The 57,671-nt window shown below is 53.3% G+C and carries 54 protein-coding genes and 2 tRNA genes (2 of these 56 only partly in view); 28 read left to right on the forward strand and 28 right to left on the reverse strand.

Annotation, left to right across the window (positions count from 1 at the left end):
• The 5 genes in view from rsxC to nth are tightly spaced (at most 9 nt apart) and all read left to right on the forward strand, a layout consistent with a single transcriptional unit that may run on beyond the window.
• Positions 1-414 carry the 3' end of an electron transport complex subunit RsxC gene (gene rsxC / locus ABGA49_RS02020; protein WP_347665065.1) on the forward strand. The gene continues 1,692 nt to the left of window position 1, outside the view, so 414 of the gene's 2,106 nt are visible here — the last part of the coding sequence; the start codon falls outside the window, past its left edge; its stop codon occupies positions 412-414.
• Positions 415-1,467: an electron transport complex subunit RsxD gene (gene rsxD, locus ABGA49_RS02025; protein WP_061495382.1), complete on the forward strand. Its 1,053-nt coding sequence runs from the start codon at positions 415-417 to the stop codon at positions 1,465-1,467.
• A 9-nt stretch (positions 1,468-1,476) separates the two neighbouring features.
• A complete protein-coding gene (rsxG, locus tag ABGA49_RS02030; protein ID WP_088237441.1) occupies positions 1,477-2,097 on the forward strand; it encodes an electron transport complex subunit RsxG in 621 nt (206 codons plus the stop codon).
• Positions 2,098-2,100: 3 nt separating this feature from the next.
• Positions 2,101-2,796 (forward strand): electron transport complex subunit E, encoded by a 696-nt coding sequence (locus tag ABGA49_RS02035; RefSeq protein WP_061495375.1) that lies wholly within the window; start codon positions 2,101-2,103, stop codon positions 2,794-2,796.
• Complete coding sequence (nth, locus tag ABGA49_RS02040) at positions 2,796-3,428, forward strand: endonuclease III (RefSeq protein ID WP_061495372.1); 633 nt, start codon at positions 2,796-2,798, stop codon at positions 3,426-3,428. Before ABGA49_RS02035 ends, nth begins: the two co-directional genes overlap by 1 nt.
• A 6-nt stretch (positions 3,429-3,434) precedes the next feature.
• Here nth and ABGA49_RS02045 read toward each other — a convergent pair whose 3' ends face one another.
• Positions 3,435-3,860, reverse strand: coding sequence for a DUF2269 family protein (locus tag ABGA49_RS02045; RefSeq protein WP_061495369.1), 426 nt, complete (start codon positions 3,858-3,860; stop codon positions 3,435-3,437).
• A gap of 740 nt (positions 3,861-4,600) precedes the next feature.
• On the opposite strand from ABGA49_RS02045, the gene dtpA reads away from it, so the two are divergent.
• Entirely contained in the window at positions 4,601-6,103 is a 1,503-nt protein-coding gene (dtpA, locus tag ABGA49_RS02050; protein WP_061495366.1) for a dipeptide/tripeptide permease DtpA, read from the forward strand.
• 107 nt (positions 6,104-6,210) lie between these two features.
• Positions 6,211-6,816, forward strand: coding sequence for a glutathione transferase GstA (gene gstA / locus ABGA49_RS02055; protein ID WP_088237439.1), 606 nt, complete (start codon positions 6,211-6,213; stop codon positions 6,814-6,816).
• A gap of 70 nt (positions 6,817-6,886) precedes the next feature.
• Here gstA and pdxY read toward each other — a convergent pair whose 3' ends face one another.
• From pdxY to anmK, 5 genes are all read right to left on the reverse strand, one after another.
• On the reverse strand, positions 6,887-7,747 hold the full coding sequence (pdxY, locus tag ABGA49_RS02060; protein WP_347665066.1) for a pyridoxal kinase PdxY: 861 nt from the start codon (positions 7,745-7,747) through the stop codon (positions 6,887-6,889).
• 77 nt (positions 7,748-7,824) lie between these two features.
• Positions 7,825-9,099, reverse strand: a complete 1,275-nt coding sequence (tyrS, locus tag ABGA49_RS02065; protein WP_347665067.1) for a tyrosine--tRNA ligase — start codon at positions 9,097-9,099, stop codon at positions 7,825-7,827.
• A 142-nt stretch (positions 9,100-9,241) separates the two neighbouring features.
• Positions 9,242-9,898 (reverse strand): pyridoxamine 5'-phosphate oxidase, encoded by a 657-nt coding sequence (gene pdxH, locus ABGA49_RS02070; RefSeq protein ID WP_347665131.1) that lies wholly within the window; start codon positions 9,896-9,898, stop codon positions 9,242-9,244.
• A gap of 56 nt (positions 9,899-9,954) precedes the next feature.
• On the reverse strand, positions 9,955-10,278 hold the full coding sequence (mliC, locus tag ABGA49_RS02075; protein ID WP_061495353.1) for a C-type lysozyme inhibitor: 324 nt from the start codon (positions 10,276-10,278) through the stop codon (positions 9,955-9,957).
• A gap of 92 nt (positions 10,279-10,370) precedes the next feature.
• Positions 10,371-11,495 (reverse strand): anhydro-N-acetylmuramic acid kinase, encoded by a 1,125-nt coding sequence (gene anmK, locus ABGA49_RS02080; protein ID WP_134318263.1) that lies wholly within the window; start codon positions 11,493-11,495, stop codon positions 10,371-10,373.
• Between the two features lie 283 nt (positions 11,496-11,778).
• Here anmK and slyB point away from each other — a divergent pair, with 283 nt between their 5' ends.
• Positions 11,779-12,246 (forward strand): outer membrane lipoprotein SlyB, encoded by a 468-nt coding sequence (slyB, locus tag ABGA49_RS02085; RefSeq protein WP_061495347.1) that lies wholly within the window; start codon positions 11,779-11,781, stop codon positions 12,244-12,246.
• A gap of 81 nt (positions 12,247-12,327) precedes the next feature.
• On the opposite strand, the gene slyA is transcribed toward slyB, so the two are convergent.
• Positions 12,328-12,768, reverse strand: a complete 441-nt coding sequence (slyA, locus tag ABGA49_RS02090; protein ID WP_061495344.1) for a transcriptional regulator SlyA — start codon at positions 12,766-12,768, stop codon at positions 12,328-12,330.
• 188 nt (positions 12,769-12,956) lie between these two features.
• On the opposite strand from slyA, the gene ABGA49_RS02095 reads away from it, so the two are divergent.
• From ABGA49_RS02095 to ABGA49_RS02105, 3 genes are read left to right on the forward strand one after another with little or no spacing between them, the layout of a single operon-like run.
• Positions 12,957-13,193, forward strand: a complete 237-nt coding sequence (locus tag ABGA49_RS02095) for a DUF1656 domain-containing protein (RefSeq protein WP_061495341.1) — start codon at positions 12,957-12,959, stop codon at positions 13,191-13,193.
• A gap of 2 nt (positions 13,194-13,195) precedes the next feature.
• Positions 13,196-14,056 (forward strand): HlyD family secretion protein, encoded by an 861-nt coding sequence (locus ABGA49_RS02100; protein ID WP_347665068.1) that lies wholly within the window; start codon positions 13,196-13,198, stop codon positions 14,054-14,056.
• The gene (locus tag ABGA49_RS02105; protein ID WP_347665069.1) at positions 14,056-16,068 is read left to right on the forward strand and encodes an FUSC family protein; all 2,013 of its coding nucleotides are present in this window, start codon (positions 14,056-14,058) and stop codon (positions 16,066-16,068) included. Before ABGA49_RS02100 ends, ABGA49_RS02105 begins: the two co-directional genes overlap by 1 nt.
• Here the strand turns inward: ABGA49_RS02105 and sodC are convergent.
• The 3 genes from sodC to ABGA49_RS02120 form a co-directional block, all read right to left on the reverse strand.
• The gene (gene sodC, locus ABGA49_RS02110) at positions 16,061-16,582 is read right to left on the reverse strand and encodes a superoxide dismutase [Cu-Zn] SodC (protein ID WP_061495332.1); all 522 of its coding nucleotides are present in this window, start codon (positions 16,580-16,582) and stop codon (positions 16,061-16,063) included. The two genes, ABGA49_RS02105 and sodC, sit on opposite strands and share 8 nt — an antisense overlap.
• 80 nt (positions 16,583-16,662) lie before the next feature.
• Entirely contained in the window at positions 16,663-17,559 is an 897-nt protein-coding gene (locus tag ABGA49_RS02115; protein WP_088236875.1) for an aldo/keto reductase family oxidoreductase, read from the reverse strand.
• A gap of 48 nt (positions 17,560-17,607) precedes the next feature.
• Complete coding sequence (locus tag ABGA49_RS02120; RefSeq protein WP_061495326.1) at positions 17,608-17,847, reverse strand: DUF1289 domain-containing protein; 240 nt, start codon at positions 17,845-17,847, stop codon at positions 17,608-17,610.
• Between the two features lie 122 nt (positions 17,848-17,969).
• Here ABGA49_RS02120 and ABGA49_RS02125 point away from each other — a divergent pair, with 122 nt between their 5' ends.
• The 5 genes from ABGA49_RS02125 (at position 17,970) to ABGA49_RS02145 (ending at position 22,296) form a co-directional block, all read left to right on the forward strand.
• Positions 17,970-18,563, forward strand: coding sequence for a TetR/AcrR family transcriptional regulator (locus ABGA49_RS02125; protein ID WP_061495324.1), 594 nt, complete (start codon positions 17,970-17,972; stop codon positions 18,561-18,563).
• Positions 18,564-18,621: 58 nt separating this feature from the next.
• Positions 18,622-19,716: an alkene reductase gene (locus tag ABGA49_RS02130; protein ID WP_088236877.1), complete on the forward strand. Its 1,095-nt coding sequence runs from the start codon at positions 18,622-18,624 to the stop codon at positions 19,714-19,716.
• A 94-nt stretch (positions 19,717-19,810) separates the two neighbouring features.
• A complete protein-coding gene (gloA, locus tag ABGA49_RS02135; RefSeq protein ID WP_061495318.1) occupies positions 19,811-20,218 on the forward strand; it encodes a lactoylglutathione lyase in 408 nt (135 codons plus the stop codon).
• A 91-nt stretch (positions 20,219-20,309) separates the two neighbouring features.
• The gene (rnt, locus tag ABGA49_RS02140; protein ID WP_061495315.1) at positions 20,310-20,963 is read left to right on the forward strand and encodes a ribonuclease T; all 654 of its coding nucleotides are present in this window, start codon (positions 20,310-20,312) and stop codon (positions 20,961-20,963) included.
• A gap of 397 nt (positions 20,964-21,360) precedes the next feature.
• Positions 21,361-22,296 carry an omptin family outer membrane protease gene (locus ABGA49_RS02145; RefSeq protein ID WP_347665070.1) on the forward strand — a complete coding sequence of 312 codons (936 nt, stop codon included), beginning with the start codon at positions 21,361-21,363 and terminating at the stop codon, positions 22,294-22,296.
• A gap of 59 nt (positions 22,297-22,355) precedes the next feature.
• Here the strand turns inward: ABGA49_RS02145 and ABGA49_RS02150 are convergent, their stop codons facing one another.
• Entirely contained in the window at positions 22,356-22,700 is a 345-nt protein-coding gene (locus tag ABGA49_RS02150) for a Grx4 family monothiol glutaredoxin (RefSeq protein ID WP_061495309.1), read from the reverse strand.
• A gap of 335 nt (positions 22,701-23,035) precedes the next feature.
• Here ABGA49_RS02150 and ABGA49_RS02155 point away from each other — a divergent pair, with 335 nt between their 5' ends.
• Positions 23,036-23,884, forward strand: a complete 849-nt coding sequence (locus ABGA49_RS02155; protein WP_088236879.1) for a C40 family peptidase — start codon at positions 23,036-23,038, stop codon at positions 23,882-23,884.
• 122 nt (positions 23,885-24,006) lie between these two features.
• Complete coding sequence (gene sodB / locus ABGA49_RS02160; RefSeq protein ID WP_061495303.1) at positions 24,007-24,588, forward strand: superoxide dismutase [Fe]; 582 nt, start codon at positions 24,007-24,009, stop codon at positions 24,586-24,588.
• A gap of 33 nt (positions 24,589-24,621) precedes the next feature.
• Here the strand turns inward: sodB and ABGA49_RS02165 are convergent, their stop codons facing one another.
• Positions 24,622-25,791 carry an MFS transporter gene (locus tag ABGA49_RS02165; RefSeq protein ID WP_347665071.1) on the reverse strand — a complete coding sequence of 390 codons (1,170 nt, stop codon included), beginning with the start codon at positions 25,789-25,791 and terminating at the stop codon, positions 24,622-24,624.
• A 170-nt stretch (positions 25,792-25,961) separates the two neighbouring features.
• Entirely contained in the window at positions 25,962-26,051 is a 90-nt protein-coding gene (locus ABGA49_RS02170) for a YnhF family membrane protein (protein ID WP_088236881.1), read from the reverse strand.
• 297 nt (positions 26,052-26,348) lie between these two features.
• Here ABGA49_RS02170 and purR point away from each other — a divergent pair, with 297 nt between their 5' ends.
• Positions 26,349-27,374: an HTH-type transcriptional repressor PurR gene (gene purR, locus ABGA49_RS02175; protein ID WP_134318267.1), complete on the forward strand. Its 1,026-nt coding sequence runs from the start codon at positions 26,349-26,351 to the stop codon at positions 27,372-27,374.
• A gap of 19 nt (positions 27,375-27,393) precedes the next feature.
• Here purR and punR read toward each other — a convergent pair whose 3' ends face one another.
• Positions 27,394-28,305 (reverse strand): DNA-binding transcriptional activator PunR, encoded by a 912-nt coding sequence (gene punR / locus ABGA49_RS02180; RefSeq protein ID WP_088236882.1) that lies wholly within the window; start codon positions 28,303-28,305, stop codon positions 27,394-27,396.
• Positions 28,306-28,418: 113 nt separating this feature from the next.
• On the opposite strand from punR, the gene punC reads away from it, so the two are divergent.
• On the forward strand, positions 28,419-29,618 hold the full coding sequence (gene punC, locus ABGA49_RS02185; protein ID WP_088236883.1) for a purine nucleoside transporter PunC: 1,200 nt from the start codon (positions 28,419-28,421) through the stop codon (positions 29,616-29,618).
• Positions 29,619-29,915: 297 nt separating this feature from the next.
• Entirely contained in the window at positions 29,916-31,064 is a 1,149-nt protein-coding gene (cfa, locus tag ABGA49_RS02190; RefSeq protein WP_061495284.1) for a cyclopropane fatty acyl phospholipid synthase, read from the forward strand.
• Positions 31,065-31,135: 71 nt separating this feature from the next.
• Here cfa and ABGA49_RS02195 read toward each other — a convergent pair whose 3' ends face one another.
• Entirely contained in the window at positions 31,136-31,780 is a 645-nt protein-coding gene (locus ABGA49_RS02195) for a riboflavin synthase subunit alpha (RefSeq protein ID WP_347665072.1), read from the reverse strand.
• Positions 31,781-32,099: 319 nt separating this feature from the next.
• Between ABGA49_RS02195 and mdtK the strand changes: the two genes are divergently transcribed.
• The 3 genes from mdtK (at position 32,100) to ABGA49_RS02210 (ending at position 33,790) form a co-directional block, all read left to right on the forward strand.
• Positions 32,100-33,473, forward strand: coding sequence for an MdtK family multidrug efflux MATE transporter (mdtK, locus tag ABGA49_RS02200; RefSeq protein ID WP_347665073.1), 1,374 nt, complete (start codon positions 32,100-32,102; stop codon positions 33,471-33,473).
• 151 nt (positions 33,474-33,624) lie between these two features.
• Positions 33,625-33,701 (forward strand) — tRNA-Val (locus tag ABGA49_RS02205).
• Between the two features lie 12 nt (positions 33,702-33,713).
• Positions 33,714-33,790 (forward strand) — tRNA-Val (locus tag ABGA49_RS02210).
• A gap of 172 nt (positions 33,791-33,962) precedes the next feature.
• Here ABGA49_RS02210 and ABGA49_RS02215 read toward each other — a convergent pair.
• On the reverse strand, positions 33,963-40,493 hold the full coding sequence (locus tag ABGA49_RS02215; RefSeq protein ID WP_347665074.1) for an AIDA repeat-containing protein: 6,531 nt from the start codon (positions 40,491-40,493) through the stop codon (positions 33,963-33,965).
• A 31-nt stretch (positions 40,494-40,524) separates the two neighbouring features.
• Positions 40,525-41,781 carry an autotransporter strand-loop-strand O-heptosyltransferase gene (locus ABGA49_RS02220; RefSeq protein WP_134318270.1) on the reverse strand — a complete coding sequence of 419 codons (1,257 nt, stop codon included), beginning with the start codon at positions 41,779-41,781 and terminating at the stop codon, positions 40,525-40,527.
• A 998-nt stretch (positions 41,782-42,779) separates the two neighbouring features.
• Between ABGA49_RS02220 and pykF the strand changes: the two genes are divergently transcribed.
• Both pykF and ABGA49_RS02230 read left to right on the forward strand, forming a co-directional pair.
• Positions 42,780-44,192 (forward strand): pyruvate kinase PykF, encoded by a 1,413-nt coding sequence (pykF, locus tag ABGA49_RS02225; protein WP_061495266.1) that lies wholly within the window; start codon positions 42,780-42,782, stop codon positions 44,190-44,192.
• A gap of 308 nt (positions 44,193-44,500) precedes the next feature.
• A complete protein-coding gene (locus tag ABGA49_RS02230) occupies positions 44,501-44,737 on the forward strand; it encodes a major outer membrane lipoprotein (protein WP_007374746.1) in 237 nt (78 codons plus the stop codon).
• Positions 44,738-44,803: 66 nt separating this feature from the next.
• Here ABGA49_RS02230 and ABGA49_RS02235 read toward each other — a convergent pair whose 3' ends face one another.
• From ABGA49_RS02235 to sufA, 7 genes are all read right to left on the reverse strand, one after another.
• Positions 44,804-45,820 carry a L,D-transpeptidase family protein gene (locus tag ABGA49_RS02235; RefSeq protein ID WP_347665075.1) on the reverse strand — a complete coding sequence of 339 codons (1,017 nt, stop codon included), beginning with the start codon at positions 45,818-45,820 and terminating at the stop codon, positions 44,804-44,806.
• Between the two features lie 99 nt (positions 45,821-45,919).
• A complete protein-coding gene (gene sufE, locus ABGA49_RS02240; RefSeq protein WP_061495260.1) occupies positions 45,920-46,336 on the reverse strand; it encodes a cysteine desulfuration protein SufE in 417 nt (138 codons plus the stop codon).
• Between the two features lie 14 nt (positions 46,337-46,350).
• Positions 46,351-47,571 (reverse strand): cysteine desulfurase SufS, encoded by a 1,221-nt coding sequence (sufS, locus tag ABGA49_RS02245; protein WP_347665076.1) that lies wholly within the window; start codon positions 47,569-47,571, stop codon positions 46,351-46,353.
• Positions 47,568-48,839 carry a Fe-S cluster assembly protein SufD gene (gene sufD / locus ABGA49_RS02250; protein ID WP_347665077.1) on the reverse strand — a complete coding sequence of 424 codons (1,272 nt, stop codon included), beginning with the start codon at positions 48,837-48,839 and terminating at the stop codon, positions 47,568-47,570. The genes sufS and sufD overlap by 4 nt, the downstream gene beginning before the upstream one ends.
• The gene (sufC, locus tag ABGA49_RS02255; RefSeq protein WP_088236893.1) at positions 48,814-49,560 is read right to left on the reverse strand and encodes a Fe-S cluster assembly ATPase SufC; all 747 of its coding nucleotides are present in this window, start codon (positions 49,558-49,560) and stop codon (positions 48,814-48,816) included. The genes sufD and sufC overlap by 26 nt, the downstream gene beginning before the upstream one ends.
• 17 nt (positions 49,561-49,577) lie before the next feature.
• On the reverse strand, positions 49,578-51,065 hold the full coding sequence (sufB, locus tag ABGA49_RS02260; protein WP_061495246.1) for a Fe-S cluster assembly protein SufB: 1,488 nt from the start codon (positions 51,063-51,065) through the stop codon (positions 49,578-49,580).
• A gap of 8 nt (positions 51,066-51,073) precedes the next feature.
• On the reverse strand, positions 51,074-51,430 hold the full coding sequence (sufA, locus tag ABGA49_RS02265) for a Fe-S cluster assembly scaffold SufA (protein WP_061495243.1): 357 nt from the start codon (positions 51,428-51,430) through the stop codon (positions 51,074-51,076).
• 572 nt (positions 51,431-52,002) lie between these two features.
• Here sufA and ABGA49_RS02270 point away from each other — a divergent pair.
• Positions 52,003-52,791, forward strand: a complete 789-nt coding sequence (locus ABGA49_RS02270; protein WP_347665078.1) for an alpha/beta fold hydrolase — start codon at positions 52,003-52,005, stop codon at positions 52,789-52,791.
• Here ABGA49_RS02270 and ABGA49_RS02275 read toward each other — a convergent pair.
• Complete coding sequence (locus ABGA49_RS02275; RefSeq protein WP_347665079.1) at positions 52,724-54,460, reverse strand: PilZ domain-containing protein; 1,737 nt, start codon at positions 54,458-54,460, stop codon at positions 52,724-52,726. The two genes, ABGA49_RS02270 and ABGA49_RS02275, sit on opposite strands and share 68 nt — an antisense overlap.
• 631 nt (positions 54,461-55,091) lie before the next feature.
• On the opposite strand from ABGA49_RS02275, the gene ABGA49_RS02280 reads away from it, so the two are divergent.
• On the forward strand, positions 55,092-55,832 hold the full coding sequence (locus ABGA49_RS02280; protein WP_134318276.1) for an EAL domain-containing protein: 741 nt from the start codon (positions 55,092-55,094) through the stop codon (positions 55,830-55,832).
• Positions 55,833-56,036: 204 nt separating this feature from the next.
• On the opposite strand, the gene ABGA49_RS02285 is transcribed toward ABGA49_RS02280, so the two are convergent.
• From ABGA49_RS02285 to menI, 3 genes are all read right to left on the reverse strand, one after another.
• Entirely contained in the window at positions 56,037-56,393 is a 357-nt protein-coding gene (locus tag ABGA49_RS02285) for a hypothetical protein (protein ID WP_271044599.1), read from the reverse strand.
• Between the two features lie 72 nt (positions 56,394-56,465).
• On the reverse strand, positions 56,466-57,383 hold the full coding sequence (lpxP, locus tag ABGA49_RS02290; protein WP_061495233.1) for a kdo(2)-lipid IV(A) palmitoleoyltransferase: 918 nt from the start codon (positions 57,381-57,383) through the stop codon (positions 56,466-56,468).
• A gap of 205 nt (positions 57,384-57,588) precedes the next feature.
• Positions 57,589-57,671: the 3' portion of a 1,4-dihydroxy-2-naphthoyl-CoA hydrolase gene (gene menI, locus ABGA49_RS02295; protein ID WP_061495231.1), read on the reverse strand. It continues 328 nt past the right edge of the window; only the last 83 of its 411 coding nucleotides appear in the window; its start codon lies off the right edge, out of view; the stop codon is at positions 57,589-57,591.

Genomic DNA, 57,671 nt, shown 5'->3' on the forward strand with positions numbered 1-57,671 from the left:
GTGGAAGCAGCCATTGCCCGCGCCAAGGCACGCAAACTGGCGCAAAGTGGAACCAATGAGCCACAACCGGCCATCGCAGAAAAACCTGTGATGTCTGATGTGCCAGTCGATCCACGCAAAGCCGCAGTGGAAGCAGCCATCGCCCGCGCCAAGGCACGCAAACTGGCGCAAAGTGGAACCAATGAGCCACAACCGGCCATCGCAGAAGAACCTGGGGTGTCTGATGTGCCAGTCGATCCGCGCAAAGCCGCAGTGGAAGCAGCCATCGCCCGTGCCAAAGCACGTAAATTAGCCCAGTCGCAGGCCGCCGTGCCGCAGGCAGCCAATGATGACCCACGCAAAGCCGCGGTTGCCGCCGCCATTGCCCGGGTTCAGGCGAAGAAGCGTGCGCAACAAGCTGTCAACGAGGATTAAATGGTTTTCAGAATCGCAAGTTCCCCCTATACCCATAACCAGCGTCAGACCTCACGCATTATGCTGCTGGTCACGCTGGCGACACTGCCCGGCATTGCGGCGCAATTATGGTTTTTCGGCTGGGGAACAGGGGTACAAATCGTCCTCGCCATCGTCAGCGCGCTGGCGGCAGAAGCGCTGGTACTGCGGTTACGCAAACAGCGCGTCGGTCAGATTCTGGCAGACAACTCCGCCCTGCTGACCGGGCTTCTGCTTGCTATCAGTATTCCGTCTCTTGCCCCCTGGTGGATGGTGGTGCTGGGTACCGTTTTCGCGGTGATCATCGCCAAGCAACTCTATGGTGGATTGGGACATAACCCGTTTAACCCGGCGATGATTGGTTATGTGGTGCTGCTGATCTCTTTCCCGGTGCAAATGACCAGTTGGTTGCCGCCGTACGACATCGCTCGTACCGCGCCCGGTTTTTTCGATGCCATGCAGATGATTTTCACCGGGCATACCGCCACGGGTGCAACCATGGAAAACCTGCGTATCGGTATTGATGGCATAAGCCAGGCGACACCACTTGATACCTTCAAAACGTCTTTGCATGCCGGTCACAGCGTTGAGCAGATCCTGCAATATCCGATTTACAGCGGCGTGCTTGCAGGCGCAGGCTGGCAGTGGGTGAACCTCGGTTATCTGGCAGGCGGCGTGTTCCTGCTGTGGCAAAAAACCATTCGCTGGCATATTCCGGTCAGTTTTCTCGTCACGCTGGCCCTCTGCGCCACGCTGGGGTGGATCTTTTCGCCTGCGTCGTTGGCCGCGCCACAACTTCATTTGCTCTCCGGTGCAACGATGCTGGGAGCGTTCTTTATTCTTACCGATCCGGTGACCGCCTCCACCACCAACAAAGGCCGCCTGATTTTTGGTGCACTGGCTGGTCTGCTGGTATGGTTGATTCGCAGTTTTGGCGGCTATCCGGACGGTGTGGCGTTTGCGGTGTTGCTGGCCAACATTACCGTGCCGTTGATTGACTACTACACGCGTCCACGCGTGTACGGGCATCGCTAAGGAGCCGGTATGCTAAAAACAATGCGCAAACATGGCCTGACGTTGGCGTTGTTCGCCGCCGGTTCTACGGGGCTGACGGCTGCCATCGATCAGATGACCAAAACCACCATTGCCGGGCAGGCAGCGATACAGCAGAAAGCACTGTTTGATCAGGTTATCGCTGACGATAGCTATAATAATGCGCTGCAACAGAGCTGTTATCTGGTGAGCGACCCCGCGCTGGGTAAAGGCCAGCATCATCTTTGGATCGCTAAAAAAGATGAACAACCGGTAGGGGCGATTATTGAAGCCACAGCGCCGGACGGCTATTCCGGCGCTATTCAGTTGCTGGTTGGTGCGGATTTTAATGGCACTATTCTGGGCGTTCGCGTCACCGAGCACCACGAAACACCGGGACTTGGCGATAAAATTGAACGGCGTATTTCCGACTGGATCACCCACTTTTCCGGGAAGACAATAGACGGCGCTGCCGACAGCCATTTTGCGGTGAAAAAGGACGGTGGTGATTTCGACCAGTTTACCGGTGCCACCATCACCCCGCGCGCGGTTGTTAACGCGGTAAAACGTACCGGCCTGTACGCAAAGACGCTCCCTGAGCAGCTACCCCATTTGCCGGTTTGTGGAGAGTAAACCATGAGCGAAGTCAAAGACGTTATCGTCCAGGGATTGTGGAAGAACAACTCCGCACTGGTTCAGTTGTTGGGGATGTGCCCCCTGCTGGCGGTCACCTCTACTGCAACCAACGCCCTTGGTTTGGGGCTGGCAACCACGCTGGTGCTGACCCTCACCAACCTGTTTATCTCTTCCCTGCGCCGCTGGACGCCGGATGAGATCCGTATTCCCATTTATGTGATGATTATCGCCTCAGTAGTGAGTGCGGTGCAGATGCTGATCAACGCCTATGCGTTTGGTCTCTATCAGTCGCTGGGGATCTTTATTCCGCTGATTGTCACCAACTGTATTGTTGTTGGGCGTGCGGAAGCTTTCGCTGCCAAAAAAGGCCCGGCGCTGTCAGCACTGGACGGTTTTTCTATTGGCATGGGCGCGACCAGCGCCATGTTTGTGCTGGGCTCCCTGCGTGAGATCCTTGGCAACGGCACGCTGTTCGACGGTGCCGATGGGTTGCTGGGCAGTTGGGCAAAGGTACTGCGCATTGAAGTGTTCCACACCGATTCGCCCTTTTTACTGGCGATGCTGCCCCCAGGCGCGTTTATTGGTCTGGGTATGATGCTGGCAGTGAAGTATTTGATTGATCAAAAAATGAAAAAACGGCGCGAGGCAATGGCCGTCGCCAGTAAAGAGCCGCAGGCGTCGCCCGGGAAGGCATAATGAACAAAGCAAAACGGCTGGAAATACTTTCCCGTTTACGGGAAAACAACCCGCACCCCACCACGGAATTGCATTTTAACTCTCCGTTCGAACTGCTGATCGCGGTGCTGCTCTCCGCGCAGGCAACCGACGTCAGCGTGAATAAAGCCACCGCCTTACTCTACCCGGTTGCAAATACCCCGAAAGCCATGCTGGAGTTAGGTGTGGAAGGCGTGAAGCAGTACATCAAGACTATTGGTCTGTTTAACAGCAAAGCAGAAAATGTCATCAAGACCTGCCGCATTTTGCTGGAACAACACGGTGGCGAAGTTCCGGAAGATCGGGCAGCACTGGAGGCATTACCAGGCGTCGGGCGCAAAACGGCAAACGTAGTACTGAATACTGCCTTCGGCTGGCCGACGATCGCCGTAGATACCCATATTTTTCGCGTCGCCAACCGCACCGGGTTTGCACCTGGCAAAAATGTGGAGCAGGTAGAAGAGAAGCTGCTGAAGGTTGTACCGGCAGAGTTTAAGGTCGATTGCCATCACTGGCTAATCCTGCACGGGCGATACACCTGCATCGCCCGTAAACCGCGTTGCGGCTCCTGCATTATCGAAGATCTGTGCGAATACGGCGACAAAACGGACTGAGCATTCTCAGAACGGGCGCATCACGGCCAGCAGAATAATCAACGCCACCGCACTGATCGTCAGTGCGGTGGCTTTTGTTATCATCCCGGTGCCCTTTACTGCTTCGCCTGCCGCCATACGGCGCAACGTGGCAGAGAGAAAACCGTGCAGGCCGGAAAGCAGAACCACCAGCACCAGCTTTAATACCAGCCACATATGCGGCAACTGACCGTGTGCCACAATCATTACTATCCCGGCTACCCACAGTAACAACATCGCGGGCGTCGTCACGCGACGACTCCAGCTACGCACGTCCCTGAGCAGGCCTGAAACCGTGGTGACATCCTTCTGTGCGGCGCTCCAGCTTGCCACCACTGCCATCACCAATATTCCGCCAATCCAGACAATCGCCGCAATAATATGCAATGCATTGAGCCATGGGTGAAAATTCATCTTTTAACTCCGAATAAAAGGCCAGACAGAAGTCTGACAGCGCAACCGCACGCTGTCATGAACAAAGCGCGGCATAATCATTAAAAGTACGACATTTTGGTTCGCTGCAGGTCACCTGCCGGCAAAAATGCGCCTGAACGTGCTGATTTTACATCGCTCATCGACGTGACGACTTTCACATCTTTGAAAGTTCTTTTTTGTCGAGGATTATCCGGAAACACGTCGTGTGAATGCAGATAATTCTCCCCTTATTCGTATTTAATGAGGGTAATCCTTTTTTTAGATGAAAAAAATCCTACCGCCCTGTGATAATCGTAACATTGCTAATACCTTGTTAAAAAAGCGTATCTTCGCCAACACACTTCGACCACAGAACAAAGTTTAAACAGCCACTCACCATAGATAAAACCAGATACATTTTATAAAGCAGTCCAATACACTACATTATTAGCAAAACAGCAGAATATATACCTTAAACCCAGATAGCGACGCTTGAATGCAGAGGAAAAAACCATGTTTACTGAGATGGTGAAATTTAACTCTGAATAACAATTAAAATAGCCGAGCAATGTAACGATATGGATCTATGTAACAGAATATGTCAAAGGACTTGCCTGAAAGCGCAGGATAGTGAACATTACCCGCCGTTTCCCCTCCCAATATAACTATAAGCGTGATGAACTCTGGTCATTGCGCGCCGAACACCCCCGTTAATATGGGATGTAAAAAAAGAGGTATATGTGTCGACTGCAAACAAACCAACCGAAAGCGTCAGTTTGAACGCTTTTAAACAACCGAAGGCGTTCTATCTCATCTTCTCCATCGAATTATGGGAACGTTTTGGTTATTACGGCCTGCAAGGGATCATGGCCGTTTACCTGGTGAAACAACTGGGTATGTCAGAAGCGGACTCTATCACCCTGTTCTCCTCTTTCAGTGCGCTGGTGTACGGTCTCGTCGCCATCGGCGGCTGGCTGGGCGACAAAGTACTGGGTACCAAACGCGTAATTATGCTGGGCGCCATCGTACTGGCAGTGGGTTATGCGCTGGTTGCCTGGTCCGGTCACGATGCAGGTATCGTTTACATGGGTATGGCGGCTATCGCCGTGGGTAATGGCCTGTTCAAAGCCAACCCCTCTTCCCTGCTCTCAACCTGCTATGCAAAAGATGACCCACGTCTGGACGGTGCATTCACCATGTATTACATGTCCATCAACGTCGGTTCCTTCTTCTCGATGCTGGCGACACCGTGGCTGGCAGCGAAGTTTGGCTGGAGCACCGCCTTTGGTCTGAGCGTTGTTGGCCTGCTGATCACCATCGTTAACTTCTCCGTCTGCAAACGTTGGGTGAAAAACTACGGCTCTAAACCGGACTTCGAACCGCTGCGTGTTGGCTACCTGCTGGCAACTATCGTGGGTATCGTGGTGCTGGTGACGATCGCAACCTGGTTGCTGCACAACCAGGGCATCGCACGCATGGTGCTGGGCGTCGTAGCACTTGGCATCATCTGCATTTTTGCCAAAGAGACTTTTGTACTTAAAGGCGCAGCACGTCGCAAAATGATTGTTGCCTTTATTCTGATGCTGCAGGCGATTGTTTTCTTCGTTCTCTACAGCCAGATGCCGACCTCGCTGAACTTCTTCGCTATTCGCAACGTGGAACACACCCTGTTCGGCATCGCGTTTGAACCGGAGCAATACCAGGCGCTGAACCCATTCTGGATCATTATTGGCAGTCCGATCCTGGCCGCCCTCTATAACAAAATGGGCGACACCCTGCCAATGCCGTACAAATTCGCTATCGGCATGGTGCTGTGCTCTGGCGCGTTCCTGATCCTGCCGCTGGGCGCTAAATTCGCCTCCGACGCGGGTATCGTGTCTGTAAGCTGGCTGATTGCAAGCTATGGCCTGCAGAGCATCGGTGAGCTGATGATCTCCGGCCTCGGCCTGGCGATGGTGGCACAACTGGTGCCGCAGCGTCTGATGGGCTTTATCATGGGTAGCTGGTTCCTGACCACCGCAGGTGCGAACATTATTGCCGGCTATGTCGCGAATCAGATGGCCATCCCGGAAAATGTTACCGATCCGCTGATGTCACTGAACATCTACGGTAGCGTCTTCCTGCAAATCGGTATCGTTACTGCTGTGATTGCCGTGCTGATGATCCTGACAGCGCCGAAGCTTAACCGCATGACTCTGAGCGACGACAGCGCCAGCAAAGCGACTGAAACCGCCACCGCTTAACATTCGCGGGGAACACGAAATTTAAAGCCGCTAACGCAGGTTAGCGGCTTTTTTTTTATTCCACTGCGTAATAACCTATGACCGGAATCAGCCATAAGGAAAGAATAATGAAACTGTTTTACAAGCCAGGCGCCTGCTCCCTTGCCTCCCACATCACCCTGCGCGAAGCCGGGAAAGTGGTCTCCCTGGTCAGCGTCGATTTGATGAAAAAACGCCTTGAGAATGGCGATGACTTTTTCGCTATCAACCCGAAAGGTCAGGTCCCTGCGCTGCTGCTGGACGACAGCACGCTGATCACAGAAGGCGTGGCGATCATGCAATACGTGGCAGACAACGCACCAGAGAGCCAGTTGCTGGCACCCGTGGGCACCTTACCGCGTTACAAAACACTGGAGTGGCTCAACTTTATCGCAACGGAGCTGCACAAAGGCTTCACCCCGCTTTTCCGTCCGGGTACACCGGAAGAGTACAAACCCACCGTCCGCGCACTGCTGGAGAAAAAACTGCAGTATGTTAACGACACGTTGAGTCAGCAGGAATGGATCAGCGGGGCACACTTTACCGTTGCAGATGCTTATCTGTTCACGGTGTTGCGCTGGGCGCGCGCGGTGAAACTGAATATGGCTGAACTGACGCACATCGACGCCTATATGGCGCGCGTTGCCGCACGCCCGGCAGTGGCTGCCGCGATGGCGGCGGAAGGGATTGCGTAAGGGTTTAACAATGGTCTGATGGCGAACGCGTCATCAGACCCGGAGATAAAGGCGGGGTTTCCCGCCTTTTTTATAGCTGTGTGGCACTGAACAGATGCCCGGGGTGTGCAATCCGATCCTGAGCCGCCACCACCTGAAGTTCGTACTCCTGCATCGCTTTGGTGGTGATCATAATTTCGTAGACTGCCGCCGTTACATGCTCCAGCGCCTCGCGAATCGTCGCACCCTGCAACAATTTCACCAGCATCAGCCCACTGGTAACATCACCAACGCCCACCGGCTGCCGTGCGCCAAAATCCACCAGCGGTCGGCTGATATGCCAGGCTTCGTCTGATGTGACCAGCAGCATTTCAAAACGATCTGCGCTTAACCCGGCGCGCGCCAGGTGTTTCACCAGCACAATCTGCGGCCCCTGAGCAATTAATTCACGAGCAGCCCGTACCGCCTCTTCCACGTTATTGACGGCGTGTTCGCAGAGGATCTCCAGCTCAACCAGATTCGGCGCGATAATATCGCTGGCCGGTAGCGCATGGCGCACATGGAATTCCGCTACGCCAGGAGCGACGATACATCCTTTTTCCGGGTGGCCCATCACCGGATCGCAAAAATATTTCGCCCGGGGATTTGCTGCTTTCACCTGACGGACGATCCCCAGAATATGTTCACCCTGCTCGGCCGAACCCAGATAACCGCTCAGTACTGCGTCACAGCGCTGTAGCTGGTCAATGGCGGCAAGCCCCTGCACTATCTCCGTCAGGTGCGCTGGCGGCATCACACTGCCGGTCCATTTACCGTATTGCGTATGGTTAGAGAACTGCACCGTATTCAGCGGCCAGACATTCGCACCTAACCGGCGCATAGGAAATTCAGCAGCACTGTTCCCCGCATGACCAAAGACCACATGCGATTGAATGGCGAGAATATTCTTCATGGTTGTTGCCTTGCAAGAATGAGCAATAAAAGAAGGGAGTGATTTCTCACTCCCTTCGTCCTCAGAGGGGTAGTAAATTACTTCCAGCAAACCAGACAGTAATTCTTCTTACCGCGACGCAACAGCGTGTAACGACCAAACAGACGATCGCTGTCGGAGAAGACATATTCCGGATCGGACTGTTTTTCACCGTTAATGGTCACGGCATTGGATGCGATGGTTTTACGTGCCTGGCCACGAGACGGTTGCAATTCAGAATCCACCAGCGCTTGCATCAGATCCGCGCCTTTCTCCATCTCAACCATTGGCACGCCATCCTGCGCCAGTTGCTCAAAATCCGCTTCACTCAGCGCGCTCAACGTACCATTAAACAGACTTTCCGTGATACGTTTAGCGGCGATAAGCCCTTCTTCGCCGTGCACCAGCCGGGTTACCTGCTCCGCCAGAACGTATTGCGCGCGCGGCGCTTTGCCGCTGTTCTTATCTTCTTCTTCCAGCGCATTAATTTCTTCAATATCCATAAAGGTGAAGAACTTCAGGAAGCGGTAGACATCCGCATCGGCGGTGTTGATCCAGAACTGGTAGAACTTGTACGGACTGGTTTTCTTCGGATCCAGCCATACCGCGCCGCCTTCGGTTTTACCGAATTTGGTGCCATCGGCTTTAGTGATCAGCGGAACCGTCAAGCCAAAGACCTGGTTCTGATGCAGGCGGCGGGTCAGATCGATACCGGAGGTGATGTTACCCCACTGATCGGAACCGCCAATCTGCAATACCACACCGTGCAGCTTGTTCAGGCATGCAAAGTCGTAACCCTGCAAGAGGTTGTAGGAAAACTCGGTAAACGAAATGCCCACATCATCGCGGTTCAGACGCTGCTTCACGGCTTCTTTGTTAATCATTTGGTTAACAGAGAAGTGTTTGCCGATGTCACGCAGGAAGGTCAGCACGTTCATATTGCCGAACCAGTCATAGTTGTTCGCGGCGATAGCGGCGTTGTCACCGCAATTGAAGTCAAGGAACGGCGCGACCTGTTTGCGGATCTTATCCACCCACTCTTGCACGGTGTCTTCAGTGTTCAGTTTACGCTCGGTGGCTTTAAAACTTGGGTCACCAATCAACCCAGTGGCGCCGCCGACCAGTGCAACCGGTTTGTGACCAGCCTGTTGGAAGCGTTTCAGGCATAACAATGGAACAAGATGCCCCAAATGCAAGCTGTCAGCGGTAGGATCGAAGCCGCAATAGAGCGCGATCGGGCCCAGCGCCAGTCGCTCTGCTAACGCTTCCTCGTCCGTCACCTGAGCCACAAGGCCCCGCTCTTGCAATTGTTTAATCAAGTTACTGCTTGCCATCAAATTCTCCATGTATAAAACGGATTGCACCTTTGCCGGTACACGACTTTTCGCCAGATGCGAAAGGATACTTCATGGGGGGCAGATAGAATAAAGCGCCGGAACACGGAGTGCCAGCGCTTAACGCAACATTTTTCAGGGATTACGGAGCGAGACGATCAATTTTCCACGCGTCATTTTCGCGTTGGTACAAAAAACGATCGTGCAGACGGTTTGCACCGCCCTGCCAGAACTCCATTTGTTCAATGCTCACGCGATACCCGCCCCAAAAACTGGGTAATGGGATCTCGCCCTGCTGGAATTTTTGCTTCAGTTCAAGGAACTTACTTTCCAGGATACCGCGTGCTGAAATCCGACTGGACTGTTTGGAGACCCAGGCACCGATCTGACTGTCGCGCGGGCGGCTGTGAAAATATTTCACCACCTCCAGCGTCGACAAACGTTCCGCTTTCCCGGTGACCATGACCTGGCGTTCCAGCATGTGCCAGGGAAAGAGCAGACTGACGGCCGGGTTCTGTTCGATATGGTGCGCTTTACGGCTACCGAGGTTGGTGTAGAACACCAGCCCTTTTTCATTATAATGCTTGAGCAACACAATACGCTGGTAAGGTTGCCCGCTTTCATCCACCGTGGCGACAACCATCGCGGTCGGATCGACAAGCTGTGCTTCGCAGGCCTGGCCCAGCCAGCGTTCAAAGAGTTTCAGCGGTTCAGCGGGAAGGTCGCCGCGGCGCAGGCCACCTTTGGTGTATTCACGGCGCAAATGCGCGATTTGCTGCAATTGATCGTTATCAGACATGGCGTTAGCGAGTGTAATCATCAGGTAGGGCTATTATGCGCCCCCCTGTGAAAATCTCAACGCCGCGGATTTTGTAACTGGCAGTTATTCAGCACAATACGGTCACGTTTATAGACCGTGGCGGTATCCCCTTTCGACCAGAACACGTAAACGCCATCGGTATAGCGGGCACCTGAGGCGGATAATCCTTGTTGTAGGGTCAGAACCTTATCCTCCCAGACAAAGCTGACTTGCTGGCGCGGGTGATTAAGTTTGACGGTAAGCGGCTTTTCATCACACTGGTATTCCAGCGTATCGGTTTGCATGCGTTCAACGAACTGGTGGTAATAACTACACCCGGCAAGCAGCGCGGGCAGGCAGGCGATCAACAATTTTTTCATGAGGTGTTCCCGTGACTGTCCTGGTCATGGAGGGCGAAACACCCTCCTTACGCTCCGTCAGTCTAACGGTGCACCTGCAATGTGGAATTCAGCTAACTCTGATTCTGGCGCGGGTTGGCCGGGAAAATCGCCCCCAAAATCGTGGGCGCTGAGGCTCCGGTTACCGACGGCAAATTACCGGGCAACCCCGCCAGTGTACGCCAGGCCAGCCAGGCAAACGCCAGCGCTTCCATATCATCGCCGCTGATCCCGGCCTCATCAGTCGTACCGACTTCAATGCCTGGCAACAACCCCGCCAGACGCGCCATGACCAACGGGTTGCGGCTGCCACCGCCGCAGACAAGCAGCCGTTCACATCCACCGCTCAGTAAAACTTGCTCAGAAATCGTCACCGCCGTCAGCTCTGCCAGCGTGGCTTGAACATCACTCCCGTTGAGCACCGGGAAAGGCGCCAGATGGCGCTCCAGCCAGCCATAATTGAAATACTCGCGCCCGGTGCTTTTGGGCGCGGGAGCGGCAAAGTACGTGTCGCTTAGCATGTTTTGCAGCAGCGGCAGGATAACTTTGCCTTCGCACGCCCACTGAGCATCTTTATCGTAGGGTTTGCCTTTCTGCCGCCAAATCCAGGCATCCATCAGCATATTGCCCGGTCCGGTGTCATACCCCCGCACGGGTTGCCCGGGGATAAGCAACGACAGATTTGCGATACCGCCAATGTTGAGCACCATACGGCGCTCAACCGGGTGCGCCAGCAGCGCATGGTGAAAAGCGGGCACCAGCGGCGCGCCCTGGCCACCCAGCGCGATATCACGACGGCGGAAATCCCCCACCACGGTCACACCGGTCCGCGCAGCTATCTGATTGTTATCGCCGATTTGCATCGTATGCGGCGCAATGCCGGTGGGTTCATGCCAGACGGTCTGCCCGTGGCAACCAATGGCGACGATATCTTCCGGGCGCAATTGTTCTCTGTCCATCAACGCCAGCACGGCATCCGCAAACAACGTGCCCAACTGCGTGTCCAGCCTTCCCAACTGCGATAGCGTAAGCTGCTGCCCCTGGCAGATATTGAGGATCGCCTCTTTCAGCGGCAGCGGAATGGGAAACGTCAGGCTTGCCTGCTGGGCGACCATCGTGTCATCGATGGCAGCCAACACCACGTCAATACCATCCAGACTTGTTCCCGACATCACTCCAATATAGCGACCCGATTTCATACGCCTTCCTTTAATGCATGACAGAGGGGTAACACTCCACCATAAAGCCGGGGGTAAAGCCATCGCGTACAAACACTTTTTAACAATCGAGTCTATTTCTGTTAAGTGAAATTAACATCGCCAACGCTTATAATCGCTTCGTTTAGATCGGGTTAAGCTCCCTGAGATTATGATTTTTGCCGGGATTTGGCAGAAGATATGACCTGGCATGAGTAAAATGCCATATAATTTAGCCGTGATGGATGCTCATAAGAGCGTTTCATGGTGAACAGGAGATTCATAAATGATGTTACGTGCACTGGCAGTTTCGCTGATTGGTCTTACCCTGGCTGGCTGCGTCAATAACGACTCGCTTTCTGGTGATGTCTACTCTGCATCCGAAGCCAAACAAGTGCAAAATGTCACTTACGGCACCATTGTGAACGTACGTCCGGTACAGATTCAGGGCGGTGATGATAACAATGTCATCGGCGCAATTGGCGGTGCAGTGCTGGGCGGCTTCCTCGGAAACACCGTTGGCGGCGGTACCGGACGTTCTCTGGCGACAGCAGCAGGTGCAGTTGCCGGCGGCGTAGCGGGCCAGTCGGTTCAGGGGGCGATGAATAAAACCCAGGGTGTAGAACTGGAAATCCGTAAAGATGACGGCAACACCATTATGGTCGTGCAGAAACAGGGCAACTCCCGTTTCGCAGCAGGTCAGCGCGTTGTGCTGGCAAGCAATGGTCGTCAGGTGACCGTCTCCCCGCGCTAAGTCAGGTTGCAGTGTGACCCATTGCAGTTTGTTTAACCGTGTCAATATGAAAAAGCCTTGCGAAAGCAAGGCTTTTTAGTGTCAGTCTCGCGACTGGAGTTCGTTGATATTGTGTTCGAGTCGGGCGATCATCTTTATTAACTGATCCAGTTCCTCGGTCGAAATTCCCTGGAGAATTTCCCCCCGCGTTTTCCGGATGACCGTTTCCATCTCTTCTATGATGGGCGCGGCTTTTTCAGTCAATTTGATCCGCTTAGCACGGCGGTCGTTGGCACATGTCTGGCGGGAAATAAGCCCCTTATCTTCCAGTTGGTCCAGCGTACGCACCAGCGAGGGCTGCTCGATGCCAATCGCTTTAGCCAGTTGAATTTGCGACTGCTCGGGCGGCAACTGATGAATATTATGTAGCGTTACCCAGTGAGTCTGCGTTAATTCCAGAGGTTTCAGGCGATGGTCAATCAAAGCGCGCCACACGCGCACTAAGCGTGCCAGATCAGAACCTAATGGCGATTCCAATTTCATCTCCTTATAATTAGCTTGCTAAGTTATTATACTCATTTTAGAATAGTTTGCAGTATTTATATTGGTAAAACAAATGTATTGCTGCACTCGTCAGGGCTTACGCTAAGGATCCTCCGCTTTAGCACGGCGTCATTTTTACCGCCTACCGCCCGCCCGGCGATTCGCCCGACCGCACAGGACATAAACGCGTGAAGTTAACTTCCAGTACCCCAGAATTACCCCTGCAGGACCTGATTTTTGGCGCTTCGATTTACTTTCCCCCTTTGTGTAAGGCAGTCATGCTGGGCTTTCTGCTTTGGCTTGTTGCCCACCGTCTGTTGCGCGACTGGATCTACGCTGGCGATATCTGGCATCCCATCCTGATGGATCTTTCACTGTTTGTTATAGCGCTTAGCCTCTCCCTTGGCCTGTTGATTGTGGGGTAATTATGAGTCTGAAATCGCTAAAATACTTTTCTACCTTACCGGTGCTGGCCGTAGCGATTGTCGCCGCCTGGTGGATGTGGAATGAGTATATGCAGTCGCCATGGACCCGTGACGGCAAAGTACGCGCTGAACAGGTCAGCATCACGCCCCAGGTTTCCGGCAGTATCAGGGAACTCAACGTTCGCGATAATCAGTCCGTAAAAGCGGGCGATACGCTCTTTCGCATCGACGAAACACCCTACCGCATTGCGGTACTGAATGCCGAAGCCCAACTGGCAAAAGCGCAAACGGAGCAGGCGAAAGCCAATAACGAAGCCAACCGCCGCCGCCACCTTTCGCAAAACTACATCTCTGCTGAAGATCTCGATACTGCCAATATTAGTGTAAAAGCGGCGCAAGCGAGCGTTGCTGCTGCCGACGCGCAACTCGCGCAGGCAAAATGGCAGCTTGCGCAGACCACAGTCAAAGCACCGGTCGATGGCTGGGTCACCAATCTGACCACGCGCAACGGCAACTACGCTACCGCCGGGCAACCGGTATTTGCGCTGGTGGATAGCCACTCGTTTTATGTGATGGGGTATTTTGAAGAGACCAAACTACGCCATATTCATACCGGTGCCCCGGCAAAAATCGTGCTTTACAGCGATAATGCCACGTTACAGGGTCACGTCGAGAGTATCGGCCGCGCCATTTACGATCAGAGCATAGAAACCGACAGCGGGCTGGTACCGGATATTAAGCCCAACGTGCCCTGGGTACGTCTGGCACAACGCGTACCTGTACGCATTCGTTTCGATACACTGTCCGATGACCTGACGCTGGTTTCCGGTACCACCTGCACCGTGGCGATAGGCGTCCCCTGATGAAATCCTCCTTCGCGCTCTGGCACAACCTGCCGTGGGTAAAAGCCACGACAGGTCAGTGGCGCTACGCGCTGCGCAACGGTATCGCGATGTGTCTGGCGCTAACGGTGGCCTACTTTCTTGACCTTGATGAACCCTACTGGGCCATGACCTCCGCCGCCGTGGTGAGTTTTCCGACCGTCGGTGGTGTGATCAGCAAAAGTCTTGGTCGCATTGCCGGTAGCCTGCTCGGCGCGTGCGCAGCGCTGATGATTGCGGGTCAGACGCTGAACGATCCATGGTTGTTTTTGTTCACCATGTCCGGCTGGATTGCGCTTTGCACCTGGGCCTGCGCACAGTTCGCCAATAATGTCGCTTATGCTTTTCAACTGGCGGGTTATACGGCGGCAATCATCGCGTTTGCGATGGTCAATATTACCGACATTACCGAACTGTGGGACATCGCGCAGGCGCGTGTTTGCGAAGTGATACTGGGAATCCTGTGCGGCGGCATGATGATGATGCTCCTTCCCGGCACCGCTGATGGGCCTGCGCTGCTCTCGGCGCTGAAAAAAATGCATGCCCGCCTGCTGGAACATGCCAGTCTGCTCTGGCAACCGGAAACCACCGATGCGATTCGTAGCGCCCATGAAAGCGTGATAGGCCAGATCCTCACGACCAACTTGCTACGTATTCAGGCGTTCTGGAGTCATTACCGCTTTCGTCGGCAAAACACATTGATGACCTGGCTATTGCACCAGCAGCTGCGCATGACCAGTGTGATCTCCAGCCTGCGCAGGATGCTGTTAAACTGGCCCGATGCACCGCCTCACCTGCGCCCGGTGCTGGAGCAACTGCTAGCTGCGCTGTCCCACCCGCAAACCGACGCTCTGACCGTGGCGCGCATTATTGCCCCTCTTGCCCCTACCGATGCGGCAGATTACCGCCACCAGGCATTCTGGCTACGGTTACGCTATTTTTGCCGTCTATACCTGCTCAGTAGCCGCTGGTTAGCCCGTGTGGAGAATGCATCACCGATCAGCGTTTATACCCCGCCACGCAGCCCGGGGCTGATGCGCTACACAGATAATGTCGAGGCGCTGCTGAGCGGAGCCCGGACGTTTTTCGCCCTCGGTCTGGTTGGCGCGTGGAGCATTACCACCCAGTGGGAATACGGTTCTGCGGCGTTGACGCTGGCGGCTATCAGTTGTGTGCTTTACTCCGTCTCACCTGCACCGTTTAACTCGCTGACACTACTGTTGCGCACCTTATTGCTGCTCTCGTTGTTCAGTTTCGTCGTGAAATTTGGCCTGATGGTGCAAGTCAGCGAGCTGTGGTCCTTTTTACTGTTTCTGTTCCCTCTTCTTACCACAATGCAGTTATTGAAATTACAGATGCCTAAACTGGCCGGATTGTGGGGGCAGTTGATCGTATTTATGGGATCGTTTATTGCCGTCACCAATCCGCCGGTGTACGACTTTGCTGATTTTTTAAATGACAACCTGGCGAAGATCCTCGGCGTTGCGCTGGCGTGGCTGGCATTTGCCGTGTTGCGTCCCGGCTCAGATGCCCGCAAGAGCCGCCGCCAGATCCACGCGTTACGGCGAAACTTTGTTGATCAGCTTAGTGCCATGCCGCATCTGGACGAGCATGAATTCGAGTCAGTGGTCTATCACCATATCAGCCGGCTCAGCAATAGTCAGGATGCGCTGGCGCGTCGCTGGTTATTACGCTGGGGTGTGGTGTTACTGAACTGCTCGCATGTGGTATGGCAATTGCGCGACTGGGAAAGCCGTTCCGATCCGCTGACCCGGGTGCGGGATCGCTGCATTGCTTTACTGAATGATGTGATGAGTGAGCGTGGCGTTCAGCAACGAACGCTGTCCGCCACGCTGGCAGAGCTGCAACGGATTTGCGCTGCGCTTGGTACGCACCACCAGCCCGCAGCACGAGAACTGGCTTCCGTTATCTGGCGCTTGTATTGCGCATTGTCGCAGCTGGAGCAGGCGCCAGCCCCCGGAACGCTTACTTAATCACTCCGCAGGCAAAACGTGCGCCACCGCCCCCCAAAGGTTTCGGTTGATCGGACATATTATCGCCGCCAACATGCACCATCAGGGCTTTGTCCTTCACGTCAGCCAGCTTTTTCAGCCTTGGAGCCACCACTGCCTGCGTGGCTTTACCCTCATTATTCACCACCAGCACCGGGAGATCCCCTAAGTGCCCTGCGCCTTCCGGCCCTTCATGCTTGCCGGTATGGTGAGGGTCAAGGTGACCACCTGCCGCTTCTGCTGCAGAAGGTTTCCCCTCTTTTGTCGCAGGTTCACAGCTCCCTTTGGCATGGACATGAAAACCATGCTCTCCGGGCGGTAGTGCTTTCAGATCCGGGGCGAATTCCAGACCTTTGTCCGTTTCACTGATCTTCACCGTACCGATAGACTGCCCGATGCCCTGAGCAGTGACGAGATGCATATCCACTTCTTCACTGGCGGCCTGCGCGCCTGCGCAGACCAACAATGCCAACATGGCCAGACTAAAACGCTTCATATGACCTCCTTTGATTCACTTTTACCCTGTAAGTCTAAACCAGGGTAAAAGATTTCACCGGAAAGTCGCCGTTTCAGCCATCACGGCACATCAAAGCCCAGCGCAGCTTTGCGGATACGGAACCACTGCTGGCGGGTCATCTGCAGCGCCTCAGCCCCCAGCGCAGAGCGTACACGCTCAATTTTACCGGAGCCAATAATCGGTAACGGTTGTGACGGCAGACGCATCACCCAGGCATACACCACCTGCTCGATGGTTTCGGCATTCAGTTCCTGCGCCACCGTCGCCAGAACATCCCGTAACGTCTGGCATTCAGGATCGTTGAACAAGCGCCCGCCGCCCAGGCAGGACCAGGCCATAGGGCGGATGCGCAGTTGTTGCAATTGATCAAGGGTGCCGTCCAGCAACAACGGCTGATGCACCGGAGAGATTTCAACCTGGTTGGTGGCCAGGGTAAACGGCAGGCGTGATTGCAACAGGGAAAACTGCGCCGGGGTAAAATTGGATACACCAAAATGGCGGACTTTTCCGCTTTGATGCAGCGTCAAAAACGCCTCCGCAACCTCATCGGCATCCATCAACGGATCCGGGCGATGTATCAGGAGCAAGTCGAGATAATCCGTGGCGAGATTCATCAGCGACTGTTCGGCGCTACGAATAATATGGTCGCGATCGGTAATGTAATGACCAATCACATGTTCCGGTTTCGCGGTGGTGGCAATACCACACTTGCTGACAATCTCCATACGCGAGCGTAAGTGCGGCGCAAGTTTCAATGCTTCGCCAAATGTTGCTTCACATTGATAGCCGCCATAGATATCAGCGTGATCGACAGTGGTTACCCCTAAATCAAGGTGGGATTCAATAAAGCTTGCCAGCTGTTGGGGAGAGAACTGCCACTCCATTAAACGCCAGTAGCCCATGACAAAACGGGAGAACTCCGGACCTTGCGGCGCAAGGGCAATACGTTGAACCATAACGGTTTCCTCGAAGGTAATTTCCGTTGATTATACGCATTTAGTCGGTCAAAACAGTGAAGGTTGCTGAGGTTCTTCTGCCGGAAGGGATTTGTTCGCACGCATTTTGCGCTGAAAGCGTTGATGGCACAGGCGCAGGACCTCCTGCTTTTGCGTATCGGTCATTCGTTGCCAGTGGAAACGCTCATCACGGCTGCGCATACAGCCGCGGCAATAGCCTTTTTCATCCGACTGGCAGATGCCACGGCACGGGCTCTGGATAGGGAAAAACTCCAGTTGTTCTGGCACTGTCCTCTCCTGCGATAGACGCGTTATCTCTACTATTGAAGACTGCATACCGGCAACGCGCAACCCGAAAAGCGCATTGTTTGCTACTTGCAACAGACCAATCGGTCTAGTACATTGTCGCCATGAACAGACATACCGAACACGATACACGCGAACATTTACTGGCTACCGGCGAGCGGCTCTGTATGCATCGCGGGTTTACCGGCATGGGCCTGAGCGAGTTACTGAAAACAGCGGAAGTGCCGAAAGGCTCTTTCTATCACTATTTTCGCTCCAAAGAGGCGTTCGGTGTGGCATTGCTTGAGCGTCATTATGCGGGTTATCACCAGCGGCTGATCACCCATTTCGCCAGCGGTGCTGGAAACTATCGCGACAGGCTGCTGGCCTATTACCAGGAAACGCTCAACCAGTTTTGTCAGCAGGGCATTATTAGCGGCTGCCTGACGGTGAAGCTTTCTGCGGAGGTGTGTGATCTGTCAGAGGATATGCGCACAGCAATGGATAAAGGCGCAAGCCGTATCATCGTTCTGCTCAGCGATGCGCTGGAAAAAGGCCGTGCCGAGCGAAGCCTGACCTTTTCTGGTGAGGCATTAACACAGGCGCAGGTCTTGTACTCGCTCTGGCTGGGTGCGAACCTGCAGGCGAAGATTTCCCGTAGCGCCCTGCCGCTGGAAAGCGCGCTGGCGCACGCGAAAACCATTATTGCGACGCCTTAGTTACTCGGGCGTTTTTATTTCACCTTTTACTAGTCGACCGGTCTATTCAGGAGTTGTTATGTCCAGTAAGTTATTCACGCCGCTGAAAATGGGCGCAATTACCGCACCGAACCGTGTTCTGATGGCGCCGCTGACACGCTTGCGCAGCATCGAACCCGGCGATATCCCCACGCCGTTGATGGCGGAGTATTATCGCCAGCGCGCCAGTTCCGGGCTGATCATTAGCGAAGCAACACAAATATCAGCCCAGGCAAAAGGCTATGCCGGCGCACCCGGTCTGCATAGCGCGGAGCAAATCGCTGCGTGGAAAAAAATCACGGATGCCGTGCACGGAGACAACGGTCGTATCGCCGTACAACTGTGGCATACCGGCCGTATCTCTCACACCAGTTTGCAGCCTGGCGGGCAAGCGCCGGTTGCGCCATCGGCGATCAGTGCCGGGACTCGCACTTCGCTGCGCGATGCTAACGGTAATGCAACGCGTGAAGATACGTCTATGCCGCGCGCACTGGAAACCAGTGAAATCCCGGGGATCGTTGACGACTTCCGTCAGGCTGTGGCCAACGCCCGTGAAGCCGGTTTTGACCTTGTAGAACTGCATTCTGCTCATGGTTATTTACTGCATCAGTTCCTGTCGCCTTCTGCAAACCACCGTACAGATCAGTACGGCGGCAGCGTGGAAAATCGCGCCCGCCTGGTGTTGGAAGTTGTGGATGCCGTGAGCAAAGAGTGGAGCGCTGACAGAATTGGTATCCGTGTCTCGCCTATCGGTTCTTTCCAGAATACCGACAATGGCCCGAACGAAGAAGCCGATGCGCTGTATCTCATTGAAGAACTGGGTAAACGCGGTATCGCCTACCTGCATATGTCCGAACCAGACTGGGCTGGCGGTCAGCCTTATACGGATGCATTCCGTGAGAAAGTGCGCGCACGCTTCCACGGTCCAATCATCGGCGCTGGCGCTTACACCGTAGAGAAAGCCGAAGACCTGATCGGAAAAGGTCTGATTGATGCAGTCGCCTTTGGTCGCGCCTACATCGCCAACCCTGATCTGGTGAAACGCCTGCAACTGAAAGCCGAACTGAACCCACAGCGCCCGGAAACCTTCTATGGCGGCGGCGCTGAAGGCTACACCGATTACCCCGTGCTGTGATCCTCTGATTGTTCATTGATAGCGGCGGCTTTCCGCCGCTATACTAAAACAGTGTTTCTGACCGGAACGGTAAACCATTTAAAAAGAGGACATTATGCGCTTACTTCACACTATGCTGCGCGTCGGCGACCTGCAACGCTCCATCGATTTCTACACCAACGTGCTGGGCATGACGTTACTGCGTACCAGTGAAAACCCGGAATACAAATATTCGCTGGCGTTTGTGGGTTACGGCCCGGAAACTGAAGAAGCCGTGATTGAGCTGACCTATAACTGGGGTGTGGACAGCTATGAACTGGGGACAGCCTATGGTCACATTGCCCTGAGCGTGCCAAACGCCGCAGAAGCCTGTGAAGCGATCCGCAAAAACGGCGGCAACGTGACACGTGAAGCAGGTCCGGTCAAAGGCGGCACCACGGTTATCGCCTTTGTTGAAGATCCGGATGGATACAAGATCGAGCTGATCGAAGAGAAAGATGCCGGCCACGGTTTAGGCAATTAATGCTGCCGGGCGCGCTTTGCGCCCGTTGTTTTACATCCCTTCCTAAAATTTGCCATAATGCGCTGCCCTTTTTCCGTCTCAAGAGATCCTGATGTCCGATAACGCTCAACTTACTGGTCTGTGCGACCGTTTTCGCGGCTTTTACCCTGTTGTCATCGATGTTGAAACCGCAGGGTTTAACGCCAAAACCGACGCGCTACTGGAAGTCGCCGCCATTACCTTAAAAATGGACGAACAAGGCTGGTTGATGCCTGACAGTACGCTGCATTTCCATGTTGAGCCATTTGAAGGGGCGAACCTGCAACCGGAAGCACTGGCGTTTAACGGTATCGATCCAACTAACCCGCTGCGCGGCGCGGTGAGTGAACACGATGCGCTGCACGCGATTTTTAAATTGGTGCGTAAGGGCATTAAAGACCAGGGATGTAACCGCGCGATTATGGTGGCCCATAACGCCACTTTTGATCACAGCTTCATGATGGCCGCCGCCGAGCGGGCATCACTGAAACGCAACCCCTTCCATCCGTTTGTCACCTTTGATACCGCTTCACTGAGTGGGCTGGCGCTGGGGCAGACGGTCCTCTCTAAAGCCTGTGCCGCTGCGGGCATTGCCTTTGACGCCACACAGGCGCACTCCGCCCTGTATGACACCGCCCAAACCGCCCTCCTGTTTTGTGAAATAGTCAACCGCTGGAAACGTCTTGGCGGTTGGCCATTACCGTTGGCTGAAGATCCTCAACCATAAATACCAGAAATATTCTATGCCGGTTGCATTCAGTGACCGGTTATTAACGCGGTCAATCGAAATTAGATAAACGTATATCGTTTTCTTAAACACCCCCTTCATATTCTTTTTCTACCAACTTAACCATTATTAACAGATAAAAACACCACAAAACCCTCCCCCGACATCCTGAAAAAACTCGACATTCACCTTTGGCAGATTAATTATCTCATTTCACTTAGCGGCATAAAAATATTATTAAGGCAGCCGATGATATTTTGGCGCACCTGAACGCTGTAAAAAACACATATATTAATTATGAATGAATTAACCCAACGCGTAATAATGGGTTATTTGTAATTTATTTCATGGTGAGCACAGAAAGACCCGCTTAATATATTTTGATGAAGGTGAAATAATGCACAAGCTCAATATTATTCTTGCTCTGTTTTTTATCCCTATGGCTTTTCCGGCGTCTGCCGAAATGCAAAATCGCGTGTTTAACTGGGATCGGGTTTCTGCCGGGATTAATGTGGGTACCCTGAGCGGCCTGACCCATGAAAGGGTTTACTCGCCCAATCAAGGTGGGCGAAAACTTAGCCAACTCGACTGGCGTTACCGCAATGCTGCTGTCGTTCAGGGGGCTCTGGAATGGGACGCCATGCGGTGGTTCTCATTAGGCGCATCAGGCTGGTCAACGTTTTCCAGTGGAAACAGCCATATGAATGATTACGACTGGCAAAACGCTGTGCAGGATTCGTGGACCGATCACAGCTCGCACCCTGACACGCGACTTAACTTTTCCAATCAATTTGATGTGAATGTAAAAGGCTGGATGTTTAACACCCCCGGATGGCGTCTGGGAATAATGGTGGGGTATCAGGAGAACCGCATCAGCTTTCACAGTAGAGGTGGAAGCTACAGCTATAATAATGGTGCCCACACCGGTTCCTTTGATCCCAATGAAATCAATATCGGCTATAAGCAACACTACCAGATCCCCTATGTCGGTCTGACCGGACGCTATCGTTATAGCGATATTGAATTTTCCGGAACACTTAAATATAGCGCCTGGGCGCGAACCACAGGAAATGATGAGCATTATCTCAGAGACCTGACGTTTACTGATAAAGCAAGAGAACAGAACTTTTTTTCACTTGCTGCAAGCGTAGGTTATTACGTCACGGAGAATATGAAACTCTATATTGAGGGAACCTGGAATCGGGTGACAAATAAGAAGACTGACGTTAACGTTAATAACTATCGTCAAAATATAAATGCAGACTATAAAAATGGTGGCGGTATTGAAAGTTATAATATGCTAACGACCGCAGGGCTGGTATACACCTTTTGACAGTAAAAAGGGTTCATGTTGAAACATGAACCCTTTTAGCAACGTTAACCGCGAGCGGCTTACTCCGCGCCCTGCTCGCCCTTATGCTTAGCGGCCGCTTCTTTGATCAGCGTCTGCAACTCACCACGTTGATACATCTCAATCAGGATGTCACAGCCGCCAACCAGTTCACCTTCCACCCACAGTTGCGGGAAGGTTGGCCAGTTCGCATACTTCGGCAGTTCGGCGCGGATATCCGGGTTCTGCAGAATATCCACATAAGCGAAACGTTCACCACAGGCAGACAGCGCCTGTACAGCCTGAGCGGAGAAGCCGCAGCTTGGCAGCTTCGGAGAGCCTTTCATGTACAGCAGAATCGGGTTTTCAGCGATCTGGCGCTGGATTTTTTCAAGTGTAGTGCTCATTGTCTTGCTTCCTTCAACTTCTACGGCAGATGGTGGATAGTGTAACGGTTCAGAGAGCCAACCGAAAATAACATTTTGTTCACTGGTTACGATTTTACGTCCATACCTGTAAAGTTGCCTCCAAAATGTGACTTAACACAATTCAGATTCCGCCGGTTGCTTAACTCTTAACCGCCATAGAAACGTTTTGCTGCTTTTTTTTGCGCTTGCTAACGAAACGCAGCTATAGATGCAAAAACACTCTTAACTTTTGTGCTTTTTATGGATTAGAATCGACGGGTTTTGAAATCATACGCACGCATTGTTAAATGCCTGCTCTAACAGGGGATTGCTCAGTGGCGCGAATACCAAAATCTTCGATCACGCTCTGTGCTTTGTTGTTCACCACGCTTTCTTTCACGCCATTGGCTAACGCCTCTGAACAGGCGCGAGCGTCGGCCGTGCAAAAATCGCATCTGGCGAAAGCATCCGAACGTAAGAAAAAAACCACATCGCAAAAGACATCAAAGAAAAACAGTCGCAACGCAGAAACCAAAACAACGAACAAAACAACGAACAAAAAAACGACGGAGACCAAAAAATCTCCGGCAACGAAGAAAGTCACCACCAGCAGTAAAGCCAGCCAACTCTCTACGCGTCGTAATAAATCCAGCCAGACCAAAACCGCTGCTGTAACCTGGACCGAAAAATGTACGCCGCGTAAAGGCCACAAACCGCACTGCGTTAAAGTCAAAAGCACTAAAACGGCTGCCCTTGCCGATGTGCACAAAGTCCGTATCCAAAAAGCGCAGAAAACCGCCATGTCCAAACTGATGAATCAGATTGGCAAGCCATATCACTGGGGCGGCACCTCTCCCAATACAGGTTTCGACTGCAGTGGACTGGTCTATTACGCCTATAAAGATTTGGTGAAATTCCGCATTCCACGTACGGCAAATGAGATGTATCACCTGCGTGATGCCTCGCCGGTGAATGTCGCAGAACTGGAAAGCGGTGATTTGGTCTTTTTCCGCACCCAGGGTCGCGGCACAGCGGACCACGTTGGTGTTTACGTAGGTAACGGCAAGTTTATCCAGTCACCGCGCAGCGGCCAGGATATTCAGGTTACCTCGCTCAGTGAAGACTACTGGCAGCGTCACTACGTCGGTGCCCGCCGCGTGGTTACACCGAAAACCATTCGTTAATCCTGTTACCTGCCGCTTCTGTGGCAGGTAACTCTCTCTTTTGCCACCCCTTTCTATTTGCTACTCTATCCATACACTCAGTAGGGCTATTGGGTGTATTAAAATAATGAAGGAGAGTAGCAATGTCGTTCGAATTACCTGCATTACCGTATGCAAAAGACGCCCTGGCGCCGCATATCTCGGCTGAAACACTGGACTACCACTATGGTAAGCACCATCAGGCCTATGTCACCAACCTTAATAACCTGATCAAAGGCACTGCCTTCGAAGGCAAATCCCTGGAAGCGATCGTGAAGAGCAGCGAAGGCGGCGTGTTTAACAATGCCGCGCAGGTCTGGAACCACACTTTCTACTGGCACTGTCTCGCCCCGAACGCAGGTGGCGAACCGACAGGCGCGCTGGCTTCTGCTATTGCGAAGTCATTCGGTAGCTTCGCTGAATTCAAAGCGCAGTTTACCGACGCGGCGGTCAAAAACTTTGGTGCGGGCTGGACATGGCTGGTGAAGAAGGCTGATGGCGAACTGGCAATTGTGTCAACATCGAACGCCGGTACACCGCTAACGACGGATGCCACGCCGTTGCTGACCGTTGATGTCTGGGAACATGCCTATTACATCGATTACCGTAACGCCCGTCCGAACTATCTGGAGCACTTCTGGGCGCTGGTAAACTGGGACTTTGTGGCGAAAAATCTCGCTGCGTAAATCTCACCAGGAGGGGGAAACCCCTCCTGATTATTATTCTGCTGCTGTGCAGGCACGTTCCGGCTGAGTACGGCCCGAAGAGAGCACCACCAACAGGCCAAGACCGGCGATAATCGCCCCCATCACCGGCACAAAGCTATAACCCAGACCACCGGATATGACTGCCCCACCGGCTGCGGCACCCAATGCGTTCCCCAGGTTAAATGCACCAATGTTCACGGAAGAGGACAGACCCGGTGCTTCATGTGCCACGCGCATGACTCGCATCTGCAACGGCGGCACCACGGCGAAAGTCGCTGCGCCCCAGACCACCATACTGATAGCCGCGCCGATCGCGCTTTGTGCAAGAAACGGGATAGCCAGCATGATGGCAATCAACAGCACCAAAAAGCCTTTAAGTGTTCCGGTCACAGAACGGTCCGCCAGTTTACCGCCAAGATAGTTGCCGATGGAGAACCCAACGCCAATCAGCACCAGCATTGCCGTAATAAAGACAGGCGTCGCATCTGTGATTGTCCGCAGAACCGGTGAAATGTAGGTGTACAGCGTGAACATCGCCCCTGCCCCTAATACTGTGGTCAGCAGTGCAGACAAGACCTGCGGGCGCATCAGCACCGCCAGCTCTTTACGCACCTCAGGGCGTTCTCCGGTGCCGCCTTTCGGCAGTGAGAAGAACAGACTCAGCATGGCGACAATGCCCAGTGCCGCGGTTGCCATAAACGACATGCGCCAGCCAATGGTTTCACCCAGCCAGGTCGCAGCTGGCACCCCACCGATATTGGCGATGGTTAGCCCCATAAACATGGTGGCGACGGCGCTGGCTTGTTTTTCTTTGGCAACAACGCTTGCAGCAACCACCGATCCCAGGCCAAAGAATGCCCCGTGATTGAGACTGGTGACGATACGCGCCAGCATCAGGGTGGCGTAATCCGGTGCAATCGCCGACAACACATTACCCAGCGTAAAAATCGCCATCAAAAAAATCAGCGCGTTGCGTCTGCCGCGATGAGAAAGCAGTAAGGTCATTAACGGCGCACCGACCATTACGCCGACAGCATAGGCGCTAATCAGCATCCCCGCCGCCGGGATAGAAACGTCAACGCCGCGGGCAATCACCGGCAGTAATCCCATCGGGGAGAACTCGGTCGTACCGATGCCAAAGGCGCCAATCGCCAGGGCAAGCAAAGGGAAATTCATTTTCATAAACTGACTCCGGAAAAGCCGTGTCGATTCGGGACACTGTCGCAGAAGTCAAAAGTATGACATCAATCACAAAAAACAGCAGTTAGCGGAATGACAAAAGAGTATTGCAAAATTGACAACAATGGCGGGGATGAAAACGGAGGGGGAACCCGGTTCCCCCTCGCGCAGAATCAATGCAGTGCAGCAGTCAGGGCGCCGAAAACGATCAGACCCAGCACGATGACGGTAGTGAACAGTGAATACTTCAGGTCGGTGCTCATCAATTTTCTCCGTTTTAATTTCCACACAAAAAGTGAGATAGCGCATTTTTGCACAAATAAACGTAAAAATCTTGCAGGAATTAGCGTGTCAGATGTTTTATCACTTCCCCTTTTGCTCAAGATCAGACAAAATTCGACGCTAAATTTATTAGCGTACCGGCCATTGACTCCCCTCCTGACGTCCAGTGTCTTTTTCCCGGCGTACCGCACCCCCATTCATGGGTACAGGGTGATTGAAGGCAAACGTTTACCTTATGTATTATCAGGAGCTTGAGATATGGTCTGGAGTGACATCTGATGGCAACGATCAAAGACGTAGCGAAGCGAGCAAACGTTTCCACCACAACCGTATCACACGTAATTAACAAAACACGTTTTGTCGCCGAAGAGACGCGCAATGCTGTGTGGGCGGCGATCAAAGAGCTACATTATTCACCGAGCGCCGTGGCGCGCAGCCTGAAGGTGAATCACACCAAATCGATCGGCCTGCTGGCCACCAGCAGCGAAGCAGCCTACTTTGCCGAAATCATTGAGGCTGTTGAGAAGAAGTGCTTCCAGAAAGGCTACACCCTGATTCTTGGTAATGCCTGGAATAACCTGGAAAAACAGCGCGCTTACTTGTCGATGATGGCGCAAAAGCGTGTTGATGGTCTGCTGGTAATGTGTTCCGAGTATCCGGAATCCCTACTGAGCATGCTGGAAGAGTATCGCCATATCCCGATGGTCGTTATGGACTGGGGCGAAGCCAAAGCCGACTTTACTGACACGGTGATCGATAACGCCTTTGAAGGCGGTTATATGGCCGGGCGTTATCTGATCGAACGCGGCCACCGCGATATCGGTGTGATCCCGGGTCCGCTTGAGCGCAACACCGGCGCGGGCCGTCTCGCCGGCTTTATGAAAGCAATGGAAGAAGCCACCATTTCCGTACCGGAAAACTGGATTGTCCAGGGCGACTTTGAACCTGAGTCTGGTTATCGCGCCATGCAGCAGATCCTTGCACAGACGCATCGCCCGACAGCCGTCTTCTGCGGCGGCGATATTATGGCCATGGGTGCGCTGTGTGCGGCCGACGAGATGGGATTACGCGTCCCACAGGATATTTCGGTGATCGGGTATGACAATGTGCGTAACTCCCGCTTCTTCACGCCGTCACTGACCACAATACACCAGCCGAAAGATTCGCTGGGTGAAACTGCGTTTACCATGCTGCTTGACCGTATTGTGAATAAACGCGAAGAGTCGCAATCCATTGAAGTGCATCCGCGTCTGATCGAGCGTCGCTCAGTCGCCGATGGTCCGTTCCGCGACTACCGCCGTTAATCCCCTTTTGCGGGAGCCCTTATTCCGGCTCCCGCAACCATTCCCGATTCAGCGTTTCACTGTCCCCCAGGTACTCAAGAAGCCAGTTCAGTGCAGGTGATGCCTCGTTCTGCTGCCACGTCAGGCAACAAGCGGCATCCGGGAAGGGATTTTCCAGCTCCAGCGCCACCCACTCCCCGCGATCGAGCCAGGGCCTGGCAAAATGCGCCGGGACCATTCCCACGCACAACCCGGCAGACAGACAGGCTTCGGATGATTTCCAGTCCGGTACCATCACGCGTTTCTGGTTATCCAGCAGCCAGGTAATGCGCTTCGGTAACGAGCGTGATGTATCTTCCTGTATCAGTGAGGGCCAGTTACGCAACGTCTCATCACTTAATGGGCCCGGCAGCGCCGCCAGCGGATGCCGACAGGAAACCACACACTTCCAGCTCAGCATTCCCATATCGCGAAAAGCATAGCGCCCACCGACCGGGATAGCCTGCGTTGCACCAATAGCCAGTTCAACACGCCCGTCGGCCAGTGCATCCCAGACGCCGTTAAACACTTCCTGATAAACCTGGAGTTCCACATCGCTAAAGTGACGATAAAAATCGACGATCAGCTGTCGTGTGCGTTCGGGTCTGACAATGTTGTCCACCGCAATCGCCAGTTGCCCGCGCCAGCCATTCGCAATCTGCTGGCACTGTTGACGGGTGACCTGCATTTTTTTGATAACAGAACGCCCTTCTTTCAAAAACCAGACGCCAGCGGGCGTTAACTCCACATCGCGGTGACGCCGTTCAAACAGTGGAACCGCCAGCCACTCCTCCAGTTGCCTCACGGTGTAGCTGACAGCAGAAGGCACGCGGTGCAACTCCTGAGCCGCGCCGCTAAAACTGCCGTTACGCGCCACAGCATCTACCACTTCCAGCGAATATTCTGACCACATAATCTGCCTGCAAAAAATTTGAAACCATTTCGCAAATATTAGCGTTTCACAAGGGGGAATGCACTCCTTACACTCGACAACCCTGATAACCTGCACAAAGAAGAGATACCACAATGCAACCTGGCAAAGGATTTTTAGTCTGGCTCGCGGGATTAAGCGTGCTGGGCTTTTTAGCCACCGATATGTACCTGCCCGCGTTCAGCGCTATTCAGCAAGATTTAGAGACCTCCTCCGCTGTTGTCAGCGCCACATTGAGCCTGTTTCTGGCCGGGTTTGCCGTTGCACAACTGCTGTGGGGACCGTTATCGGATCGCTATGGGCGCAAACCGATTCTGTTAACCGGCCTGGGGATTTTCGCTGTGGGCTGTCTGGGAACAGTATGGGTGCGGGACGCCACGCTGTTATTGGTGCTGCGTTTTGTACAGGCCGTCGGGGTTTGCGCCGCAACAGTAAGCTGGCAGGCGCTGGTCACGGATTATTACCCGTCACACCGTGTTAACCGTATTTTCGCCACAATTATGCCGCTGGTCGGGCTGACACCCGCGCTGGCCCCCCTGCTCGGCGCGTGGATCCTTGCGCATCTCAATTGGCAGGCAATCTTTGCCACGCTGCTAGTGATTACGCTGGTGTTGATGATCCCGGCGTTACGCCTGAAATCGTCGGCTGAGGCAACGGCGCCGGATGAGCAGTCGCTGACATTTATGGATCTGCTGCGCGCCCGCGACTATCGTGGCAATGTGATTATCTATGCGGCCTGTTCCGCCAGTTTCTTCGCCTGGCTGACCGGCTCACCGTTTATCCTGCATGAGATGGGGTACGGCCCCTCTGCGATCGGCCTGAGCTATGTACCACAGACCATTGCATTTTTGGTGGGGGGTTATGGTTGCCGCGCTGCGCTACAGAAGTGGCAAGGCGAACAACTGCTTCCCTGGCTGCTAAGTGCGTTTGCCCTCAGCGTGATGACCACCTGGGCTGTCGGCTTTATGCCGAACGTGTCGCTGACCGCACTGCTGATCCCGTTCTGCGTTATGGCAATGGCCAATGGCGCTATTTATCCCATCGTGGTTGCCCAGGCATTACGCCCTTTTCCGCAGGCAACCGGCCGTGCCGCCGCGCTGCAAAATACGCTGCAACTTGGGTTGTGCTTCCTCGCAAGCCTGGTGGTCTCATGGCTTATCGCCACGCCGCTACTGACCACCACCAGCGTAATGCTGTCGATGGTACTGCTGGCGACGCTGGGATATCGTCTGCAACGGCAACCGCATCGCAGGTATGCGAAAGAGGCCACCACAACAGCATCCTCACGGGGATAGTCGCTGCGGCGATTATCCCTAAGTCACTGATTAGCATGCTAACAGTTTTCTGTTGAATCACCTGATTTTGAAGCCTATACTAAATTTCGCTGTTTTATAAATACGATAAATATTATGTAGTAACGGGCGTCGGATTACGCCCGTTTCACCATGGATGGCCTTTCGGCAAGGGTTCTCCCTTCCTCTGTTCTACGTCGGATATCAGCCTCACGGCGAAAACCGTGAGATTTCTCACAAGCCCGAAAAAGCGTCTACGCTGTTTGAAGGTTCTGATCACTGGTTAGTGATGGAGAAGTTATGAGTTCATCGTGTATAGAAGAAGTCAGCGTACGGGATGATAATTGGTTCCGTATAGCAAACGAGCTACTGAGCCGCGCCGGTATCCAGGTTAATGGCCCCGCAGCTTCAGATATTCAGGTGAAAAATCCTGATTTTTTCAAACGCGTTTTACAGGAAGGTTCGCTCGGACTCGGCGAAAGTTATATGGATGGCTGGTGGGATTGCGACCGGCTGGACATCTTCTTCACCAAAGTTCTCCGCGCCGGCCTGGAAAACCAACTCCCGCACCACCTGAAAGACACTCTCCGCATTGCCGGAGCAAGATTATTTAATCTGCAGAGTAAGAAACGGGCCTGGATTGTGGGTAAAGAGCATTACGATCTCGGTAATGACTTGTTTACCCGCATGCTGGATCCGCAGATGCAATACTCTTGCGCCTACTGGAAAGAGGCCGACACCCTTGAGGACGCGCAACTGGCTAAACTGAGGCTTTGCTGTGAAAAGTTGCAGTTAAGACCCGGGATGCGCGTGCTCGATATTGGTTGTGGATGGGGCGGGCTGGCGCAATTTATGGCGCAAAATTACGGCGTCAGCGTGGTGGGCGTCACCATTTCCGCCGAGCAACAAAAACTGGCGCAACAGCGGTGTGAAGGCCTCGATGTGGAGATCCGCCTGCAAGATTACCGCGACATGAACGACCAGTTCGATCGCATTGTGTCTGTCGGTATGTTTGAACATGTCGGGCCGAAAAACTATGCGACCTATTTCAGCGTGGTGGATCGTAATCTCAAACCCGATGGCATTTTCCTGCTGCATACCATCGGCTCTAAACGTACCGATCACAACGTTGATCCATGGATTGACCGTTATATTTTCCCTAACGGTTGCCTGCCTTCCGTACGCCAGATCGCGGACGCGAGCGAGGCGCATTTCGTGCTGGAAGACTGGCATAACTTTGGCGCCGATTATGACCGCACGCTGATGGCGTGGTATGCCCGTTTCCTTGACGCATGGCCGGAGATTGCCGATAACTACTCCGAACGGTTTAAACGGATGTTCAGCTACTATTTGAACGCCTGCGCGGGCGCGTTTCGCGCGCGGGATATCCAGCTCTGGCAGGTAGTATTTAGTCGCGGTATTGAACGGGGATTGCGCGTGGCGCGCTGATCCCTTAGCCCCTTGTAAAAAGGCCGCATTATCAATGTGCGGCCTTTTTTATTTTTCCCGTCAGGAGGCCATTACTCTTCGCTAATCACAGCAGCGACAGCGGCAGCCTCTTTTGCAGCCAGTACGCGCTCAACGGTATCGACAACCGCCTGCGTTTGCGGATCAATTTCAATATTGACACGATGCCCCAGTTTTTTGGCTCCGAGCGTGGTGCGTTGCAACGTCTCCGGGATCAGGTGCACACAGAAACGGCTGCTGGTTACTTCCCCCACCGTCAGGCTGATGCCATCAATACCGATAAAGCCTTTATAGAGTATGTATTTCATCAAGGTCGGATCCGACACCTTGAACCAAATCTGGCGATTATTTTCCGACGTGAGGATTTTGACGATTTCCGCAGTGGTCATAATATGGCCGGACATCAGATGTCCGCCAATTTCATCACTGAATTTCGCCGCGCGCTCCACGTTTACCTCATCACCAACGCCCAGCTCACCCAGGTTGGTAATACGCAACGTTTCTTTCATTAAATCGAAACTAATACGACTGCCGTCGATGGCCGTTACGGTCAGACAACAGCCATTGTTCGCGATGGAAGCACCGGTTTCGATGCCATCAAGCATATGCTCAGGAAGTTCAACGACGTGGGTGCGGAAATTGGGTTTATCATCAATAGACACCAGTTTTGCCGTGCCCTGTACAATACCAGTAAACATACCTACCACTCCTGTTCCCATTCATACGGCGTTACCGTTTTCTTTACGCACAATAACAGGTGGAAATTGCCGTTGCCAGTCTCAATCCCACCGCCGGGCGTTTTCCCGAACAGATAACAATAAGATGAACAACGGTCTGCGTGCGGCAAGAGAGTGTTGATGCAGGGTTAACATGGCAAAAACGGGGCTTAACAGGTAATATTTGAACACATGCCGCATTTATCGCAGTGCGGCATCGTTTTTAGCACAAGGAAAAACTCCTTCCTGAACGGTTGTTCCATTCTCTCTTATAACTACAAAACAATATAAAGGTGTTCTCGTGCAGAAGTATGTTACAGAAGCGCGTCAGTTACTGGCACTCGCCTTGCCGGTCATTGTTGCGCAGGTCGCCCAGACTGCAATGGGCTTCGTTGATACAGTCATGGCGGGTGGCTATAGCGCCACGGATATGGCCGCTGTCGCTATTGGTACCTCTATCTGGTTTCCCGCTATTCTCTTCGGTCACGGTCTATTGCTGGCAATGACGCCGGTAATTGCCCAGTTAAACGGCTCCGGACGTCGCGATCGCATCGCTCACCAGGTGGGCCAGGGTTTCTGGCTGGCGGGCATTGTGGCGGTGTTGATCATGATTGTGCTGTGGAATGCCGGTCATATCATTCATGCGATGCATAACATCGACCCGATTCTGGCGGAAAAAGCCGTGCGTTTTTTACGCGCGTTGATGTGGGGGGCGCCTGGCTATCTCTTTTTTCAGGTGATGCGCAACCAGTGCGAAGGTCTGGCCCGCACTCAGCCTGGCATGGTGATGGGCTTTGTCGGCTTGCTGGTAAATATCCCGGTGAACTATATCTTTATTTATGGTCATTTCGGTATGCCGGAACTGGGCGGCGTCGGCTGCGGCGTGGCAACCGCATCGGTCTATTGGGTGATGTTCATCTGCATGCGGATGTATGTAAAACGCGCCCGCGTCATGCGCGACATTCAGCACGCCCAGCGTTTCGCTAAACCCGATTTCGAGGTGCTAAAGCGTCTTGCGCAACTGGGGTTGCCCATTGCGTTGGCCCTGTTTTTTGAAGTCACATTGTTTGCGGTCGTGGCCCTGTTGGTGTCACCGCTGGGCATTGTCGATGTGGCGGGTCACCAGATTGCACTTAACTTCAGTTCGCTAATGTTTGTTCTGCCGATGTCACTGGCCGCAGCGGTGACCATCCGGGTGGGCTTCCGTTTGGGCCAGGGATCCACGCTGGATGCCAAGACCTCGGCGCACACCGGGTTGATCGTCGGTGTGTGTATGGCAGCGGTGACGGCGGTTTTCACCGTGCTGATGCGCGAACAAATCGCCCTGCTCTATAACAAAAACCCGGAAGTGGTGACGCTCGCTTCGCACCTGATGTTGCTGGCGGCGATTTACCAAATCTCCGACTCCATTCAGGTGATTGGCAGCGGTATCCTGCGCGGCTATAAAGATACGCGTTCGATCTTTTTTATCACCTTTACCGCCTATTGGGTGCTGGGGCTGCCGTCTGGCTATATTCTGGCGCTGACCGATCTCGTGGTCGGGAGAATGGGCCCGGCCGGTTTCTGGATGGGCTTTATTATTGGCCTGACGTCTGCAGCAATCCTGATAATGCTGCGAATGCGCTATCTGCAACGCCTGCCTTCGGCAACGATTTTGCAGCGCGCCGCACGTTAAAATGGCTGTAGCCGCCAGCTGGCGGCTACTTTCACAGCGTTTTGTTCAGTTGTTCCGCAATCGCGTGAATTCAGGAATAAATTTGCCATTTTCCGCTTGCCACTTCTCCGACCTGCCGCTAATATTCGTCCCCGTTGTCAACCACAACACTGCGTTCATAGCTCAGTTGGTTAGAGCACCACCTTGACATGGTGGGGGTCGTTGGTTCGAGTCCAATTGAACGCACCATTCCTTCTCAGTGCGTCCGTAGCTCAGTTGGTTAGAGCACCACCTTGACATGGTGGGGGTCGATGGTTCGAGTCCATTCGGACGCACCATTCTTAGTAACTCTCAGTTTTTCTTCCGCTTTTTCATTTCAGCATAAACATCACCGCCACGCCGATTGCGCCTTAGCGACAGTGATAATGCAACTTTCCCGTATGCGTTGAAAAAAACAGGCATAAAAAAGCCGCACCTTTCGGCGCGGCTTTTCGCGTTACAGCCTGGCGATCAGAATCCGACTTTCAGCGTGATTTGACCGCCGTAACCGCCGGTGCCAGCGTCGTTGATGCTTCGGGTATAGCCTGCCCGCACACCGAGGGTAACGTTATCGCGGATCTGGCCATCGATACCGACATCCAGTGCTGCCGCTGTCCCGTCCTGATCCGGATTAAATGCGACCTCGCTGCCTGCTACGCCTGGCACGTTGACGTTCAGCGTGCCCTTCGAATCGAAGGTCTGGATAAAGGATGGACGCACCCACCAGCTTACCGGTACGGGTTTGCCTGTCTCTTTCAGCGTCGCGTTATTGCCCAGACGCAAACCAGCACGTACTTGCTGGCTGTGACCGTCGCCGAACTGCACGTTTGCAACGTCATCATTACCCTCTTTAAGGTTCACTCCGCGATACTGGTACTGGACCTGCGGTTCCAACACCAGGCCGCCGCCAATCTCAAACGGCAAACCGGTTTCGACGGAGCCAAGGTAGCCCCAGCCGTGGGTTTTCAGGCCATCTCCGTCGCGCGGGTTGGTATCGAAGTTGTGGCGTGTCCCCTGGGCTACCACATCCATCCACCAGCCACTCTCATGCACACCGTTGAGGTAGAGGCCGCCGCTGTAAGCGTCGTCACGTACCGTACCGGCTTTCGATTTGTTGTTGCGCTGCACATCGACGGCAGAAAGTCCCGCCGCACCGTACACGCCAACGGTCCATTCCATGGTGGAGGCCGATCCCTGCCACAGATCGCTACCGATCTGCAGGAAGGTATAGCCGCCTTTACTGTCCGGCGTGTTGCCGCTACGCAAATCATTGCTGCCGTGATCGTGGCTCATCTGGCCGGCCTGGAAACGGGCCCACATGTTGCTACCACTTTCGGCTGCGGTACGCGCCGCATAGCGACGTGCATCCAGCGAGCCGAGCAGCGCACTGTCGTAGTCCATAGCCTGAGCATAGAGGGAGTTATAGAGATACATTGCCGAACGGTAGTTCTGCGGGCCGTTCTCGTTGCTACCCGCATCAGCAGTCGTCAGATACCAGCTTTGGTCGGCGCTGCCCTGTTGCAGGGTGTAGTTATATGCACCTGCCTGCAGGCTGCCGCTGAGACTGAAGGCATCATCGGTCGTAGTCGCACCGTTGATAGCATTCACCACCTGAATGCCGTTGCCGGTAGTACGTGCACCCAGACCGCCCTGACTGCGGATGGCGATCTGTGTATTACCGGTCGCTGTACCGCCGTCCAGCACCAGGCTGTCACTCACTGCAGTATTGCCGTTAAACAGGGTGTTCAGGGTAATGGTGCCACCATTGCCTACCAGATTGGTGACAGTCAGGGTTTTCGGAACGAAGGTCCCGGTCGGTGCCTGGAAATCTATCGAGCCGCCGAGTGTCAGGTTATTGAGCAGGGAGTTAGCAGTCATCAGCCAATTTGAACCGGCATCAATGGTCAGATCTGTCGGGTCGATCATCCCGGTCAGCGAGGTGCCGTTGGTCAGCTGTAGTGAGGTGCCGCGCTGGGCGATGATGTCGGTCACGGCATCCAGCCCGCTGAACACCAGGGTACCGCTCTGCAGATAGGTACCCCCAGATTGATCAAGCACACCGCTCAGGGTCAGCGTGTTATCACCTTCTTTATACAGCGTACCGTTGCCGGAAATGGCCGCGTTAATGGTGTTGTTGCTGGTATCAGTGATGATATGCAGTTCGCCGCTGTTGTTAACGTTACCGGCAAGCGTAGCGCCGTCGTTGACTTGGGTTACCCCAGTCAGCATACCGCCCTCGGCAACGCTCAACGTACCGTTCTCGCTTACTACGGTATTGTTGGCAGTGCCATCTGCAGCAACCAAGAGTAGGCCGCCATTTTCAAGCAGTACGTTTTCCGCAACACTATTGGCAATGGAGAAACTGCCAAGCGCGTTGGTGCCGGTGAGCGAGGTGTCAGTGCCTGCCATCAACGCTGCGCCGCTATTGAGGTTGATATTGGTGACCGTTGCGCCATCTTCCAACGCCAGTATGCCGCCGCGCTCAATCGCTGTCAGATCCGCCACGCCCCCGGCGCGAACGAACTGGGCGCCGCCTTTGCTAACAGTAGTAGCAATAGCCGTGCCGCCGAAGCTGACGCTTTGGGTGCCATTTTCGCTGACGGTGGACGAGGCGACGGTACCGCCCTGATTGACCACCTGATCACCCACCACCATATTGTCGATAACGATCGCGCCGTCATTAACGTTCTGGATCCCGCCTTCACGGATGATAGTGGAGATGACCGTCCCGCCGCTGCTTACGTTCTGCGTGCCGCCATCGTTAATGGTGGTGCTGATGGAGGTCCCTCCGTTAAGCACGTTCTGGATCCCGCCAGCCTGGATGACAGCAAGTACCGATGAACCCCCGCTGTAGATATTCTGGATGCCGCGCTCGTAGAGCGTCGTGCGAGTCGCGGTCCCGCCCCGGTAGATATTCTGCACGCCGTTCGCGGAAAGTTCGGTATCAACCGCACTGCCGCGCACATTCTGCTGGCTGGAGTTGATCATCGAGGTTTTCACCGCCGTTGCACCCGCAGCGATATTCTGCACCGCAAAATTATCCATCAGGGTGTTTTCCGCGCGCCCACCGCTGTAGAGGTTCTGGATGCTGTTGCGGTTACGGGTATCGGTCACCACTGCGCCATCATAAATCCCCTGCACTGCACCGTCGCTTAGCACAGTAGAGGTCGCGGCCCCTCCGTCATAGATGCGCTGCTCTGCATTGGTGATTTCCGACCCGGTGGTAGTGCCGAAGACCTCTTGAATGCCGCCATCAATTACCACAGAGACTTCAGCATTGGCGTTTTTGTTAATCACCTGACGCCCGCCGTTTTTCACGATGCTGACAATCGAGGTTCCGTCAACCACTTGTAAACCGCCATCAATAAAGGTGAAATCAGTAACGCCGCCTGAGGCAACGTTTTGTCTGCCGCCAGTGGAGATGGTCCCACCGTAGGTGTAACCGCCCGAATTAACGTTCTGTACCCCCCCTTTCTCGACGCGTGTTTCAAAGGCTTGCCCGCCGCTGCCGATATTCTGCGTACCGCCCAGCAGGCGCGCAGCAAAGGATTTTGCGCCGTTATTGATGTGCTGCTCACCGCCGTTCAACACGGTGGAGATCGCCACTGCGGCGTTGCTGAGGATCTGCGTTCCGCCAGCGTTAATGACGCTCTGGCGTGACCAGCCGTACGGGTCAACGATTTGCATGCCACCGTTATTAATCACCGCGTCGAACGATTGCCCGTCGACACGCTGTACGCCGCCGCTGTTAATCAGTGTGCCGCTGGCCTGACCGCTCTTGGTCACCAGTTGTACCCCGCCGTCGCTGATGCTGGTGCCAGACGCAGAGCCTTCTACCAGTTGAGTACCACCGCCGAACACCGTGCCGTCAGACGCCGCCCCACCGAGGCTGATGTGCTGCACACCGCCGCTGTTCACCGTGGTGCCTGCCGCCAGGCCACCTTTATTCACCAGTTGGGTACCACCGTTGCGCACCACCGCCGACGTCGCGTTGCCATCGACGCTCTGCACACCGCCGCTATTGATCAGGGTGCCGACCGCTTTCCCGCTGGTGGTGACGATCTGATAGGCGCCATCATTCAGGCTGGTACCCGACGCCGTACCCGCCACCACCTGTTTTCCGCCGCCGAAGATGGTGCCACCAGCCGCCGAGCCGCCGAGATTGATATGCTGCAGGCCGCCGCTGTTCACCGTGGTGTCTGTCGCCAGGCCACCCTTATTCACCAGTTGAGTGCCGCCGTTGCGTACCACCGATGAGGTGGAATCGCCGTCCACGCTCTGAACACCGCCGCTGTTGATGATGGTGTTGGTGGTTTTGCCGGTAGCTTGCACAATCTGCAGACCACCATCGCTGATGCTGGTTCCGGACGCGGTTCCTGCCACCAGTTGTTTGCCGCCACCGAAGATGGTGCCATCAGACGCCGCGCCACCAAGGTTGATGTGCTGCAAACCACCGCTGTTGATGATGGAACCTGCAGCCAGCCCCCCCCTGTTCACCAACTGCACCCCGCCGTTGTTCACGACAGCAGAAGTCGCTGAACCATCAACGCGCTGCAGACCGCCGCTGTTGATGAGCGACCCAGTAGCAAGACCGCCCACCTGGACGTGCTGGATGCCGCCATCGCCGATGACCGTGTCATCCGCCAACCCGGCTACCTGCTGCGTTCCGCCCAGCAGTGTCGTTTTGGAGGCCGCACCGTTGGCACGCACAATCTGCACGCCATCTTTATCGACGCGAGTGTTGTTCGCATGACCGCCGCTGCGGATCACCTGTTTCCCGCCGGTGTAGACGATCGTGCCATTAGCCGTACCGTCAACATCCTGGAAACCACCGTCATAGATTTTGCTGTCAGTCGTTTTCCCGGTAACGTGAACCTGCTGCACACCACCCGAGTCCACACGAGTGTTGGATGCCGTACCTTCAACAATCTGGGTGCCGCCAAACAGCAACGCATCCGAAGCAGCACCACCTTCGTTGATGTGCTGCAGACCACCGGAATTAACCAGCGAGCCCGTGGCAAGCGCGCCGGAGTGGATCAGTTGAACACCGCTATCATTGACCACGGCGGAGATCGCCGTGCCGTCTACCGCCTGTGTGCCACCGCTGTTGATGATGGTGTCGGTGGCTTTACCGGTGGCCTGGACAAGCTGGTAAGCGCCGTCGTTGATGCTGGTACCGGAGGCCGTGCCGGCAACAACTTGCCGACCGCCGCCAAACACCGTAGTGTCGGACGCAGCGCCGCCTTCATTGATGTGTTGCAGGCCGCCGCTGTTAACGGTAGCGTTATCCGCCAGCCCGCCACGGTTCACCAGTTGGGTGCCGCCGTTATAAATAACCGATGAGGTGGCTGTGCCATCCACGCGCTGTAGGCCGCCATCGTTGATCAGCGATCCGGTGGCGCTACCGCCAACCTGCACGTGTTGTACGCCGCCTGCACCGATGATGGTGTCTGCCGCCACCCCCGCCAGTTGCTGAATACCGCCCAACAGCGTGGTGAAAGCAGTTGCCCCGCCTGAGAGCACATTCTGAATACCGCCACTGTTAATCACTGCGCTGGAGGCAGCACCGCCGCTGCGGACTTTCTGCAGACCACCGTCATTCACTTCTGCTGAAAACGAGACGCCATCGACATCCTGTTCGCCGCCGGCGTTAACTACCGCATCACTGCTCATGCCACTGGCGTGAATCTGTTGCAGCCCGCCGTTATTGATGACGGTGCCAGAGGCGGTGCCTTCTACCAATTGTGTGCCGCCGAGCAAAATGGCATCGGATGCCGCACCGCCTTCGCTGATATGTTGCAGCCCACCGGTGTTCACTACGCCGCCTGTGGCCAGCCCGCCGCGATTAATCTGCTGCGTACCGCCAGCATTGACGATAGAGGAGATGGCCTGACCGTCTACAGTCTGCGTGCCACGATTGTTGATGATGGTACCGGTTGATTTACCGGTTTTTTGCACCAGCTGCGCACCACCATCGTTGACGCTGGTGTCGGATGCGGTTCCCGCAACGACCTGGGTGCCGCCACCAAACACTACGCCGTCGGAGGCTGCCCCGCCCTGATTGATATGCTGAACCCCGCCGCTGTTCACGGCTGTGCCCGCCGCCAGCGCGCCGCTATGCACCAGTTGGGTACCACCGTCGTTGACAACTGCGGAGATCGCGGTGCCGTCTACGGTTTGTGTGCCGCGGTTGTTGATGATAGTACCGGTGGCTTTGCCGGTTTGCTGAACCAGCTGTGCGCCACCGTCATTGAGGTGCGCACCCGATACCGTGCCGGCCACGACTTGCTTGCCGCCGCCAAAAATGGCGGTGTCAGCAGCGGAACCGCCGACGTTAACGTGCTGAACGCCGCCGCTGTTGACCGTCGCGTCCTGAGAAAAACCACTGCTGTTGATGAGCTGGATGCCGCCTGCGTTAATGACACCCTGGGTAGAATTGCCGTTAACGGCTTGCACACCGCTATTGTTAATAATCGTCTGGCTTGCCACCCCGCTCTGTAGCACAGTTTGCACACCGCCAGCACCGACAATGGTGCCATTTGCCCTACCGGCGACCGCCTGCTTGCCACCGCTGTTAAGTCGCGAACCTGTTGCCGTCCCGTCCACTTCAACAATTTGTGCCCCGTCAGTGATAACGGTCCCGGTCGTCTGACCGTTCTGACGCACAATCTGCGAACCGCCATTCTGAACGCGGGTATCCACGGTCTGGCCGCCCGCCACTATCTGGGTACCGCGGTTGCCAATAGTATGGTTGGTGGCTAACCCACCGGTGCGCACGTTCTGTACCCCCTCCTGTACCACCTCATCCCGCGTCGAACCAGTGACATCCAGGGTGAACGCCATCGCCCCGCAGCTTGCAAACATGCCGCCCACCGCCGCCGAGATCAACACCGCGCCACTTGCACGCTTGCCTTTCGCCCTGGTCAGTTCTGAAACCACCACGAACGCCCGCTGAATGTCATTCCACACCAGCCGGTAACTGCAGTTAAGACTTTTCTTCATTTTAATGTCCTCGAAACCCTTCCCTCATCCGTCAGGCGGCGTGTTGATCGGGGTCTGCAAATGCTGTTGTTTTGATGCCAAAGGGATCGCTTTGCAGGGCAATCAGCCGACGAAGATGGCCGATGACCTGCTTGCCAGTGATAAAACGTGTGCATTCGTACTGGCGTTCCGTGCCTTTGTGGCGCGGACACCAGAAATAGTCCTGATGATCAAAATTAAACCGCACGTCATCCCAGCAGCCGTTGCAGACATGCGTGTTGATGACGCGCCAGGGGGTATGAAATTCGCTGTTAGGCAGGCTGAATCCACTGATTAGCACCACCGGAATACGGCAGCCCCAGGCAAGCCAGGAGAGACCGCTGCCGAGGCCGATAAAGAATTCGGCGTGCTCCAGCAGCGCCACGCGGTCTGCGAGGGGCAGATTGCCGGTGAAATCTTCCGCGCCGTGGGGGATTTTGTTCCAAATGTAACCGCGCCCTACCACGCGCTCTTTGTCGATACACAGCACGCGGTAGCCCTGCTCTTTGAGATAGTCGATCACTTCATGCCAGCCGCTGCCGTTGTTCCAGAATTTGGCTTGGCTGGTGGACTGAGTCGCAATGCAGACGTAGGGTTCGGCGATACGACGTGAGCTACGCTGGCGCAGATCCGGAACGATTTCGGTGGGGTCGACACCGAGAATATGACCGGCGCTGCGGTGCAGACCAACGGCTCGAAAATCAAATGGTTGCTTGTTGAGATCGCCATGAAAAAACAGCCCGACGCGCCAACTGGCATAGGGCGGCTCACTCACGCCCGGCCCGGTCTGCCAGGCTTCAGGAGTAAAACAATTGAGTTGTGGATAGACAGGTTTAAAAAGATCGACGATGGGCTGTGCCATGGTGCAATCAACCTTGCACTGGTACGTCTGTCGAAAGCGTTCGGCGTAAGGTACCCAGCCAATGAGATCGCCCAGCGTACCGCAGGGAAATGAGACCAGCACCTTTTTGCCGTGCATATCCAGAACGTGATCCAGCACGGGTTCCGACTGAACACCGTCCCAGACTCGCAGACGAAACCGCACATAATACTTTTTTGTGCTGATCACCCAGCCCTGTGCGACATCGTCGGAAAAGAGGATATTTCCCGTTTCTTCATCGCTTATTTCTACCCGCCAGTTGCCGGGCGGTAACAGTAACCGGGCACCGTCATTAAAATCATACAGGATACCCATTGGCCCCTGCTGAGTAGGGAATTCTGGCGGTGAAATAAAAGCATATCCATGACCAACCACTGCGGAAGTCGTCATCGCCCAACCTTAATCATGAGTAAAAGCATTAAATAAGGCTGGCAGTAAATAATAAGCAGGCACCAGCCGACCTCCGGATGCAATAATCCAGAGCGAATGTCTTCATAAATTTATTGAGTCTCATTAAGAGTCGATTAATGGTAGTAATAAGGAGACTTATTGCAAATTCTTTCTAAAATTTAAGATCTTTGCATATCAATAACTTAGTATTTTTATTGTATTTAGGCACTATTCACTTAACATAGAAAAAACAACGAGTTAAATCTCAGCAAAAGCAAATATTTTAGGATTATCCTTAAAGCAAACTTAGTGCAAAAAAGTGATATCCACTGAAAATATGAAATATATCCGCGCCTCTTCAGGTAGCCTCTACGAGAATATATCCACCTCGTTAAGATCACAGAGGGAGTAAAACCAATCCGCCTCGCTAGTTATTTAAAAAGCGAGCCAGCGCACTCTTTTTATTTAATTCTCACCTATGTATTTTTACGTCAAATAATAAACAGAACAATCCAATTGATTATTTTTAACGCAACAAAAAGGTGAGAATAAATCAATCTGTATACACCAGAGAAATAACGTTGCCGTCGAGTGGGCCAAACTGATGTCGACGCTATGGCCAGGCCCCATACCGCCTCGCTTATGCAACGGTTGCGCAATTTTGTGATAACGGTTACACAACAAAATGATGACGACGAGAAATTCGCATTTTGAAACAGCGTTTTTAATTCCTTTCTGTCAAGGTGGACGCTATAATGCCGCCATCCTAATTTGAATGGATTCAGCTGATTGAACTGTAAAACAAATAACTCACATCAATTTTTCCCCGAGCTGGCTGAATCTCAGGCACACATTACTCTGCACGCTTTTTTGATGTCACCTATCCTTAGGCTGTGGCATCGCTCTTTTCGCAACACAGGTTTGACTCCGGAGCCGTGCGCTACCCGGAGCGTGATTTCCATATCCTTCTCAACTCAAACTTAAAGACCAGAACTGTCATGAAAAAGACCAAAATTGTTTGCACCATCGGTCCAAAAACCGAATCCGAAGAGATGCTGGCGAAGATGCTGGACGCGGGCATGAACGTCATGCGTTTGAACTTCTCTCACGGCGACTATGCGGAACACGGCCAGCGCATCAAAAACCTGCGCAACGTGATGAGCAAAACCGGTAAAAAAGCGGCGATTCTGCTGGACACTAAAGGTCCGGAAATCCGCACCATCAAACTGGAAGGCGGCAACGATGTTTCGCTGAAAGCGGGCCAGACCTTCACCTTCACCACCGACAAATCCGTTGTGGGTAACGCTGATACCGTTGCGGTGACCTACGAAGGTTTCACCACTGACCTGAACGTTGGCAACACGGTGCTGGTGGACGATGGTCTGATCGGCATGGAAGTGACTGCCATCGAAGGCAACAAAGTTATCTGTAAGGTACTGAATAACGGCGACCTCGGCGAAAATAAAGGCGTTAACCTGCCGGGCGTTTCCATCGCCCTGCCGGCGCTGGCTGAAAAAGATAAGCAAGACCTGATCTTTGGTTGCGAACAAGGCGTTGACTTTGTTGCCGCATCCTTTATCCGTAAACGTTCTGACGTGGTTGAAATCCGTGAGCATCTGAAAGCGCACGGTGGCGAACACATTCAGATCATCTCCAAAATCGAAAACCAGGAAGGCCTGAATAACTTCGACGAAATCCTCGAAGCATCCGACGGCATCATGGTTGCGCGTGGCGACCTGGGCGTTGAAATCCCGGTTGAAGAAGTGATCTTCGCGCAGAAGATGATGATCGAAAAATGTATCCGCGCGCGCAAAGTGGTCATTACTGCGACCCAGATGCTGGACTCTATGATCAAAAACCCGCGTCCGACCCGCGCTGAAGCTGGCGACGTGGCGAACGCCATCCTCGACGGTACCGACGCAGTTATGCTGTCTGGCGAATCCGCAAAAGGTAAATATCCGCTGGAAGCTGTGACCATTATGGCTACCATCTGCGAACGTACCGACCGCGTGATGACCAGCCGCCTGGACTTCAACAACGACAGCCGCAAACTGCGCATTACCGAAGCCGTATGTCGTGGTGCGGTTGAGACGGCTGAAAAACTGGAAGCCCCGTTGATTGTGGTTGCAACCCAGGGCGGTAAATCCGCACGCGCAGTACGCAAATATTTCCCGGATGCCACTATTCTGGCGCTGACCACCAACGAAGTGACCGCGCGTCAGCTGGTGCTGAGCAAAGGCGTTGTTGCGCAGCTGGTGAAAGAGATCTCCTCTACCGATGATTTCTACCGTCTGGGTAAAGAAGTGGCGCTGGAAAGCGGCCTGGCGGCCAAAGGCGACGTTGTGGTAATGGTTTCTGGTGCACTGGTTCCAAGCGGCACGACCAACACGGCCTCTGTCCACGTTCTGTAATATAGTCAAACATTACAGACTGATTAAAAAAGCGCCCTTGCGGCGCTTTTTTTATATTCCGGTAACCACTCAAAATAAAAAATCAAATCGGATTTCACTATTTAAGCCCGGCATTATCTAAGATGAATCCGATGGAAGCCTGCTGTTTTAACACGCGTTTTTTAACCTTTTATTCAAAGTCGGTGCTTCTTTGAGCGAACGATCAAATTTAAGGGCATTCCCATCAAAAAAATATTCTCAACATAAAAAAGTTTGTGTAATACTTGTAACGCTACATGGAGATTAACTCAATCTAGAGGGTATTAATAATGAATCGTACTAAACTGGTACTGGGCGCGGTAATCCTGGGTTCTACTCTGCTGGCTGGTTGCTCCAGCAATGCTAAAATCGATCAGCTGTCTTCTGACGTTCAGACTCTGAACGCTAAAGTTGACCAGCTGAGCAACGACGTGAACGCAATCCGTTCCGACGTTCAGGCTGCTAAAGATGACGCAGCTCGCGCTAACCAGCGTCTGGACAACCAGGCTCACTCTTACCGTAAGTAAGAGTTCCTGTGTTGAAATGGCGCACGTAGTGCGCCATTTTTTTTGCCTGCCATTCCCCTTCCTTATCTACTGCGTTATCGCCCTCTGTCCCGTTTCCGCATTCATTGCCGCGGCTTCTGCGCTGTTCTGCACCGATAACACACTTTCCGGATTCACCGCTGCGGATTTCCTCGACGCTACAGCAACCGGATAACCTGCGCGACGATTCAGCGCCTTCTCGATCAGCTTCTTGTCACCACCGGACTGGTTAATAAACGTAGCCATCGCAGGAGAAAGCTGGATGGGCACCCGCTGGGTATCTTCTTCCACCGTCTGCGACAACGGACGATGAACTTCAATATAGTGCCTGCCATCGGGCTCCACGGCGTACTTCACCGGCTCGTTGATGATGGTTACCCGAGTCCCGGCGGAGACCTGAGCAAACAACGCCTGAATATCCGGCGCGCTCATACGCATACAGCCAGAACTGACCCGCAACCCGACGCTGTCAGGCGCATTGGTGCCATGAATGAGATATTCGCCATGACCAATGCCCAAACGCAGCGCAAAGCGACCCAGCGGGTTATGTGGCCCGGCGGGCACCACGGGTGGCAGTTCAATGCCATTGGCCAGTGAGCGCGCACGTATGCCGACTGTTGGCGTCCAGGTTGGGTTAGGGATCTTCTGGCTGACTCGGGTCACAGAAACCGGCGTTTCCAGTCCTTGTTGACCGATACCGATCGGGTAGACCTGCACACTGTTTTTTCCCGGCGGGAAATAGTACAGCCGCAGCTCAGCCAGATTCACCACAATGCCCTCACGGGGCGTATCCGGTAACAGCATTTGCGACGGAATGGTCACCACCGTACCGGGACGAGGAACCGGCGCAATCGTGTCATTCGCCTCCAGGATCAGCATCGCTGCGGTATCAAAATGCCGCGCAATGGCCTGCAGATTTTTATCCTCCGCTCTGACGGTCCAGGTTTGATTTTCGCCAATGAGACGGCTGCCATCCGGCGGCAGAACGTATTCCGCTGCATGGGCCAGTTGTATAGCGCTAAAAGCGCCGAAAAGACATAAGGAAAGAAGAGACGCGCGTTTCATACTGACGTTCCTGTATTCACCGGCAGGCTGCCGGAAAGCTGAAAATCCATGCGAGACGGGGATCGCCTCGCGTAACAGGATGAAAGCTGTCTTTTGAGTTTAGCTAATGTTTGCCGCTTTGTTGCGTATCGCGCGGATCATTGCTTCAAGCCCTTGCGAGCGGGAGGGAGTAAGATGCTGGGTTAACGACAACTGTTCGAACCACGGACGCACATCAAAGGCCACAATATCCTGCGCTGTCATTTGCTGATAAAGCACAAACACAATGGCAATCAACCCCTTAACGATAGCGGCGTCGCTGTCGCCTGACAGTTCAATCACACCCGCGTCGTTGCGCTGCATGACGATCCACACCTGACTCTGGCAACCCTGAATAATGTTGTCCGGGTTATGGGCCTCCTCGCTCAGGTCCGGCAGGCGTTGTCCCAGTTCGATAATATAGAGATATTTCTCTTCCCAGTTGGCGCAGCGATTAAAATTGCGCAACAACTTCTCTTTATCCGGTAATGCAGCCATGTTCGCCTCTTACGTTAGCCCAGCAACTGATGAATACGTTTCAGGCCAGCTACCAGACGATCCACCTCTTCTTCTGTATTGTACATAACCAGCGATGCGCGACACATGGCCGGCACTTTATAAAACGCCATCAACGGCATGGCACAATGGTGCCCGGTACGCACCGCAATACCGTAATTATCGAGGAAACTCCCTACGTCATAGGCGTGGTGTTTCCCCAGATTAAAAGCAATCACCCCCTGACGCTTCGCCGGGCCATACAGGGTTAAATCCGGCACCTCTGCCAGTGCAGTTAACGCGTAACGCATCAGCGTCTGCTCATATTCGCCAATGGCGTCCAGCCCAAGTCGGGTGACGTAATCAATAGCTGCGCCAAGGCCGATAATGCCGCCGGTATTGGGTGTGCCGGCTTCGAAACGCCAGGGCGCTTTGGCATAGGTGGTGCCCTCCGTCAGACTGACGGTGGCGATCATCGAACCGCCCCCTTCCCACGGCGGCATATCCTGCAGGATCGCCTCTTTCACGTACAGCACACCAATCCCTGTCGGTCCGTACAGCTTATGGCCGGAGAAGACATAAAAATCACAATCCAGCGCCTGCACGTCCACTGAATGATGCATTACGGCCTGCGCACCATCCACCAGTACTTTCGCTCCGTGCTGATGCGCCAGTGTGATCATCTCCGCCACCGGGTTTTCGGTGCCCAGTACATTCGAAACCTGAGTGATGGCCAGCAGGCGGGTACGCTCGTCAAACAATGTGGGCAGCACGCCGAGTTGCAAGGTGCCATCCTGATTGAGCGGAATAACACGTAGTTGCGCACCGACGCGTTCACAGAGCATTTGCCACGGCACAATATTGGCGTGATGCTCCATAGCGCTGATAACTATATTGTCACCCGCGTGCACCTGGCTGTTGCCCCAGCTGTTTGCCACGAGGTTAATACCCTCGGTCGTGCCGCGCACAAACACCAGTTCTTCCGGCAGCCGCGCGTTAAGAAACGCCGCAGCCTGCACGCGCACATTTTCCATACGTTGCGTGGCTTCTGCGCTCAACGTATGAATGCCGCGATGTACCGCGGCATAGCCGTGGCGGAAAAACGCCGCTTCGGCATCAATAACCTGATTCGGTTTTTGTGCGCTGGCGGCACTGTCGAGATATGCCAGCGGCAGTCCGTTCACTTCACGCAGCAGTACCGGGAAATCGGCACGTACGGCGTTGACGGGAAAACTCATGCTACGCCCCCTGCCAGACGCTGACTGATTTGCGCCAACACCTGATGTTTTAGCGCCTCGTCGTTGATCGCTTCCGTCAGTTCAGCGGCAAAGGCATGGATAATCATTTTTTGCGCCGCCTGCTGGTTGATCCCGCGCGAGCGCAAATAGAACATCTGCTCATCATCGATTCGCCCGATGGTGGCACCATGACTGCATTTCACATCGTCGGCGTAGATCTCCAGTTGTGGCTTGGTATCCACTTCCGCCAGACGACCGAGCAATAAATTGTTGTTGGTCATCTGTCCGTCGGTTTTGATGGCATGTTGTGCCACCTTAATTAATCCGTTAAAGACCGCCCGGCCTTTGTCGCTGACGATGGTTTTATGCAACTGGCGGCTATGACAGTAACCCTTATTATGCTCAAGCCAGGTCCGCGTATCGCACACTTCCGACTTCACCGGCATTGCCAGGCTGTTGATATTGAGCTGCGTATTCTCGCCATTCAGTTGCGTACTGGTGTTATGTCGCAGCACTGCGCCACCGAGCAAGAAACTGTGGCTCTTTGCCGAACCGTTGTCCGCAAGCCAGATATCATTGTGCGCAAAGTGGTAGCTCGCTGGGTTTTCAAACGCCAGCTTCACATGATGCAGACGGGCATTCGCTGCAACGCTCATCGTTAGCCGCGAGCCGGTAAAATGCGGATTGTCGTTGAGGCTGACATAGTGCTCATAGATGGTCGCTTCCGCCCCCTGCGCCAGCGAAAGATGATGGCGATAATGCGCCGTGTTCATCTCATCCCCCGCCACTCCCTGAGTGATATGCATTAAGAGCAACGGCTTAGAAGGCCGCAGGTCTTTCGCCACCTGAATCCAGGTCACGGACTGCGCCAGACTTTCGGTTAAATGCAAAAAGATTTCCGGCTGTACCGGTGCAGGCAATTGCTGGCGGGCATCGTTAAAGGTCACATCAAAACCGGAGCCTGTGGTATCGTCGCTCAGCGCTGCATTAAAAACGCCATCAACAAACACCAGGCGCACCGCATCAACCGGCAGCGCCATCGCGTCGCGTTGTTGCTCACTGACCGTTCCCGCTGCAACAACAAACTGGCTGCTCAGCAGGCCGTCCAGCGGCGTGTATTTCCAGTTTTCCTGTTTGCGGGTGGGTAGCCCCAGACGCAGCATCTGTTGGAGGTGCTGCTGCGCCGCGTCAGAACGCGCACCACCCTGCTTTTCAAACAGGTGATGCCACTGTTGCAGCGCGTTACTGCTGTTCGGTAAGCCAGCCATAGCCCTGCTCCTCCAGTTGCTTAACCAACGTGAAATCGCCGGATTTCACGATGCGCCCCTGATATAACACATGCACAAAATCGGGCTTGATGTAATCCAGAATGCGCTGGTAATGCGTAACGATGATAAACGCGCGCTTTTCGTCGCGCAGAGCATTAACGCCATCGGCAACGATTTTCAACGCATCAATGTCCAGACCGGAGTCCGTTTCATCCAGGATGCACAGATCTGGCTCCAGCACCGCCATTTGCAGGATGTCGTTACGCTTCTTCTCACCGCCAGAGAAACCCACATTAACCGAGCGGGTCAGTAAATCTTCCGGCATTTTCAGCAGTTTGATTTTGTCTTCCATGAGATCCTGGAAATCAAAACGATCCAGCGCGTCTTCGCCACGGTACTCACGCACCGCATTCAGCGCGGTTTGCAAAAAGAACTGATTACTAACCCCAGGGATTTCCACCGGGTACTGGAAAGCCATAAACACGCCTTCGCCCGCACGATCTTCCGGCGACAGTTCCAGTAAATCTTTACCTTTAAACTCGACGCTGCCACCAACCACTTCGTAATCTTCACGTCCGGCCAGGGTCGCAGAAAGCGTACTTTTCCCGGAGCCGTTCGGCCCCATGATCGCGTGCACTTCGCCGGGACGAACCTCCAGGCTCAGACCACGCAGGATGGCTTTATCGTCTACGCTAACCTGCAAATCTTTAATACTTAACATTTATTATCCCTTAATCCTTAACCGACGCTGTGCTCAAGGCTAATGGCCAGCAATTTTTGCGCTTCAACGGCAAATTCCAACGGCAGCTCGGAGAACACGTCTTTACAGAAGCCGTTGACGATCATCGAGATAGCGTCATCCTCACTGATACCGCGTTGCAGGCAGTAAAACAGTTGATCTTCACCAATACGTGATGTGGTGGCCTCATGCTCAAGCTGGGCGCTGTTATTACGACACTCCACATACGGGAAGGTATGCGCGCCGCTGTCCGGTCCAATCAGCATTGAGTCGCACTGCGTGAAGTTACGCGCATTGGTCGCCGTCGGCATGATCTTCACCAGCCCGCGATAGCTGTTCTGGCTATGCCCGGCGGAGATACCTTTCGAAATAATCGTCGATTTGGTGTTCTTACCGATGTGGATCATCTTGGTGCCGGTGTCTGCCTGCTGATGTCCGCTGGTCAGCGCCACCGAGAAGAACTCACCAATGGAGTTGTCGCCGCGCAGGATACAACTGGGGTATTTCCAGGTGATGGCCGATCCGGTTTCGGACTGGGTCCACGACATTTTGCTGTTGTCGCCCTCGCACAGGGCACGTTTGGTGACAAAGTTGAGGATCCCACCGGTGTTGTTATCCCCCGGGAACCAGTTTTGCACCGTTGAGTATTTCACTTCGGCGTCTCTGTGGATGATCACTTCCACCACGGCGGCATGAAGCTGATAGCTGTCGCGCACCGGTGCTGAGCAGCCTTCGATATAGCTGACGTAACTGCCTTCATCCGCCACCAGAATGGTCCGTTCGAACTGTCCGGTTTTTTCGGCATTAATACGGAAATAGGTCGACAGTTCCATCGGGCAACGCACGCCTTTTGGAATGTAGATAAACGTGCCGTCAGAAGCGACGGCGGCATTCAGCGCAGCAAAGAAGTTATCGTTGGAAGGAACGACAGTACCCAGGTATTTTTTCACCAGTTCAGGATGATCGTGGATCGCCTCGCCAAAGGAGCAGAAGATAATGCCCTGTTCAGACAATTTCTCCCGGTAGGTGGTTGCTACCGATACCGAGTCAAAAATAGCGTCCACCGCCACTTCTTTGCCTTCACGCACCGGAACGCCGAGCTGGTTGAATGCCTCTTCCACTTCTTCTGTCAACCAGGCATTGGTGCCCGTTTGCTGGACAGCCCCCGGTTGAGACGCGCAGGTGTCGTCGCAATTACCGCAAGACGGCGCGGAATAGTAGCTGTAATCCTGGTAATCAAGTTTATCGTAGTGCGCTTTCAACCAGTGCGGCTCTTCCATTTCCAGCCATGCATGATAAGCATTCAGGCGGAATTCCAGCATCCACTCAGGTTCGTTGCGTTTTGCCGAGATCGCCCGCACCACATCTTCATTGATGCCTTTTGCCAGCTCATCGGTACTCAACCGGGTAAAAAAGCCCTCTTTATAGTTGAGGTTGCCGCCGGTCCAGATTTTGACATCGTCAGTCGCTTCAGTATTACGAGACATAGTACCGCCTATACCCCAAAACTTTCACCGCAGCCACATTCATGCTGGGCTTTGGGGTTATGAAATTTGAAAATCTGATTTAACCCTTCACGCACATAATCCACTTCAGTGCCGTCGATGAACGGCATCGCCTGCAACGGGACGTAGAGACGTGCGCCATCAGATTCATACAGTAAATCGTCATCTGTTGGCTCCGTTACGGTGTCTAATACGTAACCGAAACCGGCACAGCCGGTCTGTTTAATGCCAAGCCTTACGCCAAGTACACCCGCCTGTTTACTGGCCAGCGCACGGATATGTTCTGCGGCCGCCGGTGTCATGGTCAGCCCACGCCATGCAAAATCTTGCGGATTAAATGATTCCATCGCTTTACCTCACGTCACCCGATCTGAAGAGCATAATGCTATGTTAGTGATAATGATTATCACTTCAACCCGTTTTCCGCAGGGTTATTCCCTGGCAGCCCCTTTTTCGGCACTTGCTATAAGCATAGACTCTGCTGAAAGGCTTTACAGCCAGGTAAAAAATTGTTTAATAAATTGATAAATAACGGCTTTAGGCAACCCGTTGCAGGAAAGCAGGCGGAAAAGAAAAGATGTATAGGTAATACCTATTTTTGATATCGGTTACGTCGTTGCGATGTGTAATGTTTTACTTCTCAGGATAACAGCGCCCCGCCAGTTAATGATGGGCAGCCATAGAATGGGCTCGCTGTACGCTGACACAGTTGAATTTTCACGTTTTATTCCAAAAATCCCTGTTCATCAACAAGCCCCATATTGTCCTGTTGTATCCCCCTGCCGCACTTGTTGCCTGCTATCACACAGCAGAATGAGATTTTATCGTCTTCACCACGGGTCAATAACTCAACTATCATAATCGTTATTGTTTACCCAGGCCCAATGCTATGGGCCATCAAACACGGAGAGTATGGGTGATGACGCAGTCAATGATGTCGTATTCAGATACAGGTACAGGGTTTCCCGTTTTATTAGGTCACAGTTACCTGTTTGATAAATCCATGTGGTCACCGCAAATTGACACCCTGGCAAAATATTTCCGCGTTATTGCGACGGATTTATGGGGCCATGGGCAGTCGCCTGCCCTGCCTGCATCGACATCCTCTATGGCAGACATTGCCATCGACCATTTAGCATTGATGGACTCACTGGGCATCCGTGAATTTGCCGTGGTGGGTTTATCCGTTGGCGGAATGTGGGGGGCTGAACTGGCTGCTGCCGCCCCGGAAAGAGTCAAGGCGTTAATGCTGTTTGACACCTTTGTGGGGGATGAGACGCAAGAGGCAAGGGATCGTTATTTCATGATGCTCAATGCCATCAAAGCACTGGGCAGTATCCCTGTGCCGATGCTCGAGTATGTGGTTGCGCAATTCTATTCCCGATATGCCAATCCGGAAGACATCCGGCAGCTCTCCACCTCGCTCTCCGCGCTAAGTCCCGAACAATTACGCACCAGCATTGTGCCATTGGGCGAACTGATTTTTGGTCGTCCGAATCGCCTGGCTTTGCTGGAAACCATCACCTGCCCGACGCACGTTGCCACCGGGGCGCTCGATTTACCTCGCCCGGCAACCGAAGGGCGACTGATGGCGGAAAAATTGGGTTGTGACTTTACCCTGATCCCCAATGCCGCGCATATCAGTAACCGGGAAAACCCGGAGATGGTGACGCAACTGATTGTCGATTTTCTGAGGCAGTACGGGTAAAAAACGGCTTTTCGCTGCGGATAACGGCCTGGAGTTTAACCACGTTCAGGCCGTAATCAGCCGGATCAACAACATCCTCCAGAGCACCAATTTGCGCTAAGTCACTTCCCGACATCACGCTGCTGATATTGCTTTCAGGGCAGCGAAGATTTTTGACGACATGCACTACGCTCGGTTTACCTTTGCCATCGACGTCCATAATCCAGGCCAGAAAACCGCCCGCGTATTTCGCCAGGCTACCAATCGGGTAAAACCCATAGACTTGCAAATATTCGACGATGATCGCCCGATCATATGCACTGTCCGCCTGGTAAATGTAGCGGCACGCAGTCAATGGCGTTAGGGGAGACACACCGTTGCGCGCATTGGTGAGCTTATTAATCGCTTTAATCACCGATAACAGACGCACCAGCGAAGAGAGCTGACTCCCCTGTTTACCTGCGGGATACCCCATCCCATCCAGCCGTTCATTCGCATTTTCAATCACATCGCGGCATGTCAGCCCAGGCGACCACCCCAGCTCGCGCAACCGGTTCAGCAGTGCCCCGACATGCGTCCGCAGTATCATTTTCTGCGCTGGATCCATACAGGCTTTGAGCGAAGGTAACGCAGCACTCACCAGCAACGGTTTACCCAGCGTGTGCATAATGGCACCCAGCGTTGCCTCACGCACATGCGGATCGTGCGGGTCTCGCAAGATCAACATATCCGCCAGCTTTGCCGCTACCTGCACCGCATGACGAACCCAGTCAGGTTCATCGCGCAGATAGCTAAGCGCATAAAGCAGGGCTTTGCGATCCTGTTTCAACAGGTAAAGCAACGTGTCGACACTGTCATAAAAAATCCGGATAGGCAGAAGATCGTGCGTCTTTATATACATCAGCGCGACCTGCAAGCGGTGCGCCACCGCCATAACCCCCTGCTCCATCGGTGATTGACGCGCCCGTGGCTCCCGTTCTTGCTGTTCTCGTTGCCGGCCCTTCTGCTCTTGTTGACCACAGAGAAATAAAGGGGACTGGGAGATCATAGTGCCGCGCATGCCGGTACGGTAAGCCGCCTCTCTTTCCGCTTCATGCACATAACGGGACAACGCTTCCAACTGAGACGATGACAGATTGATAAACTGAATACCAACCGCTGCATAGCCATTGTTACCAAAGGGGCGTATATGCCGGACACACCCCTGGGCATAAAAACGCTCCCCGTCAGGAAACGCCAACGTAACACCGGGAATAACCTGTCCAACATTAAGCGCAATGCTTTCGAATAAATCGATTTCAACCATGCAGCCACCCACGGACAAATTGCGTAAACGTCCGGGAATCGTCAGCATAGGCGGATAAACCTCAATTCCAGCGTGCGCCTGCATGCCGAGAATAAACGGGATACGTATCTCGTCACGATTTTCCGTGACAAAAACAGATTCCGGTAATTGGCATTCGAGTCGATAATGCATGTTGTCTTTTTTCATCACCTGGACAGGGATATTACTCAGGCTATATGTTTCCCGCTCAATAACGTCCACGCCTTTTAACGCTTCCAGGTCAAAACTCAAGCCGCCGTCCGCAAGATACACGTTTATATCTGTACCCGCATATTCGACGTCGAGTGTGATGCGATTTGTTTCGTGGTTCAGTTCTGCAATGTCAGCCTCTAATGCGTAGGGCATATCCTTAGCATAAACTGACAGCATGTAGGGATGCTGCAGTAATGAACGAATGACATTTGCTGGGGGGAGAGAATAGTGTTCCGCCATGCTATATCCCTTTCATGTGAAGTTACATCGCCAAAGCTAAGACGTCACTGCTGCTGTTTTTTTCTTATTATTGCCTGAATAGAAATATTCTGAATACACCTTTAAGATGTCACTTAATTAATTTAAGATTTTTCCAAAAAAATAAAAAACACCCTCCTAAAGCAACCTGAAAATCAGACTGACTAAGCAGGCTATGTATTGTACTCCGGTGAAACCTTTCTTTTCTTAACCAAAACTTGCATTGTGCAGAAGGAGTTATTTATTCATCGACCTTGCTTTTTTATACAAGAAAACAAGAGGATAAAATGAATAATTTGCATGGAATCAGTAAATTCTTACCCTAAAGTAAAACTAATAAGCACAAAATACCAGTATAATTTATAGATTTAAGCGATCATTTCTTTAACAGTGATAGATGGCAGCTATCAAAAAGAGACTATCGATCATTCAAAACAATTTTCAATTGTGATGAATCGCCATGTAGAATCAAAAAATTATATGCTTGTGAAACACTGTTTCTCTCAGTGGAGGCCTTACTGAAATAATGAAAAGTAAAAATCTGGACATTAGCGGTAAGCAATTGCGAATGACCGTCGAGTTTCAGCCCATCATTCGCCTCTCAGGTAATAAAATCTTCCGATATGAAGCGATTGCCAGATTTTTCAATGCCGATGGTTTTTTAATTCCCGCTCAGCAGAGCATTGCGGCAATAGAACAATCGGGCGCTATTCGGGAGGTAACGAATTTTATATTCGAGAGCATCTGTCACTTAATAAAATTGAAGCGCGACTTAACTATCTCATTCACCCTCTCACATCTTCTGATCAATGACAGAGAATACCTTACCTGGCTTTACCAACAGTGTCTGCACAAGGGTGTCCTGCCGCAACAGATTGAAATAGAAATAAGCCAAAAGACGACACAAGCACAGTTTATTGAGAGTTTACCTTTTTTAAAACAAGCCAAAGAATATGGCTTTATGATTTCGCTGGGTGATTTCAGTGCGGAAAATCTGCAAGTCGACAGTCTGGCGTTGTTTAATTTCGATACCATTAAAATCGATCGTTCGATTATCGAAGGTATCGCCGAAAGCGAAAAGAAACTGTCAACACTGCAGGTCGTTATCAGCCAGTTAATGTCAACCGGTGTGACCCTCATTTGTGAAGGTGTAAAAAAATCATCGGACCTGTCGTTGCTAAATCATTACAGTCCTGACGGGATCCACGGGTATATCTTTCACCGCCCCCTGACCTTCACCCAGATCCGGTTACTTGAGGGATTCTGAGTCAGTTCAGGACGAAACAGCCCGCTCAATGTGAACAGGCTGACAGTGTGTCACAAACGCAGCAGGTTAACGCTGAGCAGTGGGTCCTTCGGGTTCAACCACTTTTGCACATTCGCACTATAGTGCTCGCGATTGGCGATCACGGCCGTTTTGGCCGTCAGTATTTCGCTTTTTAGTAGGGTTATTTAACGCGTAGTCTGTACCTTACTGTGCCAGCGTCCCCTCTTTCAACGTACAGATAATCGCCTTCTCATTGGTATGGTTGCTATCCGAGTAGAAGAACGCTTTTTTCCCTGTTTCAATCTGCGTGATGATATTAATCGCCACCCAGTTCGTCTCTTTATTGGCATCATTACTGTCGGTATAGGTTAGGGTATGCCCGCTGTATTGATCAGAGATCTCATAAGGCTTTTCCTGCGGATTCCCGTAGTGTCGACCATTGACCGTTAACCCGGACGTATCAACAACAGCAGCGTATTCATCACAGATCAAATTGATACCCGCAGCCGAAGAACAGACGGTAAAAAGGGCAAAACAACCGCCCACAATAAACCTGACCATAAGCATCCCATATGAATTTCGTTGGCAAAAGAAAAGTACAACGCCCCGTAAACGGGGCGTTTGCGATACACACTAGTTATAGAGCGAAGGTTCACCGACGGGGCGGGTTTTGAAGCGGCGGTGGATCCATAAATACTGTTCCGGCGCCCGTAAAATTTCGCGTTCAATCACTCTGTTCATATAGCTGGCGGCGGCAAACTCATCCTGCGCCGGATAATCGCTCAACGCCTGGCCGATATGCAAAGAGTAGCCTGAACAGTCCTCTTTACGCACCATGGTTACCGTCAACATTTTGGCGCCAGAAAGGCGTGATAATACAAAGGTGCCATTAGTGGTCGCGGCATTTTGTACCGAAAAGAACGGTGCAAAAATGCTGCCCTTGCGACCATAATCCTGATCAGGCGCAAACCACACGGCTTCTCCCTGTTTCAAGGCATTCACCAGACCTTTCAGGTTACGGCGATCAATCATGGATTTATTCGAACGCATACGCCCGCGCGTCTGCACCCACTCCATCAGCGCATTATTATGGGGGCGGTAGGTGGCCATCATCGGCTGACACAGCCCCATCACACGACCGCCTAACTCCAGCGACATAAAATGCACGCCGACTACCATCACCCCACGCTGGCTGGCCTGAGCAGCCTGTAAATGCTGGTAACCCTCTACATCAAACCAACGGCGTACGCGCTTATCTGGCCAAAACCAGGCCATACCGGTTTCGATCAACCCCATACCCAGCGATTTAAAATTCTTCTCAATGAGCACTTCGCGCAGTGCGTCATCCATTAACGGGAAACAAAGTTCGAGATTGCGGCGTGCAATGCGCTCGCGGCGCTTCAGGAAAGGTCGGGCGGAACGTCCAAGGCCCGCGCCAAGGCGGGCAAGAACAGGATAAGGAAGCTGCACAAGAAGCCAGAGAAAACCCAGTCCGGCCCATGTCACCCAGTTTCGGGGGTGTAAAAAAGTCAATTTAAACGTTGTCATCATTGTTACCTAAAAGCCCAATTCAGTAGCGCTTAAGGAGACAATGAATCACTTCATCAGGTCTTTACGCGTTACAGCTCTTCGCATACGGCGCAGCCGAAGCGATACATCCAGTGGTGCGCAATATAGCACGAAGCGTCAAAAAGCTATGTAAAGAATAATGAATAAAATATGAAGTTTTACGCTGGATTACTGCCTCAGGGTATGCTTAAACAACCGCCGTGGTCAGACGTGATGAGCAGCATAAGCGCGACTGCTCATCAAAGATATCGATCTGCCAGACCTGGTGTC

The organism is Kosakonia sp. WA-90, from assembly GCF_039871955.1.
GTDB classification, from domain to species: Bacteria; Pseudomonadota; Gammaproteobacteria; order Enterobacterales; family Enterobacteriaceae; genus Kosakonia; species Kosakonia oryzendophytica.

Coding starts and splice junctions, on each gene's coding strand:
- rsxD (WP_061495382.1), top strand. CDS start 415: ATGGTTTTCAGAATCGCAAGTTCCCCCTATACCCATAACCAGCGTCAG.
- rsxG (WP_088237441.1), top strand. CDS start 1,477: ATGCTAAAAACAATGCGCAAACATGGCCTGACGTTGGCGTTGTTCGCC.
- ABGA49_RS02035 (WP_061495375.1), top strand. CDS start 2,101: ATGAGCGAAGTCAAAGACGTTATCGTCCAGGGATTGTGGAAGAACAAC.
- nth (WP_061495372.1), top strand. CDS start 2,796: ATGAACAAAGCAAAACGGCTGGAAATACTTTCCCGTTTACGGGAAAAC.
- ABGA49_RS02045 (WP_061495369.1), bottom strand. CDS start 3,860: ATGAATTTTCACCCATGGCTCAATGCATTGCATATTATTGCGGCGATT.
- gstA (WP_088237439.1), top strand. CDS start 6,211: ATGAAACTGTTTTACAAGCCAGGCGCCTGCTCCCTTGCCTCCCACATC.
- pdxY (WP_347665066.1), bottom strand. CDS start 7,747: ATGAAGAATATTCTCGCCATTCAATCGCATGTGGTCTTTGGTCATGCG.
- tyrS (WP_347665067.1), bottom strand. CDS start 9,099: ATGGCAAGCAGTAACTTGATTAAACAATTGCAAGAGCGGGGCCTTGTG.
- pdxH (WP_347665131.1), bottom strand. CDS start 9,898: ATGTCTGATAACGATCAATTGCAGCAAATCGCGCATTTGCGCCGTGAA.
- mliC (WP_061495353.1), bottom strand. CDS start 10,278: ATGAAAAAATTGTTGATCGCCTGCCTGCCCGCGCTGCTTGCCGGGTGT.
- anmK (WP_134318263.1), bottom strand. CDS start 11,495: ATGAAATCGGGTCGCTATATTGGAGTGATGTCGGGAACAAGTCTGGAT.
- slyB (WP_061495347.1), top strand. CDS start 11,779: ATGATGTTACGTGCACTGGCAGTTTCGCTGATTGGTCTTACCCTGGCT.
- slyA (WP_061495344.1), bottom strand. CDS start 12,768: ATGAAATTGGAATCGCCATTAGGTTCTGATCTGGCACGCTTAGTGCGC.
- ABGA49_RS02100 (WP_347665068.1), top strand. CDS start 13,196: ATGAGTCTGAAATCGCTAAAATACTTTTCTACCTTACCGGTGCTGGCC.
- ABGA49_RS02105 (WP_347665069.1), top strand. CDS start 14,056: ATGAAATCCTCCTTCGCGCTCTGGCACAACCTGCCGTGGGTAAAAGCC.
- sodC (WP_061495332.1), bottom strand. CDS start 16,582: ATGAAGCGTTTTAGTCTGGCCATGTTGGCATTGTTGGTCTGCGCAGGC.
- ABGA49_RS02115 (WP_088236875.1), bottom strand. CDS start 17,559: ATGGTTCAACGTATTGCCCTTGCGCCGCAAGGTCCGGAGTTCTCCCGT.
- ABGA49_RS02125 (WP_061495324.1), top strand. CDS start 17,970: ATGAACAGACATACCGAACACGATACACGCGAACATTTACTGGCTACC.
- ABGA49_RS02130 (WP_088236877.1), top strand. CDS start 18,622: ATGTCCAGTAAGTTATTCACGCCGCTGAAAATGGGCGCAATTACCGCA.
- gloA (WP_061495318.1), top strand. CDS start 19,811: ATGCGCTTACTTCACACTATGCTGCGCGTCGGCGACCTGCAACGCTCC.
- rnt (WP_061495315.1), top strand. CDS start 20,310: ATGTCCGATAACGCTCAACTTACTGGTCTGTGCGACCGTTTTCGCGGC.
- ABGA49_RS02145 (WP_347665070.1), top strand. CDS start 21,361: ATGCACAAGCTCAATATTATTCTTGCTCTGTTTTTTATCCCTATGGCT.
- ABGA49_RS02150 (WP_061495309.1), bottom strand. CDS start 22,700: ATGAGCACTACACTTGAAAAAATCCAGCGCCAGATCGCTGAAAACCCG.
- sodB (WP_061495303.1), top strand. CDS start 24,007: ATGTCGTTCGAATTACCTGCATTACCGTATGCAAAAGACGCCCTGGCG.
- ABGA49_RS02165 (WP_347665071.1), bottom strand. CDS start 25,791: ATGAAAATGAATTTCCCTTTGCTTGCCCTGGCGATTGGCGCCTTTGGC.
- ABGA49_RS02170 (WP_088236881.1), bottom strand. CDS start 26,051: ATGAGCACCGACCTGAAGTATTCACTGTTCACTACCGTCATCGTGCTG.
- purR (WP_134318267.1), top strand. CDS start 26,349: ATGGCAACGATCAAAGACGTAGCGAAGCGAGCAAACGTTTCCACCACA.
- punR (WP_088236882.1), bottom strand. CDS start 28,305: ATGTGGTCAGAATATTCGCTGGAAGTGGTAGATGCTGTGGCGCGTAAC.
- punC (WP_088236883.1), top strand. CDS start 28,419: ATGCAACCTGGCAAAGGATTTTTAGTCTGGCTCGCGGGATTAAGCGTG.
- cfa (WP_061495284.1), top strand. CDS start 29,916: ATGAGTTCATCGTGTATAGAAGAAGTCAGCGTACGGGATGATAATTGG.
- ABGA49_RS02195 (WP_347665072.1), bottom strand. CDS start 31,780: ATGTTTACTGGTATTGTACAGGGCACGGCAAAACTGGTGTCTATTGAT.
- ABGA49_RS02215 (WP_347665074.1), bottom strand. CDS start 40,493: ATGAAGAAAAGTCTTAACTGCAGTTACCGGCTGGTGTGGAATGACATT.
- ABGA49_RS02220 (WP_134318270.1), bottom strand. CDS start 41,781: ATGACGACTTCCGCAGTGGTTGGTCATGGATATGCTTTTATTTCACCG.
- pykF (WP_061495266.1), top strand. CDS start 42,780: ATGAAAAAGACCAAAATTGTTTGCACCATCGGTCCAAAAACCGAATCC.
- ABGA49_RS02230 (WP_007374746.1), top strand. CDS start 44,501: ATGAATCGTACTAAACTGGTACTGGGCGCGGTAATCCTGGGTTCTACT.
- ABGA49_RS02235 (WP_347665075.1), bottom strand. CDS start 45,820: ATGAAACGCGCGTCTCTTCTTTCCTTATGTCTTTTCGGCGCTTTTAGC.
- sufE (WP_061495260.1), bottom strand. CDS start 46,336: ATGGCTGCATTACCGGATAAAGAGAAGTTGTTGCGCAATTTTAATCGC.
- sufS (WP_347665076.1), bottom strand. CDS start 47,571: ATGAGTTTTCCCGTCAACGCCGTACGTGCCGATTTCCCGGTACTGCTG.
- sufD (WP_347665077.1), bottom strand. CDS start 48,839: ATGGCTGGCTTACCGAACAGCAGTAACGCGCTGCAACAGTGGCATCAC.
- sufC (WP_088236893.1), bottom strand. CDS start 49,560: ATGTTAAGTATTAAAGATTTGCAGGTTAGCGTAGACGATAAAGCCATC.
- sufB (WP_061495246.1), bottom strand. CDS start 51,065: ATGTCTCGTAATACTGAAGCGACTGACGATGTCAAAATCTGGACCGGC.
- sufA (WP_061495243.1), bottom strand. CDS start 51,430: ATGGAATCATTTAATCCGCAAGATTTTGCATGGCGTGGGCTGACCATG.
- ABGA49_RS02270 (WP_347665078.1), top strand. CDS start 52,003: ATGACGCAGTCAATGATGTCGTATTCAGATACAGGTACAGGGTTTCCC.
- ABGA49_RS02275 (WP_347665079.1), bottom strand. CDS start 54,460: ATGCCCTACGCATTAGAGGCTGACATTGCAGAACTGAACCACGAAACA.
- ABGA49_RS02280 (WP_134318276.1), top strand. CDS start 55,092: ATGAAAAGTAAAAATCTGGACATTAGCGGTAAGCAATTGCGAATGACC.
- ABGA49_RS02285 (WP_271044599.1), bottom strand. CDS start 56,393: ATGGTCAGGTTTATTGTGGGCGGTTGTTTTGCCCTTTTTACCGTCTGT.
- lpxP (WP_061495233.1), bottom strand. CDS start 57,383: ATGATGACAACGTTTAAATTGACTTTTTTACACCCCCGAAACTGGGTG.